This is a genomic window from Yoonia sp. JB2-21 (assembly GCF_055693545.1).
In genome coordinates, this window is the sequence record NZ_JBVFUC010000001.1 from 2751614 (window position 1) to 2806471 (window position 54858).

At 56.3% G+C, this 54858-nt stretch carries 60 protein-coding genes, 2 pseudogenes and 1 riboswitch (2 of these 63 only partly in view); of the genes and pseudogenes, 40 read left to right on the forward strand and 22 right to left on the reverse strand.

What is annotated here, in order from left to right; translation table 11 throughout:
• From miaB to ACZ1G5_RS13925, 15 genes are all read left to right on the forward strand, one after another.
• On the forward strand, positions 1 to 877 hold the 3' portion of the coding sequence (miaB, locus tag ACZ1G5_RS13855) for a tRNA (N6-isopentenyl adenosine(37)-C2)-methylthiotransferase MiaB (RefSeq protein ID WP_472733398.1). 431 nt of this gene lie to the left of the window's left edge; 877 of the gene's 1308 nt are visible here — the last part of the coding sequence; its start codon lies beyond the left edge, outside the window; its stop codon occupies positions 875 to 877.
• A gap of 135 nt (positions 878 to 1012) precedes the next feature.
• Positions 1013 to 2014, forward strand: coding sequence for a PhoH family protein (locus tag ACZ1G5_RS13860; protein WP_472733399.1), 1002 nt, complete (start codon positions 1013 to 1015; stop codon positions 2012 to 2014).
• Positions 2011 to 2499, forward strand: a complete 489-nt coding sequence (ybeY, locus tag ACZ1G5_RS13865; RefSeq protein ID WP_472733400.1) for an rRNA maturation RNase YbeY — start codon at positions 2011 to 2013, stop codon at positions 2497 to 2499. Before ACZ1G5_RS13860 ends, ybeY begins: the two co-directional genes overlap by 4 nt.
• Positions 2500 to 2532: 33 nt before the next feature.
• Entirely contained in the window at positions 2533 to 3420 is an 888-nt protein-coding gene (locus ACZ1G5_RS13870) for a transporter associated domain-containing protein (protein WP_472733401.1), read from the forward strand.
• Entirely contained in the window at positions 3413 to 4912 is a 1500-nt protein-coding gene (gene lnt, locus ACZ1G5_RS13875; RefSeq protein ID WP_472733402.1) for an apolipoprotein N-acyltransferase, read from the forward strand. Before ACZ1G5_RS13870 ends, lnt begins: the two co-directional genes overlap by 8 nt.
• Positions 4913 to 4945: 33 nt before the next feature.
• Positions 4946 to 4993, forward strand: a riboswitch (SAM-SAH riboswitch).
• 7 nt (positions 4994 to 5000) lie between these two features.
• Positions 5001 to 6182: a methionine adenosyltransferase gene (gene metK / locus ACZ1G5_RS13880; RefSeq protein ID WP_472733403.1), complete on the forward strand. Its 1182-nt coding sequence runs from the start codon at positions 5001 to 5003 to the stop codon at positions 6180 to 6182.
• A 69-nt stretch (positions 6183 to 6251) separates the two neighbouring features.
• On the forward strand, positions 6252 to 6965 hold the full coding sequence (gene trmB / locus ACZ1G5_RS13885) for a tRNA (guanosine(46)-N7)-methyltransferase TrmB (protein ID WP_472733404.1): 714 nt from the start codon (positions 6252 to 6254) through the stop codon (positions 6963 to 6965).
• A gap of 95 nt (positions 6966 to 7060) precedes the next feature.
• Complete coding sequence (gene aroA, locus ACZ1G5_RS13890; protein WP_472733405.1) at positions 7061 to 8413, forward strand: 3-phosphoshikimate 1-carboxyvinyltransferase; 1353 nt, start codon at positions 7061 to 7063, stop codon at positions 8411 to 8413.
• Positions 8410 to 9018, forward strand: coding sequence for a (d)CMP kinase (gene cmk / locus ACZ1G5_RS13895; protein WP_472733406.1), 609 nt, complete (start codon positions 8410 to 8412; stop codon positions 9016 to 9018). The genes aroA and cmk overlap by 4 nt, the downstream gene beginning before the upstream one ends.
• Before the next feature lie 84 nt (positions 9019 to 9102).
• Positions 9103 to 9621: a hypothetical protein gene (locus tag ACZ1G5_RS13900; RefSeq protein ID WP_472733407.1), complete on the forward strand. Its 519-nt coding sequence runs from the start codon at positions 9103 to 9105 to the stop codon at positions 9619 to 9621.
• A gap of 508 nt (positions 9622 to 10129) precedes the next feature.
• Positions 10130 to 10261, forward strand: a complete 132-nt coding sequence (locus tag ACZ1G5_RS13905) for a hypothetical protein (RefSeq protein ID WP_472733408.1) — start codon at positions 10130 to 10132, stop codon at positions 10259 to 10261.
• On the forward strand, positions 10251 to 11087 hold the full coding sequence (locus ACZ1G5_RS13910) for a type 2 periplasmic-binding domain-containing protein (protein ID WP_472733409.1): 837 nt from the start codon (positions 10251 to 10253) through the stop codon (positions 11085 to 11087). The genes ACZ1G5_RS13905 and ACZ1G5_RS13910 overlap by 11 nt, the downstream gene beginning before the upstream one ends.
• Positions 11088 to 11221: 134 nt before the next feature.
• Positions 11222 to 11848 (forward strand): CatA-like O-acetyltransferase, encoded by a 627-nt coding sequence (locus ACZ1G5_RS13915; protein ID WP_472733410.1) that lies wholly within the window; start codon positions 11222 to 11224, stop codon positions 11846 to 11848.
• Positions 11849 to 11931: 83 nt separating this feature from the next.
• The gene (locus tag ACZ1G5_RS13920) at positions 11932 to 12270 is read left to right on the forward strand and encodes an ArsR/SmtB family transcription factor (RefSeq protein ID WP_472733411.1); all 339 of its coding nucleotides are present in this window, start codon (positions 11932 to 11934) and stop codon (positions 12268 to 12270) included.
• Positions 12254 to 12745, forward strand: a complete 492-nt coding sequence (locus ACZ1G5_RS13925) for an SRPBCC family protein (RefSeq protein WP_472733412.1) — start codon at positions 12254 to 12256, stop codon at positions 12743 to 12745. The genes ACZ1G5_RS13920 and ACZ1G5_RS13925 overlap by 17 nt, the downstream gene beginning before the upstream one ends.
• Before the next feature lie 78 nt (positions 12746 to 12823).
• Here ACZ1G5_RS13925 and ACZ1G5_RS13930 read toward each other — a convergent pair whose 3' ends face one another.
• Positions 12824 to 13567, reverse strand: a complete 744-nt coding sequence (locus tag ACZ1G5_RS13930; protein WP_472733413.1) for a DUF6683 family protein — start codon at positions 13565 to 13567, stop codon at positions 12824 to 12826.
• Between the two features lie 405 nt (positions 13568 to 13972).
• On the opposite strand from ACZ1G5_RS13930, the gene rpsA reads away from it, so the two are divergent.
• Complete coding sequence (gene rpsA / locus ACZ1G5_RS13935; protein WP_472733414.1) at positions 13973 to 15646, forward strand: 30S ribosomal protein S1; 1674 nt, start codon at positions 13973 to 13975, stop codon at positions 15644 to 15646.
• A 188-nt stretch (positions 15647 to 15834) separates the two neighbouring features.
• Here the strand turns inward: rpsA and ACZ1G5_RS13940 are convergent, their stop codons facing one another.
• Positions 15835 to 16491 (reverse strand): VPLPA-CTERM sorting domain-containing protein, encoded by a 657-nt coding sequence (locus tag ACZ1G5_RS13940; protein WP_472733415.1) that lies wholly within the window; start codon positions 16489 to 16491, stop codon positions 15835 to 15837.
• A gap of 473 nt (positions 16492 to 16964) precedes the next feature.
• Between ACZ1G5_RS13940 and ihfB the strand changes: the two genes are divergently transcribed.
• The 7 genes from ihfB (at position 16965) to ACZ1G5_RS13975 (ending at position 21313) form a co-directional block, all read left to right on the forward strand.
• Positions 16965 to 17246, forward strand: a complete 282-nt coding sequence (ihfB, locus tag ACZ1G5_RS13945) for an integration host factor subunit beta (RefSeq protein WP_472733416.1) — start codon at positions 16965 to 16967, stop codon at positions 17244 to 17246.
• An 83-nt stretch (positions 17247 to 17329) separates the two neighbouring features.
• Positions 17330 to 17686: a LapA family protein gene (locus tag ACZ1G5_RS13950; RefSeq protein ID WP_472733417.1), complete on the forward strand. Its 357-nt coding sequence runs from the start codon at positions 17330 to 17332 to the stop codon at positions 17684 to 17686.
• Positions 17686 to 18333 carry a phosphoribosylanthranilate isomerase gene (locus ACZ1G5_RS13955; RefSeq protein ID WP_472733418.1) on the forward strand — a complete coding sequence of 216 codons (648 nt, stop codon included), beginning with the start codon at positions 17686 to 17688 and terminating at the stop codon, positions 18331 to 18333. The genes ACZ1G5_RS13950 and ACZ1G5_RS13955 overlap by 1 nt, the downstream gene beginning before the upstream one ends.
• Positions 18334 to 18488: 155 nt before the next feature.
• A complete protein-coding gene (gene trpB, locus ACZ1G5_RS13960) occupies positions 18489 to 19715 on the forward strand; it encodes a tryptophan synthase subunit beta (RefSeq protein WP_472733419.1) in 1227 nt (408 codons plus the stop codon).
• Positions 19716 to 19848: 133 nt separating this feature from the next.
• On the forward strand, positions 19849 to 20301 hold the full coding sequence (locus ACZ1G5_RS13965; protein WP_472733420.1) for a PepSY domain-containing protein: 453 nt from the start codon (positions 19849 to 19851) through the stop codon (positions 20299 to 20301).
• A 93-nt stretch (positions 20302 to 20394) separates the two neighbouring features.
• Positions 20395 to 20808 carry a hypothetical protein gene (locus tag ACZ1G5_RS13970; protein ID WP_472733421.1) on the forward strand — a complete coding sequence of 138 codons (414 nt, stop codon included), beginning with the start codon at positions 20395 to 20397 and terminating at the stop codon, positions 20806 to 20808.
• A 28-nt stretch (positions 20809 to 20836) separates the two neighbouring features.
• Positions 20837 to 21313: a helix-turn-helix transcriptional regulator gene (locus ACZ1G5_RS13975; protein WP_472733422.1), complete on the forward strand. Its 477-nt coding sequence runs from the start codon at positions 20837 to 20839 to the stop codon at positions 21311 to 21313.
• Here the strand turns inward: ACZ1G5_RS13975 and ACZ1G5_RS13980 are convergent, their stop codons facing one another.
• The 4 genes from ACZ1G5_RS13980 to ACZ1G5_RS13995 form a co-directional block, all read right to left on the reverse strand.
• Positions 21314 to 21697 carry a DUF2237 family protein gene (locus ACZ1G5_RS13980; protein WP_472733423.1) on the reverse strand — a complete coding sequence of 128 codons (384 nt, stop codon included), beginning with the start codon at positions 21695 to 21697 and terminating at the stop codon, positions 21314 to 21316.
• 71 nt (positions 21698 to 21768) lie between these two features.
• Positions 21769 to 22824: a DUF2332 domain-containing protein gene (locus ACZ1G5_RS13985; protein ID WP_472733424.1), complete on the reverse strand. Its 1056-nt coding sequence runs from the start codon at positions 22822 to 22824 to the stop codon at positions 21769 to 21771.
• Positions 22821 to 23492 (reverse strand): aminoacyl-tRNA hydrolase, encoded by a 672-nt coding sequence (gene pth, locus ACZ1G5_RS13990; protein ID WP_472733425.1) that lies wholly within the window; start codon positions 23490 to 23492, stop codon positions 22821 to 22823. Before pth ends, ACZ1G5_RS13985 begins: the two co-directional genes overlap by 4 nt.
• 43 nt (positions 23493 to 23535) lie before the next feature.
• The gene (locus tag ACZ1G5_RS13995; protein ID WP_472733426.1) at positions 23536 to 24561 is read right to left on the reverse strand and encodes a LacI family DNA-binding transcriptional regulator; all 1026 of its coding nucleotides are present in this window, start codon (positions 24559 to 24561) and stop codon (positions 23536 to 23538) included.
• A gap of 275 nt (positions 24562 to 24836) precedes the next feature.
• On the opposite strand from ACZ1G5_RS13995, the gene hisD reads away from it, so the two are divergent.
• From hisD to ACZ1G5_RS14025, 6 genes and pseudogenes are all read left to right on the forward strand, one after another.
• A complete protein-coding gene (hisD, locus tag ACZ1G5_RS14000) occupies positions 24837 to 26144 on the forward strand; it encodes a histidinol dehydrogenase (RefSeq protein WP_472733427.1) in 1308 nt (435 codons plus the stop codon).
• A pseudogene (locus ACZ1G5_RS14005) lies at positions 26137 to 26897 on the forward strand (SDR family NAD(P)-dependent oxidoreductase). Before hisD ends, ACZ1G5_RS14005 begins: the two are co-directional and overlap by 8 nt.
• Complete coding sequence (locus tag ACZ1G5_RS14010) at positions 26894 to 27874, forward strand: alcohol dehydrogenase catalytic domain-containing protein (RefSeq protein WP_472733428.1); 981 nt, start codon at positions 26894 to 26896, stop codon at positions 27872 to 27874. Before ACZ1G5_RS14005 ends, ACZ1G5_RS14010 begins: the two are co-directional and overlap by 4 nt.
• Before the next feature lie 52 nt (positions 27875 to 27926).
• Entirely contained in the window at positions 27927 to 28433 is a 507-nt protein-coding gene (gene comD, locus ACZ1G5_RS14015; protein WP_055686830.1) for a sulfopyruvate decarboxylase subunit alpha, read from the forward strand.
• Positions 28430 to 28984 (forward strand): sulfopyruvate decarboxylase subunit beta, encoded by a 555-nt coding sequence (comE, locus tag ACZ1G5_RS14020; protein ID WP_472733429.1) that lies wholly within the window; start codon positions 28430 to 28432, stop codon positions 28982 to 28984. Before comD ends, comE begins: the two co-directional genes overlap by 4 nt.
• Entirely contained in the window at positions 28985 to 30079 is a 1095-nt protein-coding gene (locus ACZ1G5_RS14025) for an alpha-hydroxy acid oxidase (RefSeq protein WP_472733430.1), read from the forward strand.
• A gap of 72 nt (positions 30080 to 30151) precedes the next feature.
• Here ACZ1G5_RS14025 and ACZ1G5_RS14030 read toward each other — a convergent pair whose 3' ends face one another.
• The gene (locus tag ACZ1G5_RS14030; protein WP_472733431.1) at positions 30152 to 30817 is read right to left on the reverse strand and encodes a 50S ribosomal protein L25/general stress protein Ctc; all 666 of its coding nucleotides are present in this window, start codon (positions 30815 to 30817) and stop codon (positions 30152 to 30154) included.
• A 156-nt stretch (positions 30818 to 30973) separates the two neighbouring features.
• Between ACZ1G5_RS14030 and ACZ1G5_RS14035 the strand changes: the two genes are divergently transcribed.
• Complete coding sequence (locus tag ACZ1G5_RS14035; protein WP_472733432.1) at positions 30974 to 32146, forward strand: MFS transporter; 1173 nt, start codon at positions 30974 to 30976, stop codon at positions 32144 to 32146.
• A 76-nt stretch (positions 32147 to 32222) separates the two neighbouring features.
• On the opposite strand, the gene ACZ1G5_RS14040 is transcribed toward ACZ1G5_RS14035, so the two are convergent.
• The 3 genes from ACZ1G5_RS14040 to trpA all read right to left on the reverse strand — a co-directional run bounded on the left by ACZ1G5_RS14040 (position 32223) and on the right by trpA (position 34590).
• A complete protein-coding gene (locus ACZ1G5_RS14040; protein WP_472733433.1) occupies positions 32223 to 32474 on the reverse strand; it encodes a hypothetical protein in 252 nt (83 codons plus the stop codon).
• Positions 32475 to 32561: 87 nt separating this feature from the next.
• A complete protein-coding gene (locus ACZ1G5_RS14045) occupies positions 32562 to 33725 on the reverse strand; it encodes an alpha-hydroxy acid oxidase (RefSeq protein ID WP_472733434.1) in 1164 nt (387 codons plus the stop codon).
• Between the two features lie 73 nt (positions 33726 to 33798).
• The gene (gene trpA, locus ACZ1G5_RS14050) at positions 33799 to 34590 is read right to left on the reverse strand and encodes a tryptophan synthase subunit alpha (RefSeq protein WP_472733435.1); all 792 of its coding nucleotides are present in this window, start codon (positions 34588 to 34590) and stop codon (positions 33799 to 33801) included.
• A 228-nt stretch (positions 34591 to 34818) separates the two neighbouring features.
• Between trpA and ACZ1G5_RS14055 the strand changes: the two genes are divergently transcribed.
• From ACZ1G5_RS14055 to ACZ1G5_RS14065, 3 genes are all read left to right on the forward strand, one after another.
• Positions 34819 to 36384, forward strand: a complete 1566-nt coding sequence (locus ACZ1G5_RS14055; RefSeq protein WP_472733436.1) for a sulfatase-like hydrolase/transferase — start codon at positions 34819 to 34821, stop codon at positions 36382 to 36384.
• A gap of 57 nt (positions 36385 to 36441) precedes the next feature.
• Positions 36442 to 37539, forward strand: coding sequence for a redox-regulated ATPase YchF (ychF, locus tag ACZ1G5_RS14060; RefSeq protein WP_472733437.1), 1098 nt, complete (start codon positions 36442 to 36444; stop codon positions 37537 to 37539).
• 341 nt (positions 37540 to 37880) lie between these two features.
• The gene (locus tag ACZ1G5_RS14065; protein ID WP_472733438.1) at positions 37881 to 38066 is read left to right on the forward strand and encodes a hypothetical protein; all 186 of its coding nucleotides are present in this window, start codon (positions 37881 to 37883) and stop codon (positions 38064 to 38066) included.
• Here ACZ1G5_RS14065 and ACZ1G5_RS14070 read toward each other — a convergent pair.
• The 5 genes and pseudogenes from ACZ1G5_RS14070 to ACZ1G5_RS14090 form a co-directional block, all read right to left on the reverse strand.
• Positions 38063 to 38896, reverse strand: coding sequence for a TIGR03915 family putative DNA repair protein (locus ACZ1G5_RS14070; protein ID WP_472733439.1), 834 nt, complete (start codon positions 38894 to 38896; stop codon positions 38063 to 38065). The genes ACZ1G5_RS14065 and ACZ1G5_RS14070 overlap by 4 nt on opposite strands.
• Positions 38896 to 40130: pseudogene (locus ACZ1G5_RS14075) on the reverse strand (putative DNA modification/repair radical SAM protein). Before ACZ1G5_RS14075 ends, ACZ1G5_RS14070 begins: the two are co-directional and overlap by 1 nt.
• A gap of 69 nt (positions 40131 to 40199) precedes the next feature.
• Positions 40200 to 41120 (reverse strand): glycosyltransferase family 92 protein, encoded by a 921-nt coding sequence (locus tag ACZ1G5_RS14080; RefSeq protein WP_472733440.1) that lies wholly within the window; start codon positions 41118 to 41120, stop codon positions 40200 to 40202.
• The gene (locus tag ACZ1G5_RS14085; RefSeq protein WP_472733441.1) at positions 41117 to 42253 is read right to left on the reverse strand and encodes a capsular polysaccharide export protein, LipB/KpsS family; all 1137 of its coding nucleotides are present in this window, start codon (positions 42251 to 42253) and stop codon (positions 41117 to 41119) included. Before ACZ1G5_RS14085 ends, ACZ1G5_RS14080 begins: the two co-directional genes overlap by 4 nt.
• Complete coding sequence (locus ACZ1G5_RS14090; protein ID WP_472733442.1) at positions 42246 to 43277, reverse strand: N-acetylneuraminate synthase family protein; 1032 nt, start codon at positions 43275 to 43277, stop codon at positions 42246 to 42248. The genes ACZ1G5_RS14085 and ACZ1G5_RS14090 overlap by 8 nt, the downstream gene beginning before the upstream one ends.
• Positions 43278 to 43409: 132 nt before the next feature.
• On the opposite strand from ACZ1G5_RS14090, the gene ACZ1G5_RS14095 reads away from it, so the two are divergent.
• Entirely contained in the window at positions 43410 to 44117 is a 708-nt protein-coding gene (locus ACZ1G5_RS14095) for a tyrosine-protein phosphatase (RefSeq protein ID WP_472733443.1), read from the forward strand.
• 55 nt (positions 44118 to 44172) lie between these two features.
• Here ACZ1G5_RS14095 and ACZ1G5_RS14100 read toward each other — a convergent pair whose 3' ends face one another.
• The 5 genes from ACZ1G5_RS14100 to ACZ1G5_RS14120 form a co-directional block, all read right to left on the reverse strand.
• Complete coding sequence (locus ACZ1G5_RS14100) at positions 44173 to 44685, reverse strand: acylneuraminate cytidylyltransferase family protein (protein ID WP_472733444.1); 513 nt, start codon at positions 44683 to 44685, stop codon at positions 44173 to 44175.
• Between the two features lie 23 nt (positions 44686 to 44708).
• Positions 44709 to 44885 carry a cytidylyltransferase domain-containing protein gene (locus ACZ1G5_RS14105; RefSeq protein WP_472733445.1) on the reverse strand — a complete coding sequence of 59 codons (177 nt, stop codon included), beginning with the start codon at positions 44883 to 44885 and terminating at the stop codon, positions 44709 to 44711.
• Between the two features lie 52 nt (positions 44886 to 44937).
• Positions 44938 to 45540, reverse strand: a complete 603-nt coding sequence (locus ACZ1G5_RS14110) for a YdeI/OmpD-associated family protein (RefSeq protein ID WP_472733446.1) — start codon at positions 45538 to 45540, stop codon at positions 44938 to 44940.
• 2 nt (positions 45541 to 45542) lie between these two features.
• Entirely contained in the window at positions 45543 to 47261 is a 1719-nt protein-coding gene (gene metG / locus ACZ1G5_RS14115; protein WP_472733447.1) for a methionine--tRNA ligase, read from the reverse strand.
• Positions 47262 to 47330: 69 nt separating this feature from the next.
• Positions 47331 to 48554, reverse strand: coding sequence for an MFS transporter (locus ACZ1G5_RS14120; RefSeq protein ID WP_472733448.1), 1224 nt, complete (start codon positions 48552 to 48554; stop codon positions 47331 to 47333).
• A 131-nt stretch (positions 48555 to 48685) separates the two neighbouring features.
• On the opposite strand from ACZ1G5_RS14120, the gene ACZ1G5_RS14125 reads away from it, so the two are divergent.
• On the forward strand, positions 48686 to 49729 hold the full coding sequence (locus ACZ1G5_RS14125) for an aldo/keto reductase (protein ID WP_472733449.1): 1044 nt from the start codon (positions 48686 to 48688) through the stop codon (positions 49727 to 49729).
• 15 nt (positions 49730 to 49744) lie between these two features.
• On the opposite strand, the gene ACZ1G5_RS14130 is transcribed toward ACZ1G5_RS14125, so the two are convergent.
• Complete coding sequence (locus ACZ1G5_RS14130; protein ID WP_472733450.1) at positions 49745 to 50227, reverse strand: GNAT family N-acetyltransferase; 483 nt, start codon at positions 50225 to 50227, stop codon at positions 49745 to 49747.
• 250 nt (positions 50228 to 50477) lie between these two features.
• On the opposite strand from ACZ1G5_RS14130, the gene bcoG reads away from it, so the two are divergent.
• Genes bcoG through ACZ1G5_RS14150 form a run of 4 tightly spaced genes read left to right on the forward strand, consistent with a single transcriptional unit; the run spans position 50478 to position 53643 of the window.
• On the forward strand, positions 50478 to 51392 hold the full coding sequence (gene bcoG, locus ACZ1G5_RS14135; RefSeq protein WP_472733451.1) for a 3-dehydrocarnitine:acetyl-CoA trimethylamine transferase BcoG: 915 nt from the start codon (positions 50478 to 50480) through the stop codon (positions 51390 to 51392).
• Positions 51389 to 51916: a lipocalin family protein gene (locus ACZ1G5_RS14140; protein WP_472733452.1), complete on the forward strand. Its 528-nt coding sequence runs from the start codon at positions 51389 to 51391 to the stop codon at positions 51914 to 51916. Before bcoG ends, ACZ1G5_RS14140 begins: the two co-directional genes overlap by 4 nt.
• 2 nt (positions 51917 to 51918) lie before the next feature.
• Positions 51919 to 52179, forward strand: a complete 261-nt coding sequence (locus tag ACZ1G5_RS14145; protein WP_472733453.1) for a hypothetical protein — start codon at positions 51919 to 51921, stop codon at positions 52177 to 52179.
• A gap of 3 nt (positions 52180 to 52182) precedes the next feature.
• The gene (locus ACZ1G5_RS14150) at positions 52183 to 53643 is read left to right on the forward strand and encodes a carnitine 3-dehydrogenase (RefSeq protein WP_472733454.1); all 1461 of its coding nucleotides are present in this window, start codon (positions 52183 to 52185) and stop codon (positions 53641 to 53643) included.
• Here ACZ1G5_RS14150 and ACZ1G5_RS14155 read toward each other — a convergent pair.
• Positions 53640 to 54488 (reverse strand): helix-turn-helix domain-containing protein, encoded by an 849-nt coding sequence (locus ACZ1G5_RS14155; protein WP_472733455.1) that lies wholly within the window; start codon positions 54486 to 54488, stop codon positions 53640 to 53642. The two genes, ACZ1G5_RS14150 and ACZ1G5_RS14155, sit on opposite strands and share 4 nt — an antisense overlap.
• Before the next feature lie 96 nt (positions 54489 to 54584).
• On the opposite strand from ACZ1G5_RS14155, the gene ACZ1G5_RS14160 reads away from it, so the two are divergent.
• On the forward strand, positions 54585 to 54858 hold the start of the coding sequence (locus tag ACZ1G5_RS14160) for a fatty acid desaturase (protein ID WP_472733456.1). The gene runs 614 nt beyond the window's last position; 274 of the gene's 888 nt are visible here — the first part of the coding sequence; it begins with the start codon at positions 54585 to 54587; its stop codon lies beyond the right edge, outside the window.

A 54858-nucleotide genomic window follows, 5' to 3' on the forward strand; every position in this document is an offset into this window, starting at 1 on the left:
AGCCAAGCGTGGCCCGACCGCGTTTTTGACGGTGCAGGAAGGGTGCGACAAGTTTTGTGCCTTTTGTGTGGTGCCCTACACCCGTGGGGCAGAGGTTTCGCGCCCCGCTGATCGGATTCTCCGCGAAGCGGAGGAATTGGTCGAAAGCGGTGTGAAGGAAATCACGCTTTTGGGCCAGAACGTGAATGCCTATCACGGGCACGAGGGTGGCTTGGCGGGGCTGATCTGGGCCTTGGACAAGGTCGATGGGTTGGAGCGTATCCGCTTTACTACATCGCATCCCAACGACATGGATGATGCGCTGATCGCGGCGCATGGTACCTGCGACAAGCTGATGCCGTACCTGCATTTGCCTGTGCAGTCGGGGTCGGATCGTATTCTCAAGGCGATGAACCGCAAACACACGGGCGACAGCTATTTGCGTTTGATCGAGCGGATTCGCGCAGCGCGGCCAGATCTTTTGCTATCGGGCGATTTCATCGTGGGTTTCCCCGGTGAAACCGAAGAGGATTTTGAGGACACGATGCAGTTGGTCCGCGATGTCCACTATGGGCAGGCCTATTCGTTCAAATACTCGACCCGTCCGGGCACACCGGCAGCTGAAAAGCCGCAATTGCCGGAGGATGTGATGCACGACCGCTTGCAGCGACTGCAGGCATTGCTGCGACAGCAACAGCAAGAAACGCAGGCGTCTATGGTGGGTCGTGAGGTCAAGGTGTTGTTTGAAAAGGCGGGACGCGAAGCGGGGCAGATGATCGGTAAGTCCGAGTATTTGCATGCGGTTTATGCTGATGCGCCGGCGGATGTGCTGGGCCAGGTGCGCCGCGTGCGCATTGTTGAGGACAGTCCCAATTCGCTGAAGGGTGCTTTGATGTAAGGTGGATTGATAATCCACCTTACCCTATGAACCATCCGTTTTTTGTATCAATCCTGCGACATTTCGGATTGTTCCCTTGCGCCTTGCGGTCGGACCCGCCACGATACCTACATATAGATGCAAAAGGAGAGATGATTGGCCACTGGTGCCCTGACCCCACCCGCTGACGCTGCGACAGAAGCTCTGTTAGAATTCCCGGACAATTTTCTGCTGATTGACCTTTGCGGTGAATATGACCGCAACCTAACCACCATCGAAGATAAACTCGACGTGCAAATTCTGCGCCGCGGCAATCAGCTTGCCGTGATTGGCGATGATGATGCGCGCGATGAAGCGACGCAGGTTTTGCAAGCGCTCTATAGCCGTCTGGAGGCGGGCCGCGCGTTGGAACCCGGTGATCTGGACCGTGAGCTGCGTATGGCCCCCGAGCAGGTTCCTGATGGCGACCAAATTGAACTGTTCAAAGGCGAGACCGCCCGGGTCGAGATCAAGACCCGCAAGAAGCTGGTCGAGCCGCGCACAGATGCGCAAAAGGCCTATGTGCAAGCGCTTTTCGACAAAGAACTGGCGTTTGGCATTGGCCCGGCGGGTACCGGCAAAACCTATCTGGCTGTCGCCGTCGGTGTGAACATGCTGATTAGCGGCCATGTGGACAAGATCATCCTGTCCCGTCCCGCTGTCGAGGCGGGCGAAAAGCTGGGCTATCTGCCCGGCGATATGAAGGATAAAGTCGATCCTTATATGCAGCCCCTTTATGACGCGCTGAATGATTTTCTGCCGGGCAAGCAATCCGCCAAAATGATTGAGGAAAAGGTGATCGAAATTGCGCCACTTGCCTTTATGCGTGGTCGGACGCTTTCAAACGCATTTGTTGTGCTCGATGAGGCGCAGAATGCCACGACCATGCAGATGAAGATGTTTTTGACCCGTTTGGGCGAAGGTTCGCGTATGGTGATCACTGGGGACCGGACGCAGATCGACCTGCCGCGTGGCGTAAATTCGGGTCTTTGGGATGCGGAACGTTTGCTGAAGAATATTCCCAAGATCAGTTTTAACTACTTCACATCTAAAGATGTGGTCCGTCACCCGTTGGTTGCCGCGATCATCGAAGCTTATGAGGCGGATGATCCCAAGTGACCGTGGATTGTTTGGTTGAGGACAAGCGTTGGGCTGACATCGAAGAGATGGCCCAGCTTGCGACCGACGCGGTGCTTGAGCGATTGGGGATTGAGCCATCCGCCTTTGAAATCAGCCTGCTGGCCTGCAACGACGCCCGGATTGCTGCCTTGAACGAAGATTTTCGGGGCAAACCAAGGCCGACAAATGTGTTAAGCTGGCCGTCAGATGAACGTGCGCCCGCGATGGATGGCGAAATGCCGGTTCCGCCGCAACCGGGCAAAGATACTGAGTTGGGTGACATCGCAATCGCCTTTGAAACCTGCGCCAAGGAAGCCGATGGTGCCGGCAAACCAATGCGCGATCATACCCTTCATTTACTTATTCATGGCACGCTCCATCTACTGGGGTTCGATCATGAGCGTGACCGTGACGCCACCCTGATGGAAGGGTTGGAAACAGAGATACTTGGCAAATTGGGTATTCCTGACCCATATAGGGAATGACCGGGTCAGAAGACCTGCATAGGTAAGGATAAAATGGGCGACACTGACGACGCACCGTCTATCGCAGCGCAAAGCGCGCAAATCGATCAGACCAATCAAACTCCGGGGCTGTTGTCCCGTCTTGCCCGGGCGTTTCGGCCCCCCGCGACCCCGCAAGTGCACGAAGAGACACCCTCAGAAGTGTTGAAGGCAGCCGGTTCCGTGCTGGGGATGCTGAACCTGCGTCGGATGCGGGTTGAGGACGTGGCTGTGCCTAAGCCCGACATTGTTGCCGTGCCGCTGAGCATTACCAAAGATGAATTGGTCGAGGTGTTCCGCGAAAGTGGCAAGACCCGCGTCCCTGTTTACGATGGCACCCTTGATACGCCAATTGGGACCGCAAACCTGAAGGACTTTGCATTGTTGCATGGCTTCAACGGCAAAGGCCCGACAATGAACCTGCGCGAAATGGTTCGGCCCCTGATTTATGTCCCGCCCTCTATGCCCTTGGGTGTGCTGCTGCAGAAGATGCAGGCAGAGCGTATTCATATGGCTCTTGTGATTGATGAATATGGCGGCACCGATGGGTTGGTTACAATCGAAGATGTCATCGAGCAGGTTGTGGGTGAGATCGAAGACGAGCATGACATTGAAGAAGTCAAAAGCTGGATCATGGAAAAACCGGGTTGCTATCTGGCACAGGCGCGCACTGATCTTGATGACTTTGAGGCCGAAATCGGCATGGCGCTGACTGACCCCGAGGAAATTGATGAGGAAGAGATTGATACGTTGGGCGGCCTGGTAACACTGCTGGCTGGGCACTTGCCTGCGCGGGGCGAAGTGATTGTTCATCCCGATGGTCCCGAATTTGAGGTCGTTGATGCCGATCCGCGCCGGGTAAAGCGTTTGCGCGTGCGTCTGCCTGCCGCCAGCAATGGCTGAGATGCGCGCGCAGTTCGCGACCCGCCCGTGGTGGTTTCGATTTACCCTGCTGGCGGTGTTGGGCGTGGTCGCGGGTTTGGGGCAGGCCCCATTTGATTTCTGGATTGCGACCGTTGCGGCCCTTGGGCTGCTGTTTTGGATGTATCCCGGCAGCGTTGACCGCCGTCAGGCGGCGTTTCATGTCTGGGCCTTTGGATTTGGTTATTTTGCTTTCAGCCTGCGCTGGATTGTTGAACCATTCATGGTGGACATCGCGACGCATGGCTGGATGGCCCCTTTCGCGTTGTTTTTGATGGGGGCAGGGGGTGCCCTTTTTTGGGCGCTTGCCGCGAGCGTGGCCGCCCGGCTTGCCCCCGGAAGCACCTTTCTTTTTGCCGTGATGTTGGTTGGGTCGGAAATCCTGCGATCATTGATCCTGACAGGTTTTCCCTGGGCGTTGCTGGGTCATGTCTGGGTCTCGACAGGACTTGCCCAACTTGCATCCGTTGGTGGCCCACATCTGTTGACGCTGATCACAATTGTCTGCGGCTGGGCCATAGCCCTGCTGGCTGGACGCCAAAGAGTTGCGGGATTGGTTGTGCTGGGGCTTTTTGTGGCCTTGTCTTTTGTGGTGCGCCCCGGTCCCGCCATTGCACCTGCTGATGATCTGCCGGTTGTGCGGCTTGTTCAGCCAAATGCACCGCAACATCAAAAATGGGATCCTGCCTATCGTGACGTGTTCCTGAACCGCTTGCTGACCTTGACCGGTCAAGGCGATGTGCCCGACCTTGTTGTATGGCCGGAAACGGCGATTGCCTATTTGCTTAATCACATTGACGACGATCTTAGCCTGCTTGCCGGTGCCGCACGCGGGGCACCATTGGTTTTTGGTATCCAACGGCGCGACGCTGAGGCCCGCGCCTATAACAGCCTTGTGGTGATGGCGCCCGATGGGCTGGTGCAGAGCATTTATGACAAGCGTCACCTTGTGCCGTTTGGCGAATATATCCCCGGGGCGCGGCTTTTGGGACAAGTGGGTGCGGCAGGACTGGCGCGCAATCTCGGGTCAGGTTTCACCCCGGGCCAGCAAACAGGGCCTATTGATCTGCCGGGGATTGGTGCGGCTGTCCCTCTGATTTGCTACGAGGGTATCTTTGCCGAAGAAATCAGCTATGGCGCAACGCGCCCACGGTTGCTTTTGCTGATCACGAACGATGCATGGTTTGGGCAAGCAGCCGGACCGCATCAGCATCTTGCACAGGCGCGGCTGCGCGCCATTGAACAAGGTCTGCCGATGGTGCGCGTCGCCAATACAGGGATCAGCGCAATGATTGACGCCAAGGGCCGCCTGATTGCCTCTCTGCCGTTGGGCGTTGACGGTATCCTTGATGTGGCATTGCCGCCTATTGCCCTCGCGACGCTGTATAGCCGTTGGGGCGACATACCGCTGATCGTATGTGTGCTTTTGTTAATGTTTGGCGCTTACGCAACGGCCCGACGCAATAGCGATTGACGTTCCGATAGGCACCCCCTATGCGGGTGTCTGGTTCTGTCACAACGGCTTCCTGACGTGGCAGAAAATATCAATGGAGCACATCCTCATGGCACGTCAAAACTATATCTTCACCTCGGAATCTGTTTCTGAAGGTCATCCTGACAAAGTATGCGATCGGATTTCTGACTCGATCCTTGATGCTTTCCTGACCGAAGAACCTGAAGCACGGGTTGCCTGCGAAACTTTCGCAACAACAAACCGCGTGGTGATCGGTGGCGAGGTTGGCCTGTCGGATCAATCAAAGCTTCAGGACTACATGGGCCGGGTTGAGGATATCGCGCGCGCCTGTATCAAGGATATCGGCTACGAGCAGGATGAGTTCCACCACGCAACCTGCGAGATTACGAACCTGCTGCACCAGCAATCCGCCCATATCGCGCAAGGCGTTGATGCTGCAAAGGACAAAGACGAAGGTGCCGGCGATCAGGGTATCATGTTTGGTTATGCCACAACTGAAACCGCAGAATTGATGCCGGCCCCGATCCAATATGCCCATGCTATTTTGCGCCGTTTGGCCGAAGTGCGCAAATCCGGTCAGGAAGAGACCCTGCGCCCGGACGCCAAAAGTCAGGTTTCACTGCGCTATGAAGATGGTAAGCCGGTTGAGGTTACACAGATTGTGCTGTCAACGCAGCACCGCGACGCAAGCCAAACCAGCGCGGATATCCGGGCCATTGTTGAGCCCTATATCCGCGAGGTACTGCCAGATGGCCTGATCACGCCTCAGACCGAATGGTGGGTCAACCCGACGGGAACTTTCGTCATCGGCGGGCCCGACGGTGATGCCGGTCTGACCGGACGCAAGATTATCGTTGATACCTATGGCGGCGCTGCCCCGCATGGCGGCGGCGCGTTTTCCGGCAAAGATCCGACCAAGGTGGACCGGTCGGCGGCCTATGTCGCCCGCTATCTGGCCAAGAACGTCGTCGCTGCCGGGATGGCAGAGCGTTGCACGATCCAGCTGAGCTATGCGATTGGCGTGGCCAAGCCGTTGTCGATCTACGCTGACACGCATGGCACCGGTGACGTTGCGCCCGCTGAGATCGAGCGCGCCATTGCCGAGGTGATGGATCTGACACCGCGCGGAATTCGCCAGCATCTTGGGCTAAACAAGCCAATTTATGAGCGCACAGCGGCCTATGGGCACTTTGGCCGCGCACCTGACGCAGATGGCGGATTTAGCTGGGAACGTACCGATCTGGTTGAGGCGCTGAAGCGCGCCGTTTGATCAAGGCGGGGTGGGCTGTGGTCCACCCGCCGATTGCGAAAGCAGCCCACGCTTGCTAAAGCCCGGCCTATGACAAACACCAGACATCCTTCCGGTGCGCCCTGGCGCAATTTTTATGGCCGTTTCAAGGGCAAGACCATCCGTGCGTCGCAGCATGACTATCTTGAAAATGACCTTGCGCCGCTGTCCCCTGGCCCGATCAGTTGGGAGGAAAATCCTGACCGGCTGCCGCTTGATTTGACACAGGTATTTCCGAACCGCGACATCTGGCTTGAGATCGGCTTTGGTGGTGGCGAGCATTTGGTTCATATGGCCCAGACCAATCCTGATGTTGGGTTGATCGGGTGTGAACCCTTTATCAACGGTGTGGCCATGTTGCTGGGGAAAATTCGCAAGGCCGACGTCAATAATTTGCGCGTTCACCCCGGTGACGTCAGGGACTTGTTCGATGTTTTGCCGGATGCGACATTGTCGAAGGTATTCCTGAACTATCCCGACCCGTGGCCCAAAAAACGGCATCATCGCCGGCGTTTTGTCACGCCTGAGCATCTGGCCCCGTTGCATCGGGTGATGAAGCCGGGCGCTGAGTTGCGTGTTGCCACGGACATTCAGGACTATGTGCGCCAGACGCTGGAGCAAGTGCCCGCACATGGATTTACGTGGTTGGCCGAGCGGCCGGATGATTGGCGGCAACCCTGGGCCGATTGGGTGTCGACCCGCTATGAACAAAAAGCGCTTCGTGAGGGGCGTACGCCGCACTATCTGACGTTTCGCCGGGTGTAAGTCGCCCGAATAATTGTTGGCCGGATGACGTTTGCGGTGATGGACCCTGCCAAAGCCCTGCGTTATCAACTGCCCGAACTTGGAAGGAATGAGACATGTCCGGTCACGGCACCCCGATCCCTATGACATCGCGCCCCTGTGGACCCCTGAAAGGCGAGGCACATGTTCCGGGCGACAAGTCCATTTCGCACCGTTCATTAATCCTTGGGGCGCTTTGCATCGGCGAGACCCATATCACTGGGTTGCTTGAGGGTGAGGACGTTCTGGATACGGCAAAAGCGATGCAAGCCTTTGGTGCCACGGTGACCAACCACGGCAACGGCGAATGGACCGTCATGGGCGTTGGTGTTGGCGGTTTTGCCGAGCCGGATCAGGTGATTGACTGCGGGAACTCCGGGACTGGGGTGCGCTTGATCATGGGCGCGATGGCGACGTCGCCGATTTCGGTTACTTTTACCGGTGATGCATCTTTGAATAGCCGTCCGATGGGCCGTGTGACTGATCCGCTGGCCCTTTTTGGCACGCAAACCGTGGGCCGGTCGGGTGGGCGCTTGCCCATGACACTTGTCGGCGCCGCTGATCCGGTGCCCGTCCGATACACCGTCCCCGTGCCATCGGCGCAGGTGAAATCTGCGGTCCTTTTGGCTGGTCTGAACGCACCGGGCCAGACTGTCGTGATCGAGAAGGAAGCGACCCGCGATCATACCGAACGGATGTTGCAAGGCTTTGGCGCAACGCTGACGGTGGAAGAAACCGATGATGGGCGCGTGATTACGCTGAATGGTCAACCTGAACTGACGCCACAGTCGATCGTGGTACCGCGCGATCCTTCTTCGGCCGCATTTCCCGTTTGTGCCGCAGTTATCACGCCGGGTTCTGATGTGCTGGTGCCAAATATCGGGTTGAACCCGACGCGTGCGGGTTTGTTCACCACGTTGCAGGACATGGGCGCTGATCTGGTCTATGAGAACATGCGCGAAGAAGGAGGCGAGCCTGTTGCCGATCTGCGCGCCAGGTTTTCGCCTGACCTGAAAGGCATTGCCGTGCCGCCGGCGCGTGCGGCCAGTATGATTGACGAGTATCCCGTGCTGTCCGTTGTCGCCGCCTTTGCCCAAGGTGTGACTGACATGCAGGGGGTCAAAGAGCTGCGGGTCAAGGAAAGTGACCGCATTGATGCAATGGCCAAAGGGCTCCGGGCCGCCGGGGTGAGTGTTGAGGACGGCCCCGATTGGTGGAAAGTCACGGGTTTGGGTCACGGCAATGTGCCCGGAGGGGTGACCGTGGCGAGCCAACTGGATCACCGCATTGCGATGGCCTTTATGGTGATGGGCATGGCGACGCAAAAACCGATGAGCGTTGATGATGGCAGTCCAATTGCGACGTCTTTTCCGATTTTTGAAGATTTGATGGGTCGCCTGGGTGCACAATTGGTCCGTACGAACACATGAGCTTTACCGTTGCCATTGACGGCCCTGCCGCGGCTGGCAAGGGAACGATTTCAAAGGCGGTTGCCGCGCACTTTGGCTTTGCCCATCTCGATACGGGGCTTTTGTACCGAGCGGTGGGTGCCAAGGTGTTGTCAGGTGATGATCCGGTTGTCGCGGCAAAGGCGCTTGATCCTGTTGATCTGGAAGATGACACGCTGCGCACACCGCAGGTTGCTCAGGCTGCGAGCGAAATTGCGGTGATCGCGGCAGTGCGCGACACGCTTTTGGTCTTTCAACGCAGGTTTGCAGCGCGGCCTGATGGTGCCGTGCTGGATGGTCGCGATATTGGAACGGTGATTTGCCCGGATGCGCATGTGAAGCTGTTCATAACAGCCAGCCCAGAGCGCCGTGCAGAGCGCCGCTTTCACGAATTGTCCGGCAAGGGTATGGATGTCACGCTTGAGACTGTCTTGGCGGATGTCAAAGAGCGTGATGCGCGAGATCGCAATCGTGCGACCGCCCCGTTGTTGCCGGCATCAAACGCAGTTCTCATTGATACCACCGACCTTGCGATCGACGAAGCGGTGGCAAGAGCAGTTGAAGTCGTCGCTGCCGCATGGGGATAGGCCGGCGTGTTGCAGAGTTTCACTAAAGCTTGCTTTGGTGTCTGGGATATTTCGTCTTACGGTTAAAGCAAAGGAGTTTGCCTGATGATCCGCGTTTTCGCTTTGATTGCTTTTTTGTTGCCCGCTTCGGTTCACGCCCAAGACGCTGAGCCGCACATGACCCTGAACCGGATGGCAGAGATTGTTCTTGCCCTTGATCCCGAGGCAGTCCCATCAGGGACGGGGTTTGCTTTTCAGATTGATGATGTGCCTGTCCTGATTGTCACCGATGTTGGGGCCAACCGTATGCGGGCGATGGTGCCCATTCGGTCTGCCGAAACCATGACGCCAGAAGAAATGCAGCGGGTCATGCAGGCCAATTTTGATAGTGCGTTGGATGCGCGCTATGCAGTGGCGCAAGGCCGTTTATGGGGCGTCTTTATTCATCCGTTCAAAGAACTGGAGCGTGATCAATTCATTTCCGGTGTGGCGCAGACGGTCAATATCGCCACGACCTACGGCACGCTTTATAGCGGCGGGGCGGCGCAGTTTGGGGCCGGTGACAGCGCGGACTTGCAGCGTAAACTGATCGAGGACCTGTTGGAGCGCGGTCAGGATATTTGACGCGCGGCAGGACCCCTCAGCCATAATATTGTCAACTTCGATCTCTAACATTCGTATGTGCAAATGTTGCAGATCAGGTGATTTCCGCATGTTTTTGGTTTTTTTGTCAGTGGAGTGTTTAGATGAGTATGACGTTCACCCGTAGTGCGATTGCAGCACGTGTTGCCAGCACGATGCCAATGGTAGTTTAAGCCCAAAGCATGCACCTATCACATGTGGCCAAGTCTACACCGTCGTTGGCGGCGGTTCGTTAAGTGGCATAAGCAAACGGGCCTATGGCAGCACAGTTTTTGAGGCGCTGTACAATGCCAACCTCGATGTTATTGGCCCCAACCCAAACCTGATTTTCATTGGACAGCGTCTTCAAGTTCCTTGTCGTAGTGGCGAAACCGTCGTTGCAGCTGTTGCCGGACCGGTCGTTGAGGCCGAAACCGAAGAGGCCGCAGAAGCGGCTGAGGCAGAGGCTGCGCCGGCCACCGAAGTTGCAGCAACGCAAACGGGACCTTTGGTGTTTACTTTCAATAAAACCTCTGCGCCAAAGTTCATTATGAACAGCGGGATCATTGATATCTATCTTGCTCAGATCACCGAAGTGACCGATGGACGTGTTCAGTTCGTAGACCCCCGTGATGAACCGTGATCCGGTAGTCCAACTAGATCTGGTCACCTCTGGCGCGGTCGATGGTGCCTACATTTTCAACGGTTACCTTGAAGACAGTCATTCGCTTTTGCAGTTGCCGATGATCCCATTGATGGGAGGCACAGCCGAGCAAACGGCGGTGTCTTTGTGGAACTTGCACGAGGATTATCTGTCCAAAACGGATTACTTCGATGAAGCTAAGGTGCTTGGCTTTGTTGCCGCGCCAGCGGCGCATATCTGGCGTCTGAGTGATCAGCCGGTCGAAGCCTATCAGGGCATCGCTGACATGAATAATTATGCGGTGCCATATTTTGTTGGCTTGGACACGCGCGGCCCCGCGGCTGTGCGCGAAGAAACCGAAATGCAGTTGATGGCGCAGGATGAAGCGGCAAATGGCACGCTGACGTTCTTTATGGCCCATGGTGCTGCCCGTGCTGTTGGTGTCTGGAAAGAAGACCGCACAGTGACCGAAGTGGACAATGGTCTTTACACGCCCACGTTCTCGGTTTTTTTGTCGAACGATGCGTGGAACCAGATTTCAGCCGATGATCAAGTTGCGATTGCCTCGATTTCCGGTGAATTTCTGGCACATCGCTCAGCGTCTTGGGATGCTTTTGATAACGGGCACCGGTCGCACATGCTGACCACAGGCCTGAACACCGTCAAAGCAGATACTGACGTTCTGGATGAACTGGCGCAGGTATCGCAAGAGCGTGTTGATGGCTGGATTGAAACGGCTGCCGCACTTGATATTCCGGGCGACCGCGCAATTGCGGAGTATCGGGCCAACCTTGATGCCTTGCAGGATACATTGCTGTTCCGCTAGTGCGCAGATGAACAGAAACGTGAAACAGCGCGATTAGACGAGTGATGGCGCTGTTTACATTTTGCGATCTTTTTGTCGAAGACATGGATGTTTTTCCTGTTTCTGCTATCATAAATCTGACATAGAATATCGCTATGGCCCATCAGATCGTTGACCTTGAAAACTGGCCGCGCGCGGCACAATTTCACTTCTTCCGCAGCTACGATCGTCCGCATTACGCGACGACCTCCCGCCTTGATGTGACGCGTGTGATGGTGCGGAAGGCGCAAGGCGTCTCACCCTATCGTGCATGCCTTTATGCTATCGGGGCGGGACTGCATGCCGTGCCCGAACTTTGCATGCGATTTCGAAATGACGTTGTTGTTGCGCATGACATGGTGACGCTGTCGATGACCGTGCCCACGGAGGCGGGCAGTTTTGGCTACGCATACGTGCCATATGTGCCAGATTTCGCGCGCTTTGATGCGCAAGCAAAGGCGCTAATCGACGAAACTGCAAAAGGTGGCGTTCTGCAAGCCAATAGCGGAGAGCGTGATGACCTGGCTTATCTGTCTTGCATGCCTTGGCTGGACTATACATCGATCAATAATGCGCTGCCCGGACCTGATGACTGTATACCACGTGTGACGTGGGGCAAGTTTGTCGAACGTGACGGTGTCTGGGACATGGCGATGACGCTGGAAGTCCATCACGCCTTGGTCGATGGTGCGCAGGTCGGGGCCTATTTCAACGCGGTTCAAGACGCGCTTTTGCGGATCTAAGGCGACGGATCTTTGTTGGGTCCGTTTGGGTCACTGAAAATCGGCTGCTTGTTTATTTAACCAGTTAGTTTAATAGTGCCTGTATGACTAGTGTCGCGCAACTTGATGCCGCTTTTTCGGCGCTTGCCCACCCGACCCGCCGCGCAATCCTTGCGCGTCTGGCGAAAGGGGAGGCAACGGTGAATGAATTGGCCGAACCATTTGAGATGAGCTTGCCGGCTGTTTCAAAGCACATTCGCGTTCTTGAAGGTGCAAATCTGGTGTCGCGCGGGCGCGACGCGCAGTTTCGACCTTGCACGTTGAACCCTGAACCGCTGGCAGCGGTGGCGGGATGGACCGAGCAATATCGGCATATTTGGGATGCACGGTTCGATAAGATGGCGGCGATATTGCAAGAAATGAAAGATGTGGAGGATGACTGATATGGCGGAATGGGTGACAATCGAGCGGCGTTTCGATGCCTCAATCGCGGCCGTCTGGGAGATGTGGGCCGACCCCGCGAAGTTCCAGAAGTGGTATGGTCCCATCGGCTTTTCAGTGCCGGTCGCGGACATGGACGTCAGCGTTGGCGGTGTCCGCAATATTTGCATGGAAATGAAGCGCCCGGACCGTACCATGACGATGTGGTTCACCGGGGTCTATAAAGAGGTCTCTGCGCCTAGCCGTCTGGTTTACACCGAAAGCATGTGCGACGCGGATGGCAATGTCCTGTCCCCGCAGACAATGGGTATGCCCGAAGGTACGCCGGACACCACGGAAGTGACCGTGGAACTGTCAACGCAAGGTGGGCAAACGGTCATGACTATGACCCATGCAGGTGTGCCGGCCGGTAGTCAGGGCGAGGGTGGTTGGACCCAAGCGTTCGACAAGTTGGCAGAGCTTATTGGCAACGGCTGAAAATTTCGGACCTTCCTTGCATGGCTGCGTAGCGGGTCGATGATACGGGGACCGGGCGGAATAGCCCGTCGCCCTTCATTATCTTTCGAAACCGTTTGATGTCAGGTTCAGCGTGCCGAGGTCGAACCCCATTTGTATCAATGTGGTTTGCCGCACGTTGTTGCTGACGTCTTGCAGCAGCCTTGTGTTGCCTTCGCGCAGCCCTTGTTCGACGGCACCGTCAATCAGGATCATGCGCACCAGCATATCATCGGCAATTTGCTGAAGCCCCGCTGACGAATTGCGGCTCGACATTTGGCTGCCTGCCAACGCCCGATGGATCTGTGCTTGCAGCCCTCTGACTTGCGCTCTGCTCGGGCGTCCGGACTGATGCACGGCCCCCCAATTGACGGCCCAAAAGGCCGTCACGACGTCGCCCAGATCGTCGATGTCCAACCCGTAGGCCCGCATGTTGCCGCGGGTTTCGCCAAACATATCCCGTGTGGCAAAGACCTGCGCCAAGGCTTCACCTTCGGCGGCATCAATTCTACGGGCTCTGTCGATATAGGTTTTGACGACGCCGACGCGGACTGAATGATCCATGGAGTACCTGATTGGTTGATATTGCTGCGCCCGGTCCGCAGGTGCGACCCAGTCCTCGGTTGTTGTATTGCGGCTGGCGATATTTGCTGACTTGCCAATCGCTGCGTTTACACTGGCGGTCCCGGCGATATTGACGCCAGCCATATTGGCGCTGTTGAACATGTCCATATATTGGGCATTTGCGGGTGATTGCAGCCCGACAAGGGCAGTAAAAGTAGCGATAAAAACCTTGCGTTTCATTGGTGTACCTCGGAAACTGACTCTGACAATATACTCCGAGGATATGATGCGAGCTGTTTCTGTAAAGAATTTCGGGCAGATGCCGGAGATGGTGGCACCAATCCGCCAACTGTAGAGGATCGGTATTTCCCCGGTTTTTTGTTGGTTCATAGCCAGCATAATGGTGAGGGCCCGAAAGAAACCCCAGGTGCCGCGACCCCCTTGCAAACATGAACAAACCAGCCTATACGCCGCTCTGTCGAAGTGTCGAGACAGGCGCGGACGTGAGACTTGAGCGGGGTCGGTAAGTTGCCGGCCCTGTTGTTTTATGTTCGGCGAAAGATGCCAGACCAAACCGCAATCCAAAGACCGGCGGAGACAACCGCACGGCCCGTATAAAACCAAACGTTAGGAAAACGACGCCACATGGCTAACACAATGGAAGAGTTTGAAGCACTCTTGAACGAAAGCTTCGAAATGGACACACCCGCTGAAGGGTCAGTTGTCAAAGGCAAGGTGATCGCAATCGAAGCGGGCCAAGCCATCATCGACGTGGGCTACAAGATGGAAGGCCGCGTCGATATCAAAGAATTCGCAAATCCCGGTGAAGAGGCTGAATTGGCTGTTGGTGACACTGTCGAAGTGTTCCTGCGTCAAGTTGAGAACGCCCGCGGCGAAGCTGTTATCTCTCGTGAGATGGCGCGCCGTGAAGAAGCATGGGATCGTCTGGAAAAAGCATATGCTGACGAAGAGCGCGTCGATGGCGCAATCTTTGGCCGCGTCAAAGGTGGTTTCACTGTGGACCTTGGCGGCGCCGTGGCGTTCTTGCCGGGCTCTCAGGTTGATGTCCGCCCTGTGCGTGATGCGGGCCCATTGATGGGTCTTAAGCAGCCATTCCAAATTTTGAAAATGGACCGTCGTCGTGGCAACATCGTTGTATCGCGTCGTGCAATCCTTGAAGAATCACGTGCCGAACAGCGTGCCGAAGTGATCGGCAACCTGACCGAAGGCCAGGAAGTTGACGGCGTCGTCAAGAACATCACCGAATACGGTGCGTTCGTTGATCTGGGCGGTGTTGACGGCCTGTTGCACGTCACAGACATGGCATGGCGCCGGGTCAACCACCCATCCGAGATCCTGACCATTGGTGAGACGATCAAGGTGCAGGTCATCAAGATCAACAAAGAAACCCACCGTATCAGCCTTGGCATGAAGCAGCTGCAGGATGATCCATGGGATGCTGTTGAAGCCAAATTCTCACTCGGTTCCGTACATCAGGGCCGCGTGACAAACATCACCGACTATGGTGCGTTTGTTGAGCTGGAAGCTGGCGTTGAAGGTCTGGTGCACGTGTCTGAAATGTCCTGGACAAAGAAAAACGTACACCCCGGCAAGATCGTTTCCACTTCGCAGGAAGTGGAAGTCATGGTTCTGGAGATTGACAGCGCGAAGCGTCGTGTTTCCCTTGGTCTCAAGCAGACACAGCGTAACCCATGGGAAGTCTTTGCAGAGCAGTTCCCTGAGGGCACTGAGGTTGAAGGCGAGGTCAAGAACATCACCGAATTCGGTCTGTTTGTTGGTCTTGAAGGCGACATTGACGGCATGGTTCACCTGTCTGACCTGACATGGGAAGGCCGCGGCGAAGACGTCATCGGTGATTTCCGCAAAGGTGACGTGGTTCAGGCCAAAGTCGCTGAAGTCGACGTTGAGAAAGAGCGTATCTCGCTTTCCATCAAGGCGCTTGACGGTGATCCGTTCGCAGAAGCCGTTGGCGGTGTGAAGCGCGGTTCGGTCATCACTGTTGAAGTGACCAAGATCGAAGATGGCGGCATTGAAGTCGACTATGAAGGTGCAAAATCCTTCATCCGTCGCTCTGACCTGTCCCGTGATCGTGCCGAGCAGCGCCCAGAGCGCTTCGGCGTGGGCGACAAGGTTGACGTGCGTGTAACCAACATCGACAGCAAGACCCGTAAGCTGGGTCTGTCGATCAAAGCGCGCGAGATTGCAGAAGAGAAGGAAGCGGTTGAGCAGTATGGCTCCAGCGACTCTGGTGCATCCTTGGGCGATATCCTTGGTGCGGCTCTGAAGGGCGACGAATAAGTCACCTGCGCATCAGTGCAAGAATTGACCCCGCCGCAGGCAACTGTGGCGGGGTTTTCTTTTGCGTAGATAGTAGAGCAGGCTGGGCCGATCATATCACGCTATCGTCTGCGCTTTGCCATTGCCGGCTCCAACGAAAAAGGGGCGGCACATGCCACCCCTCTTAAAAATCCTGAACAGGTTAGGTTTTAGACTGTGGTGCGCCGCCGCGCGAAACCAAAGGCGCCAATCGCGGTCAGCATCAAGAGCACACCTGCTGGCAGCGGCACCGCTGCGATTGACACATCGTCAATCAATGCGCCGCAGTTGCCACATCCGTTGAACCGTGATCCACCCATCGCCTCAAAAGACAGCGTGATCGTCTCATCATTATCGAGGGTGAAGTAAGAAAGAATGTTCGTCCATGTCCCATGTGGGTAGAGCGGGTTTGGTGCTCCGGTGACGATGTTGTTTATGTAGGTTTCAGCTGCACCAACAACGGAATATGACATGTCATTGGTCGTGGTCGGGTCGGCGTTGACGCGGGGGCTATACCAAAAGCTCAGGCTATAGGTTCCAGCACCGAGCGCGATATCTTGTGAAATGCCCGCGTCCTGATTGGTATCCAGTTCGGCATATTGGCTGCCCTCGTGCGCGTCAATCGAACCCAAAGTGTTGTTGGACTGGATTTCGATGTTTGGATTGCCGGTCCAACCGGGAACAGAATTGAAAATATTCCAACCATTTCTGTTCAGGTCACCGTTGCCGATGTCCTCGAAGCTGCCGTTTACAACAGTTGCTGCATTTACGCTGGTTGCAAAGAACACTGCGCAGGCCGTCAGCACGGACTTTTTCAAACACTTCATCTCTTCTTACACCTAACTCGTCAGTACACTTGCCAAACTGGTATCACATCCCCAGCCGAGTCAGACAACAAGTATGATATCTGAGCCCTTTATAGCTGGCGGATCAGGGACAGTCCGTCGTCCTTAGGCGCATTGTTTCGGCGGTCATCACTTGCGATGTGAAAGAAAGTGATGTGATGCACGGCCCGGTTGTGGCGCTGTTGTGCAGCTACACTCCATCGGTCGTTGGGCCCGGAGAAAGAGTCGAGTTGAAGCCGAATCGGGTTGCGGGTCGGGGCAGTACGATTAGCGAGAAGTTGCGTATTCAGCGAATAATTTGCCGAATCCACCTAGATTAGTTCGCTAATGTGTCGGTATTTGAATGAAAACGTTGCAATCGCGGTATTTCGTCGCCGCTGCAAACTGCCTATAGTCTTTGATAAGCAGGAACAAACCTGCAGCGTGTGTTTGCTTGCTGGTTGGGAGGCCAAAATATGATCCGTTCCGGACTGATCCAGAAACTTGCCGACGAGAACCCACACCTCTACCAACGAGACGTTGAAAAGATCGTAAACACGATTTTTGAAGAAGTGATTGAAGCGATGGCGCGCGGTGACCGCGTGGAACTTCGCGGCTTTGGCGCGTTTTCTGTCAAGAAGCGCGATCAGCGTATCGGTCGCAACCCCCGGACCGGAGAAGCGGTCGAGGTGGAAGAGAAGCATGTTCCCTTCTTTAAGACTGGTAAGCTGCTGCGTGATCGCCTGAATGGCGGCTAAGCAGCTGATGCTGATCATGCGACAGTTTCGCCGGTTTGTGAAAAGCGGTTCACGGTCCCCGACAACTACGGTATGCTAATTCCATGAAAACTATTCGCTATGCCTTCTGGGCCATCGTTGGTCTTTGTTTGATCCTGATCGGACTTGCAAATCGGGACTTTGTCACTTTGCGTGCGATGCCGCAGGGGCTCAGCGATTTGCTGGGCCTATCACCTGATATCCAACTGCCGTTGTTTGTGGTGATCTTTATTGGCGTTGGCATAGGTCTGATGATTGGGTTCCTATGGGAATGGGTACGCGAACATCGTATTCGCGCAGACGCCCGCGGCAAAAGTCGCGAAGTCGAAAGACTCCGGCGCGAGGTCGAGCAGTTGCGTGGTGCTGCAGCGGGTGCCAAAGGCGATGATGACGTTTTGGCACTGCTTGAAAAGACTGGCTGATGACGCCCCAGACGCGTGTAAAGATTTGCGGGTTGAAAACACCCGATACCATTGATGCGGCCGTAAATGCCGGGGCGCAATATGTGGGTTTCAATTTCTTTCAGAAGTCCCCTCGTAGCGTTACGTTCGAAACTGCGGCGACATTGGCCCAATTGGTGCCACCCGGAGTGGCTAAAGTAGGGCTTGTCGTTGATGTGGACAACGCGATGCTTGACCAGCTGACGGATGCTGTGCCGCTCGATATTATTCAGCTACACGGTCACGAAACGCCAGAGCGCGTTGCCGAGGTCAAAACCCGCTATGGACTGCCGGTGATGAAGGTCGTCGGCATCGCGGATAAAGAAGACCTGACATTGCTGGATCATCATCTGGCCGTGGCAGATCAGATTTTGGTCGACACGAAGCCGCCCAAAAACGCGGAGTTGCCGGGTGGAAACGGGTTGGCATTTGACTGGCGTTTGATTGCCGGTCGGCGCTGGCCGGTTCCGTGGATGCTGGCGGGTGGTTTGACCTCACAGAATGTTGGCGAGGCGATTGCCTTGACCGGAACAGTGCAGGTTGATGTGTCATCTGGTGTTGAAAGCGCGCCCGGGGTGAAAGATCCTGATTTGATTGCGGCGTTCTGCGTGGCCGCGGGCGTGCGCTAAGGCGTGATGGGCCTTGTCCGGACGAGGACGTGCGGCTGAGACCTGTTCTATCCCCGACAGGGCAGGCGTTTCGTCGAAAGTCTGCGACCGTTGGCCGCTTTACGCCCCCGATCAGACGCTATAGTGCTTGGCTGCACGAAATAAGCAGGTGTCTCATGGCCAACGATCTTTTCAACAGTTTCATGACCGGTCCCGATGAAAAGGGTCGTTTTGGCGAATTTGGTGGACGCTTTGTGTCTGAGACATTGATGCCGCTGATCCTTGAATTGGAAAAGCAGTATGAGTTCGCAAAGACGGATGAGACTTTCTGGGCGGAGATGCATGATCTGTGGACAAATTACGTCGGTCGTCCCAGCCCCCTTTATCACGCCGAACGCCTTAGCGCGCATCTGGGTGGTGCGAAGATTTACCTCAAACGCGACGAGTTGAACCACACCGGGGCCCATAAGATTAACAATGTACTTGGCCAGATTATTCTGGCGCGCCGGATGGGCAAAACACGCATTATTGCAGAGACGGGAGCCGGCCAGCATGGTGTTGCGACGGCAACCGTATGTGCAAAATTCGGCTTGAAGTGCGTTGTGTACATGGGCGCTCATGACGTGGAGCGGCAGGCACCCAACGTCTTCCGTATGCGTCTGTTGGGGGCCGAGGTTGTGGCCGTTACGTCAGGTCGTGGCACATTAAAAGATGCGATGAATGATGCATTGCGTGATTGGGTCACGAACGTGCGTGATACGTTTTATTGCATTGGTACTGTCGCGGGCCCCCATCCTTACCCGGCGATGGTCCGTGATTTTCAGGCGATTATCGGCAAGGAAACCAAGGAACAGATGCAGGCCGCCGAAGGGCGACTGCCCGATACATTGATCGCGGCAATTGGCGGTGGTTCGAACGCAATGGGGCTGTTTTACCCGTTTTTGGACGACAAAGAGGTCAATATCATTGGGGTCGAAGCAGGCGGCAAAGGTGTCAATGCGAAGATGGAGCATTGTGCGTCACTGACGGGCGGCCGACCCGGCGTCTTGCATGGCAATCGGACGTATTTGCTACAGGATGACGTCGGCCAAATCCTTGAAGGCTTTAGCATTTCCGCCGGTCTCGACTATCCGGGAATTGGGCCGGAGCATGCCTGGCTGCATGATATTGGTCGGGCAGAGTATGTGGCGATCACGGATGTGGAAGCGTTGGAAGCCTTTCAGCTTTGCTGTGCGCAAGAGGGTATCATACCGGCACTTGAGCCGTCGCATGCGTTGGCGCACGTGATGAAGATTGCACCTGATTTGCCCAAAGATCACCTGTTGGTGATGAACATGTGCGGGCGCGGTGACAAAGATATCTTCACAGTCGCAAAGCACCTTGGCTTTGACATGACTACATAGGTCAACGGCCATAAACTTGGGTTTATGGCGGTCCGACTAAACCCGTGATGCATGGTTTGACCCGTGCGCATGGGGTTTTCTCCTGGCAGATGGTTCGCAGGACGCGGGCCGCTTAATCACAGGAGTTTGGAAAATGAAGAAGATTTTGCTGTCTACCACAACGTTGGTCGCTCTTGGCGCGGCCCCAATTTACGCACAATCCATTGCCGAACAGGTCGCGTCGCAACTGCAGGCACAGGGCTATGAGAGGATCGACATCACGAACGGCCGGACACAGGTCAAGGTCGAAGCGATCCGGGGCGGGCGCAAGCTCGAGGTGATATATGACGCTGCAACTGGTGAGATCCTTAAAGAAGAGGTTGCTCCGGTCGATGATGATGATGACTATGAACCCGGCATCACGATTGAAGATGATGACGAAGATGACGATGATGAAGACGACGGCGATGAAGATGATGATGAAGACGACGATGAAGATGACGACGATGAAGATGACGATGACGATGATGAAGATGACGATGATGAAGGCGACGATGATGAAGATGACGATGATGAAGATGACGACGATGAAGACGACGATGAGTAGCCGACAGAAAAGAGTGCTTGTTCATTCATGTTGAAGAAAGTCGCCATATGTTTGGTACTTGCAGGGGCGCCGCATGTTGCGGCGGCCCAGTCCGTGCAGGACCAGGTTGTTAGCCAACTGCGTGAGCAGGGCTTTTCGGAAATCAGATTGCAGAGAACCTGGCTGGGCAGGATCCGGGTGATTGCCCAGCGCGACGAACTGCATCGCGAACTGGTATTCAACCCGCAAACTGGAGAAATCCTTCGGGACTACTGGCGAAATGCCGACGACGACGGGGACGATGATGGTAGCCCGCGCCTGTTTAACCCAAGCGGCGGAAGTTCGGGGAATTCTGCTGGGTCTGGATCTGGCAATGATGATGACGAAGGCCCCGGAGCGGGTGACGATGAAGATGAGAATGACGAAGACGAAGATGATGACGACGAAGACGACGACGATGATGATGACGATGATGATGATGACGACGACGACGACGACGATGATGATGACGACGACGACGATGAGTAGCCTGAGCGCGTAAAGAGGAGGTCGGGTTTTGAAGGGGCAAGTGACCGTTGTCGCGATTGTCTTGGTGCAATTGCTCTGCGCAATTTTCTTCGTGTCCCAAATTCTGGTTTCTGTCTTCGGTGTTGCTCCAATCAGTTGGCAGCTTTACGAATTGATCGAACTTGGTGCGGCCTTGGGCCTTCTGCTTGGTGTAGGTTTTGGTTGGATTGTGTTGCGCCGTACAATGGCGCGCAATGTTGTGGTTGAGGATCAACTCCGGCTTGCCTCAGGCGCCTTCATGGACGTTTTGGAAGAACGATTTGCAAAGTGGCAGCTGACACCGGCTGAACGCGATGTTGCGCTTTTTGCGATTAAGGGTCTGTCGACCCAGGAAATTGCCGGTCTGCGCGATGTCAGTGAGGGGACAGTCAAGGCGCAGACAAATGCAATCTATCGCAAGGCTGGCGTGGCAGGACGCACGCAGCTGCTGAGCCTTTTTATCGACGATCTGATGGCGAAGGCCTGATTAATCTTCAGTATAGGGCGCGGCATGCGCTCTGAGCACATCAATTGGAACGATTTCAAGGGCGCGGACGTGTGTTGCGTGCAGGTTCACGTCTGGTGCACAGCCTTCCTCATGCGCTTGCAGGAACCGGCTGGCGCAAAGGCACCATCCATCACCGGCATTCAACCCCGGAAACCCGAATTCTGGTCTTGGTGTGCTTAAGTCGTTGCCCACATATTTTGAGAAAGCCAGAAACTCATCCGTCATGACGGCGCAAACCGTGTGGCTGCCTTGGTCTGCGGCGCATGTATCGCACGCACCATTTCTGAAGAACCCCGTCATTGGGGCGGTCGAGCAGGTGGCAAGCGCGCTGCCCAGCACGTTGAATGAGGGGTCTTTGTCCATAGCGTCGCAACCTTATCGCGTTGTTTGCACTTTTGTTCGCAACTTAGCCGCTTTGCGCTAAAATTCCATTTCTAAGCTGCGGGTTTTGAAAGCGCAGGCATTCCGGCCCATTTTAGCCACCGTCCGTGGAAATCTGCGCGCCCAAGATTGATTGTCAGATCCCCGGGCCAGAGCCGCAGGGTAAGTGCGGCACCGGGGCCCACCCCGTCATTTTCCATACCAAACCACGCAAGGGGCGTATTTTGTGTCGCTGTCTCGCCGGTTTTGGCGATCATGGCTGCACCTTTGGCCTTTTGTGCATCAGGAAAATACTGCCATGCAACAGTCGTGTAGATCATATGGGTCTGCCCGGGTGTATGGGTCAGTTGCCCGGCCAGCCAATCAATAGCGTCGCCTTGTGCAACCCGCGTCTTTGCGGCCCCGATTGCAGCCCGCGTCAGTGTCAGCCGGTGCGGTTGGTCCGGCCACAGATAGGCCTGTAATCGCAGCGCATCATCAGGATTGCCCGGATCAAGCGGGTTGAGGTCGACGCCCGCGCGGGCCGCGACAACCGGTCGTGACGCTGGCGGCAGGGAGCCGGTCCATTCAGGGTTCAGCGTCAAAACGGGATCAGGCGAACCGAAACGCGCGCCACCCACATCCAAGGCATAGTCGTCCCAGTGCAGATTGAGGCCACCACTGGCCCCCAGTTCAGATGTGCGTAAAGGCAACCCGTAGAGGTCCGCCAGCACATGCCCGGCCGCGATCAAAGTGGTTGATCGGCGCACCTCGTTTGTCTGTGGCGCGCTGTTCAGCCAATTGTCGATATGAATACGATCGGTTTCCAACGTCTTACAAAACGCCTTCCAAAGCTCATCGTCGGTGACTTGCTTTGGGGGGTAGACGTCTGACAATATTGCATGCCCTTGCAAATGAAGTGCGTGCAATGCGCCAGCCAGCCGCAAGGACACAGACTGTCCACGCGGTGTGACGTCACCGCCCCACCCAAAAATCCTGTCTGTGATGGGGCCTTCTGGCCAGTCGCGCGTTCCAAGCAACTGCATCAGCTGCGCCATGAAGGGCGAGTCGAGGTCCGCGCAGGCCTTGGACTGCAGCATGAAAGCGTCTTGAATAGGCGCCCGGCTCATCGGAAGCGGTCCACCAGTTTTTGCATGGTCGTGCGATCATCAACCTGCGGTTCCGGGGCAGGTGGCGCCTTTGGTTTTGGCGTTGATTTGGACGACCGTGGCGGGGCCACGCGCAATGCGATCGCGTTTAGGAACTTACCGCCATCACCCGCGATCAGCTCTGCAATGCCATCGCTGATACCGCGCAATTCATCGTCAAGCCATTCTGCATCGGCTTTTGGAAAGTCGCGCAGCACATAGCCGGGTACCGCGTCTTTGTGGCCCGGATGCCCGACACCCATGCGCACCCGATCATAGTCTGGCCCGATATGTCCGTGGATGGATCGCAAACCGTTGTGACCTGCGTGGCCACCACCGGTTTTGAGGCGAACTTTGCCGGGAGCCAGATCAATCTCATCGTGAAAGACAATCACGTCTTCGGGGGCCAGCTTAAGATAGCGCATTGCTTCGCCGACCGATTGTCCTGACAGGTTCATGAAGGTTTCAGGCTTCAGGAGCGTCACACGTTCCGATCCAAAGCGGCCATCACAGGTCTGGCCCTGAAATTTCGAACGCCAGCCGCTAAAGCCGTGGTCAGCTGCAATGCGATCCATTGCCATGAAGCCGATATTATGGCGGTTCTGGGCGTATTTCGCACCGGGATTTCCAAGGCCAACGAGGAGTTTCATATCTGCAACCTATCTTATGCCGCAGCGCAGCGCCAGACGCTGTTTAGTCCATTGGTGCGGGCCCAAGCGTGTCACGCAGAACAACCTCTACATTCAACTCTTCAGAAGTGGCCGGTTTGTCGTCGCGCAACATCTCGACAAGCTTGATTGCGGCTTTCCGGCCCATTTCGCCATGCGGCACGTGCACCGTTGTCAGCGGTGGATAGGCGATTTGCGCCAGTTCGATATTGTCAAAGCCCACAATAGAGATGTCGCCCGGCACCGAAAGGCCCATGACCCGTGCCTGCCGCAGCGCACCAACAGCCAGAACATCATTGCCGCATAGAACAGCTGTTGGGCGCGGAACTTTCTCCATTAGGGTGGCGAAAGCCTTGGCGCCATTTTCGATGCTATAAGGTGTTTCGATGATGGTGAGCGCGTCAGCGGGCAGGTGTGCGTGCTTAATCGCAGCTTGAATGCCGTCAAGTCGCCCAGCTGCGCGGTCGTTCTGTTGGGTTGGGCCAGAGATCGCAGCGACGCGCACATGTCCGTTCTCAAGCACTTTCTGCGCCATCTGATACATAGCCGCTTTGTTGTTGAACCCCACCGATGGCACCGCAGCGTTTGGATCATAGGCCCATGCAACCAGCGTTGGTACATCTTGTTTTTCTAAAAACTCTGTGATGGACGGCGCGCGCGCATGTCCGATCAGCAGCAGCGCGTCAGCACCACGTGCGATCAGCGCCCGGATTTGTTCTTCTTCGGTTTCGGGCTGATAGCCTGTGCTGGCAACCAGCATTGTGTATCCGTAGTTGCGCAGTTCTTCCTGAAAGGCCTGCAATCCACGTGCAAAGATCGCATTGTCCATCGTGGGGATAATGGCACCAATGGTATTTGTGCGCTGGGCGGCCATCACCTTTGCCCCAAAGTTGGGTGAATACCCCAACAGCGCAACGGCATCCTGCACTTTTTTGCGCGTCTTGGGCGCCACTTTATCCGGGAAGTTCAGACAACGGGACACCGTCGCCGTCGATACATCGGCGGCTTGGGCCACATCATGTAGCGTCGGTGTTGGGCGATTAGCGGTCATATTGTTTCCGGGGTGGAGTGGATTGCCTGTGGTTGTACGCTTGCAAACTTCGGGGGCCTAGTAATATTTACGTAACGTCAATGTAAAGGCTTGCATTAGCATAATGTAAAGGCTTACATTGTTTTAGAATCAAGACGGGGAACGATATGGGGGTCACGGCGGGTTTCCGCACGAATCTGGCAAGAATGACCTTCTAGGTTGAATGCCCTATGCCTCCGACAAGATCCTCTGCTTTCAACTGGCAACTTAGTTTCAGACAATAAGGCACACCTACTATGGCTCGCGAATACCTCAAAAAAGCAACGCTGACGGCCCAGTCTGGCGCGTCCGATGTCCATGAACTGGTGCAGGGTATCCTGACCGATATCGAGCAAGGTGGTGACGCCAAGGCGTTGGAATATGCCGCGAAATTCGACAAATACGACGGCAATGTCATTCTGGCGGCTGAAGAAATTGAAGCCGCTGCAGCGTTGGTTCCCCAAAAGCTGAAGGATGATATTCAGTTCGCCCATGACAACGTCAAACGCTTTGCCGAGGCGCAAAAGGCAACGGTCAGCGACATTGAGTATGAAATCGTGCCTGGCCTGATTGCCGGGCAAAAAGCGATCCCGGTCGATGCGGCAGGATGCTACGTGCCCGGTGGCCGCTACAGCCACATCGCGTCAGCGATTATGACTGTTACGACCGCTAAGGTTGCGGGATGTAACCATATCGCGGTCGCATCCCCGCCGCGTCCTGATGTTGGTGTGGCCCCTGCCATCATTTATGCCGCGCACATCTGTGGCGCAGACAAAATCATGGCAATGGGTGGCGTGCAGGGGGTGGCTGCGATGACCTTTGGTTTGTTTGACTTGCCCAAGGCGAACATCCTCGTTGGTCCCGGCAACCAGTTTGTGGCTGAGGCCAAGCGTATCCTTTTTGGTCGTGTCGGCATCGACATGATTGCGGGTCCAACAGATAGCCTGATTTTGGCCGATAAGTCCGCTGACCCGCATATCGTGGCGACTGATTTGGTGAGCCAGGCCGAGCATGGCTATAACTCTCCGGTTTGGTTGGTCACTGATGACAAAGCATTGGCCGAAGACGTGATGAACCGCGTGCCTGACCTGATCGAAGATCTGCCAGAGGTAAACCGCGACAATGCGCGCGCCGCATGGCGTGACTATGCCGAAGTGATCGTTTGTGCTGACCGCGAAGATATGGCGGCCTGTTCGGATGAGTACGCGCCAGAGCATCTGACCGTGCAGGCCGAAGATCTACCTTGGTGGTTGGATCGTCTGAGCTGCTATGGGTCCCTGTTTTTGGGCGAAGAAACCACTGTGTCTTACGGCGACAAAGCCTCTGGCACAAACCACGTGCTGCCAACATCCGGTGCGGCGTCTTACACGGGCGGTCTGTCGGTCCATAAATATATGAAGATCGTGACATGGCAGCAGGCAACCCGTGATGGATCCAAGCGTGTGGCCGAGGCAACAGCCCGCATTTCTCGCCTTGAAGGCATGGAAGGGCACGCACGGGCCGCTGATGTGCGTCTTGCCAAGTATTTCCCCGGTGAAAACTTTGATCTGACACCACATGGCTGATCCGCGTGATCTTTTCGATCTGACCGGTCGTGTCGCATGCGTCACTGGCGCGAGCGCGGGCCTTGGGCAGCGTGCCGCGGTGGCGTTAGCCGCTGCTGGCGCGCGTGTCGTCGGTGTGGCGCGGCGGCGGGAGCCACTCCTAGAGTGGGCCGCGTCCACCGGCGATGCGGCAGCGATTGTCGCTGCCGATTTGTCCCGGCGTGATCAGATCGCAGAGATTGCACAGCAGGTCACCGCAGCGTTCGGCGCGCCGGACATTGTCGTGCATGCGGCGGGCATCAACACCCGTGAGGTCGCAGATGATGTGTCCGATGCAGGCTGGGACGTGACGATGAACCTCAACCTAGCGGCGCCCTTTTTCCTGAGCCAAGCTTTTGCGCCTGCGATGAAAGCCAAAGGCTGGGGCCGGATCGTGAACTTCGCGTCGCTACAGACAACACGCGCGTTTCCCGGGGGGTCAGCTATGGGGCGTCTAAGGCTGGCATCGCCCAGCTGACCCGCGCGATGGCCGAGGCGTGGTCCAAGGACGGCATCACGGCCAATGCGATTGGGCCGGGATTCTTTCCTACCGAACTGACCGGTCCCGTTTTTGCAGACCCCGACCGCGCAGCGCGCAATGCAGCACAAACATGCATTGGGCGTAACGGCGAACTGTCTGACATTGACGGCCCCCTGCTGTTTCTGTGCTCGGATGCGTCCGCTTATGTGACCGGGCAGGTCTTGATGGTCGACGGAGGATATACCGCCAAATGAAAGCGCTGGTTTATGATGACGTGGAAACGCTCGTGTATCGCTACATGCCTGATCCGGTGCCTGCATTGGGGCAGAGCCTGATCAAGATTGAAGCGTCCGGCATTTGCGGGTCGGATATGCACGCGTATCTGGGCCATGACGAGCGCCGACCTGCGCCGCTGATCCTTGGGCATGAGGCGGCGGGTGTGGTCGTTGGCGGCAAGCTGAATGGCAAGCGTGTGACGATCAACCCGCTGACCACTTGCGGCCTATGTGCAGCCTGCAAGGCAGGCCGCGACAACCTGTGCGCAGACCGAATGATCATTTCAATGCCACCCCGCGAAGGCGCCTTTGGTGAGTTGGTGATCATGGCGGATCGTAATCTGGTCGAAGTGCCTGATGATGTGCCGCTCGCAAAAGCTGCGTTGGCCGAACCACTGGCCTGTGGTTGGCATGCGGTGCGGTTGGGCGCGGATGCGTTGGACATCGACATCGCGGATGCACGTTGCGTTGTGATCGGCGGTGGCGCGATTGGTGTTGGGGCGGCTTTGTGCCTCAAGGCCTTTGGCGCGACGGATATTCATGTGGTGGAACCCAATGCCCTGCGCCGCGCCACGCTGGACACGATTGACGGCTTTACGGCCGTTGAGCCGGGTACCGTTGCTGAGGCTGATCTGGTGATCGACGGTGTCGGCTATGCCGCGACCCGTGCCGATGCCACGGCCATTGCACGTCCCGGCGGCGTTATCATGCATATCGGTTTGGGTGAGGGGGAGGGCGGCCTCGACATCCGCCGGATGACCCTGCAAGAGATCACATTCATTGGAACCTACACCTACACTGCCCAAGATTTCCGCGATACGGCGACGGCCATTTTCGATGGACGCCTTGGTGCGCTAGACTGGACCGAGCAAAGACCACTCTCTGAAGGCGGACAGGCCTTTGCTGACATCCGCGCCGGCGTCGTCGCCGCCCCCAAGATCATTCTAAGACCGTAACCCATTCGCCATTCTCACCGCCTTGTTAAAGGCATCATCAGGAGACCAATCAGTGAGTATCAGCAAGAAGATCGTGGATGACTTTGTCGCCAACGATGTGTCATTCATCACCACGGTGCCGTGCAAGCAATTGGCAGGTGTGATTGATGAAGTCGAAGCACGGCCCGAAATTTTCCACATACCGTCGAACAAAGAAGACGAAGGGATGGGCCTTTGCGCAGGTGCTTTCATGGGCGGCAAACGCCCGGCGATCATCATGCAGAACACGGCCATCGGTGTGACCATCAACACGCTGGCCACGCTGACGCAATATTACCGCATGCCCCTGCCGATGCTGATCAGCTATCGCGGCGAGCTGCGTGAACCTGTGGCCTGTCAGGTTGAAATGGCCGTGCACACCAAGGCGCTGCTGAACCAGATGAACATTCCGACCTATCACTTCCACAAGGAAGCGGACGCGGATGAGCTGGATGCGATCCTAAAATACACCTTCATGTGCAACAAACCTGTGGCGATCCTGACGGATGCGTCCTTTTGGGGAGGCTACGGCGACCAATGATCCGTTCTGAAATCCTGCGCGACATCGCGCCAATCCTTCATGACCAACTGGTCGTCTGCAACATCGGTCTGCCCAGCCAAGAGCTGCATATGATCGACGATAATGCCAAGAATTTCTACATGCTGGGCACGATGGGCCTGTCGTCATCGATTGGTCTGGGGCTGGCGTTGGCCCAAGACAAAACCGTCATCTCCATTGACGGTGATGGGTCGGTTCTGACCAACCTCGGCACTCTGCCGACGATTGCCAATAACGTGGCCGATAACTTCATCCTGCTCATCGTCGATAACGGATCATACGGGTCCACCGGTGATCAGCCGACCTATGCTGGCAAGAAAACCAAACTCGAAGCAGTCGCCAAAGCCTGCGGTTGTGAAAACGTCGTGGTTTGCCAAGACGTCGACACCGGCAAGGTTCTGCAAGAGGCGATCGACAGCAAGCAGATGACGATCATCGTGACCAAATGCGACAGTGGCAACATCAAGCTGCCGGTTATCACCATGGACCCTGTCGTGATCCGCGACCGCTTTATGAAGGCCGTGGCAAGCTAAATGGCCAAGATCCATTCCAGCGAAGACGCCCGCCGCCTTGCGCGCAAGCGTCTGCCTTGGATGGTCTTTGATTACATCGATGGCGCTGCTGGCGCCGAAGCAGGGGCCGCACGTAACCGTGCGGCCTTTGACAATCTGGAACTGCGTCCGCGTATTTTGCGGAATGTCAGTGACCGCTCACTTTCCGTCCCTCTCTGGGACAAGCCGACCAAGGCTCCTTTCGGGATCAGCCCGATGGGGATGTGTAATCTGTCTGGGCCCGGTGCTGACATGATGTTGGCGCGTCTGGCGGCGCGTGAACACGTGCCTTTGGGTGTCTCGACCGTTGCATCCACGGCGATGGAGCCCTTGATCGAAGAGGCCGAAGGCAATGCCTGGTTTCAGCTTTACTTTAGCGGCGACGGGACGGGCACCTTCAAGCTGGTCGAACGTGCCAAGGCCGCAGGGTATGAGACCATTGTGCTGACGGTTGACGTGGCTGAGGTCGGGCGCAGGCCGCGCGAGTTGCGCCACGGGTTTACCATGCCGTTCAAGATCGGCCCCAGGCAATTCATTGACTTTGCCCTGCATCCCCGCTGGTCGCTGACGTCGCTTTTTGCAGGCAAGCCGCAGATGGCGAATTTCGACATGCCGGGCTACGACTTCGACCGCACAGAAAGCCGGGCGCGTGCAGATTGGGACACGCTGACCCGGTTGCGGGATATGTGGCCAGGCAAGCTTGTCGTCAAAGGTGTGCTGGATGTTGATGACGCGATCGCATTGAAAGGGGCAGGGGTCGATGCGGTCCAAGTGTCCAGTCATGGATCGCGGCAATTGGACAGCGCGCCTGCGCCAATTCTGGAGCTTGCCAAGATCAGTGAGGCGCTTGGCCCCGATTACCCGCTGTTCTTTGATACCGGGTTACGCAGTGGCGAGGATGTAGTGAAAGCCTATATACAGGGGGCGAATTTCACCTTTCTGGGCCGTGTTCTGCAATTTGCTATCGCTGCTGGTGGCGAAGAAGGATTGCACGAGCTTTGGAATGTTCTGCGAAGTGAAACGAGTATCACGCTCGCACAAATCGGCCAACGCGATCTATTCAACCAGCCAAACTAGACGATATCACGCAGACCAAACGAAAAAGGGCATCCCAATTGGGATGCCCTTTCATCAACGCTTTGGCGTCGATTATTCTTCTTCGGCAGCGTCTTCGTCACCAGTTGTCGGGACTTCATCTGCAGCAACCTCTTCACCGTCTTCTTCTTCGTCATCAGCCAGCAGGGCACGTGGTGCCTGGACGTTGGCGATAACAAAGTCACGGTCTGTGATCGCGGGTGTCGCACCTTCAGGCAGTGTGACGTCGCTGATCGAGATCGTATCACCGATTTCGACTTCGCCCAGATCAATCTCGATGCTTTCCGGGATTTCACCAGCCAGAACGTTCAGTTCGACTTCGTTGCGCACAACAGTCAGAACGCCACCTTTTTTCACGCCGGGGCATGTGTCCGCGTTAAGGAACTCAACAGGGATAAAGATGTTTACACGGCTTGTGCGCTTCAGGCGCATCAAGTCGATGTGTGTTGGCAGGTCCTTGACCACGTCGCGCTGAACGCCACGGCAGATCACACGGACGTCTTCCTGACCCTCAATCTTGAGGTTGTGCAGCGTGGACATAAAGCCACCCTTACGCAGTTTTGTCAGAAGATAGTTGAATGGGATGCTAATAGCTTGCGGATCTGCGCCGCCGCCATAAACAATGCCAGGTACGTCGCCATCACGGCGAGCTTGGCGGGCGGCCCCCTTGCCTGTCCCCGCGCGTACCGTGGCGTTAAGATCTGGGATCTTTCCAGCCATAGTATAATTCCTTAATGTAGGGGCCCGCCTCCAAGGGTGTCCGAGCCCGATGAAGCCCGCCGTATAGGGGCATTGTGACAGTTTGAAAAGAGGTTTTATTACGCATTGCGACTTTGAAACTTGCTTTGGGAAATTTCCGGATGCAGGCATGGCGGCATGTCTATTCTGAACGCTCTTGTATTGTCCCGTCGCCCTGCCACCGCCTTTGTTGTTGTGGGCATGTTCTGGGGATGCTTTGCGGCCTATGTTCCGGTGATCAAGGCGCAATTGGGTGCCTCTGACGCGCTTTTCGGCACGTTGCTGCTGGGGTCGGCGACCGGGTTGGTATCGGCGATGTGGTTGGCGCCACGCGCGGACCGTATCCTTGGAGCGCGGGGGATGCAGGTGGGGACGGTGTTCCTTGCGCTTGCTTGGCTTTTGCCAGGACAGATGACGGTGCCATTGATTTTTGCCGCAACGATGGCCCTGGTCGGGTTGGCCTCTGGTCTGCTGGACGTTGTGATGAACGCACGGGTGAGCGAGTTGGAAGCCAAGCATGATCGCCCGCTGATGAACGCCAACCACGCGATGTTTTCGGTAGCTTATGCGGCGGGCGCGCTGATCGTCGGGTTTACCCGAGAGGCCGGTTTGCCCCCGACACCCGTTTTTGCGGGCTTTGGTGTTGTGGCGTTGCTCATGTTGCCGCTGCTACGGATGGAAGTGACATACGTTGAGGCCGAAGAAGGGTACGCCGGGGGCTATCCGCTGTGGCCGATAGCGCTTTGTGGTGCGATCGTTTTGGTTGCATTTATGTCCGAAGCCACGGTCGAGGCATGGTCCGCGTTGCATGTTGAACGCACCTTGGGGGGCGGTGCCGCCGAGGGCGCATTGGGTCCAGCGATGTTGGGTATCACAATGGCGATTGGCCGGTTTTCCGGGCAGGCGGTGGCTGCGCGGTTGCGTGAGGTGCCTGTGGTCATCGGGGCTTCGATTATTTCGGCCATTGGGGCTGTTATTGCGGCCTTGGCCCCAACCCCCTTTGTGGCCTACATCGGCTTTGGGATTTTGGGACTTGGTGTTTCGGTGATCGGGCCGATGGGGCTTGCCTTGGTAGGTAAGCTGGTCGCGCCACATCTGCGGACCGAAGCGATCAGCCGGACGGCTGTGATTGGATTTTCAGGGTTCTTTTTTGCCCCGATGCTGATGGGGTTGGTATCAGAGGCATTTGGACTGCGCCTTGCCTTCATTGGCGTTGCGGTCTTGCTTTTGGCGGCAGTGCCCTTGGCGATGCTGATACGCACTCAGCAGGGTTATTCACGGCCGACATCAGCAGACAGCAAACAAGGGTAGCTAAAAATAAAGATGGGCTGGAATTACCAGCCCATCTCTTGTTGCCAAGAGGTAAAACTAAGTGGCGTACATGCCATTAAGGTACAACAACGGCGACTGCTTCTTCTTCGTCATCGTCGTCATCGTTTTCCGCCACAGCGGCCGCAATCAACAGCGCAGCAAGAACACCCAAAACAATATATGTTGGGCTGACAGAGGATGCGGCTGGTGCAGCAGGCTCTGCTACTACGACAGGCGCTTCAACAATCTGATCGGAAAGGCCACCAGCGAAAGCTGATGTAGACATAAGCGCGAGCGCTGTTGCGAAAGCAGTGAGTTGGGTACGCATAAAATGCTCCTTGTTAGATATTTCTGACAACGGCGTGCTGATTTTGCATGCAGTTGCCAACATATCTAACGAAACGATGGAAAAAGTCTAGGCCCAACGCCCCTCAAACCCCTCTGGCACCAGCAGAATATCACGATCAAGCGTCTTCACATCGCGCCGTCCGCACAGGGCCATTGTTGTGTCCAACTCTTTGTGGATGACCTCGAGCGCTGTCGTCACGCCCTTTTCACCCATCGCGCCTAACCCGTTCACGAACGCGCGCCCGATGTATGTGCCCGTGGCCCCCATCGCGAGTGCCTTGAGAACGTCCTGACCTGACCGGATACCGCTGTCTAGGTGCACTTCGACCTTATCGCCGACGGCGTCCATGATCGCGGGCAGTGCACGGATGGAGGACAGCGCGCCATCAAGTTGCCGCCCACCGTGGTTGGACACAATGATCGCATCTGCACCGAGTGCTGCGGCCTTTTTGGCATCATCGGCATCAAGTATCCCCTTCAGGATTACCTTGCCGTTCCACATCTTCATCAGTTGCGCGACGCGGTCCCAATCAAGTGCATGATCAAACGCCTCTGCCGTCCATGCGCTAAGCGAGGAGGGATCCGATACGCCTTTGGCGTGGCCCACGATGTTCCCAAAGAACCGACGTTTGGTTTGCAGCATCTCAAGACCCCACGACCATTTAGTTGCAAGGTCTGCCATGCTGGCGAGGGTGAATTTTGGCGGTGCTGACAAGCCGTTCTTGAGATCTTTGTGGCGCTGACCCAAAATCTGCAAATCAAGCGTGATCACCATCGCCGAACATCCTGCGTCGCGCGCCCGATCAAACAAGCGCTGCATAAACTCATCATCTTTCAGGGTGTAGACCTGAAACCAGAACGGTTTTGTGGTGTTCTCTGCGACGTCCTCAATCGAGCAGATCGACATGGTCGACAACGTAAAGGGCACGCCAAATTTCTCGGCCGCGCGGGCTGCTTTGATTTCGCCGTCTGCACATTGCATCCCCGTCAATCCGACAGGGGCGAGGGCCACGGGCATCGACACATCCTGACCGATCATCTGGCTTGCCGTCGTGCGATTGGTCATATCAACCGCAATACGCTGGCGCAGACGAATCTGGTCAAAATCGGATGTGTTTTCGCGGAATGTCTGTTCTGTCCAACTGCCGCTCTCGGCATAGTCGTAGAACATCTTGGGCGTGCGGCGCTTATGCAGCCGTTTCAGATCAGCGATTGTGGTGATGACCGGCATAGCGCACTTCCTTGAATTGGTAATTATTTGTTACCGATTTAAGGGTTTTTTGCAAGACCTGCTTTGATGTGTATCAACCGCGATGGGTGCCGTCCGCCAGCGTTTTGACAAAGGCAAGCACGTCCGCGACGCTTTCACCAGCACCGATCTTTTCCACAATAGCGGATCCGACGACGGCCCCGTCAGCAATCTTTGCAATCGCCTCGGCGGCGTCAGGTGTTTTGATCCCAAAGCCCACAATGACAGGCAGGTCGGTTTGCGATTTGATCCGCGCCACTTCGGGGGCCACGTCGCCTGCTTGTGCTTCGGCGGTCCCGGTGATGCCAGTAACCGACACATAGTACACGAAACCGGATGTATTTTGCAGCACAGTCGGCAACCGCGCATCATCTGTTGTTGGGGTCGCAAGCCGGATAAAGTTGATCCCCACCTTTTGGGCAGGAATACAAAGCTCATCATCCTCCTCGGGGGGCAAATCGACAATAATCAACCCGTCGATGCCAGCGGCATTTGCATCTTTCAAAAACGCATCAACGCCGCGCGAATAGATCGGGTTGTAGTAGCCCATCATCACAATCGGCGTTGTGTCATCAATCTTGCGCAATTCCCGGGCATATTGCAGCGTTTTTTCCAGGTCTTGTCCGACTTCCAATGCCCGCTGTCCGGCCAGTTGGATCGTGGATCCGTCGGCCATCGGGTCAGTGAAGGGCATACCCAATTCGATGATATCAACGCCTGCTTTTGGCAAGCCTTTGACGATCTCAAGACCTGTGTCATAGTCAGGATCGCCCGCCATGACGTAGGCCACGAAAGCCTTCCTACCCTGCTCACGCAACTGCGCAAATTTCGCGTCGATTCTGCTCATCTTGGACCTTTGACTTTAGCTTAGGCATCCCTTTGCGACATGAGCATTGGAAAATCAATGGTCGTGGGAAAGAATAGGCGTGATCGATGATTTATGAGGCCAAGCCTGACGTAGCCATATGCCATGGCAAGATGTGGTGATCACGTCCGGCTGGTCAGGGGTTGATTTGTCTCTATAATGCGCAATTCAGGGTTTACAACGATTGCTGTTTTTGCGGGGTGCGAAATCTTGGGAAAGATTTCAGGTTGGATGGCCGCGGCTGGGGCTGCGCTCCTCGTTTTTTTGGGGGCCGCCGTTGTCGCGGCACCCTATGGGCATCCACTGATTGACTGGCGTGTTGTGCTGATTGTGCTGTTGGGCGTTTGTTCCATTAGCGGGAGCAATGCGTTTGCACGGCCCACCATAGGTATTTTGATGCCCGTTGTCGTGGGCATTTGCGTGCTTCCGCCAATGTTGGTCACCGCCGGTTTCGCCAAATTTGATGTCTATGCGGTTATTCATCACCTGCAGTTTGGCATGATGGACGCGGACATGGGGATCGTCCTGCGTAGCCTTGCGCCACTGGTCGCTTCGATTTGTCTTTTTGTTTTGGGGCTGTACTGGATCAAAAACCTGTTTGGTTTGGCAGACCCGATTTATTGGTATGGTGCGGTTCTGATCGCGACAGTCAACCCGCTGACTGTCAGCCTGTATGAGATGTTCACCGCGCCGTCATACAACAGCGACTTGAGTACGCGCATTGCGCCACCCACGATTGTTGAACCTCAGGTGCCGGCGGATGTTGTCATTGTCTATCTTGAAGGGCTCGACCGCAGCTTTGCGGACCGAGGTGAATTTGGCGACATTTACGCCCCGCTCGACGCATTGGGCGAGGAGGCGATCACATTCACTGGCGTTCGACAAATCGAGGGGACAAGTTGGTCGCTTGCCGGAATTGTGTCAACGCAATGCGGCGTACCTCTTGTGCCAAACGGGCTGCGCAATTTTTATAAATTCGATATGCAAACATCTTTCCTGCCCAATCAGACATGCCTGAGCGATGTTCTGGTGGCGCGGGGGTACAGCAACACCTTTGTCGTCGGTGGTTCAATCGGGTTTGGTGGCTTGGACCACTTTTTACAGACACATCAGTTTGATGCGTTGTTGGGCAAACGCGCGATATCAGGTATGTTTGATCCGCGATTCATCACGCGCGCGACGGCTGCGCGAAATCTGGACGATCAACTGGTTTTTGATGTTGCGTTGGAGGCCTATGCCAGTCTGGTGGTTGCGCCAGAGCCCTTTGCGTTGGTTGTCGAAACGATCGGACCTCACGGCGACTCAGGGACGTTATCACGTAACTGCACGGCAAACGGCCAGGCGATAGAAACTGGTGATCTTCATGCGACTGTTGACTGTACGATCACAAATCTGATGGCGTTCCTTGCGGACCTTGAAGCGCTGCGCGCAAAAAGGCCGACGCTTGTTGCTCTTATGTCTGATCACTTGAACCATGCATGGCCCAAAGAGCCCCATCTGGAAGGGGGCGGTCGTACCAACACCGTAATCATGCTGGGTTTGGATATGCCTGAAGTGCCTGAGGGCGTCACAATTGACCGGCCGGCATCGATGATGGATGTCTATCCCACCATCTTGACATTGCTTGGGCTAACAGATGTCGATGCCACAGCGGGTTTAGGCGTCTCTCTACTTGGTACGTCACCAACTCTGGTCGAAGAAAAAGGCTTTGTTCGGCTCAATCATGAACTGACCCGCAACTATGACCTCAGCCGGGCGATTTGGGGTCCACAATAGCTTGCGCTAACGGGTGTGCCTCCCTAGAAGCGGCTCAAGTTCAAGAGGAGAGCCGTGATGGGTTTCAAGATGGGTATTGTAGGTCTGCCGAATGTGGGCAAATCGACCTTGTTTAATGCGCTGACCAAGACAGCTGCGGCACAGGCGGCGAACTTTCCGTTTTGCACGATTGAACCCAATGTCGGTGATGTGGCTGTCCCGGATGCGCGGTTGGACAAACTGGCAGCGATCGCGTCTTCCAAGCAGATCATCCCGACACGCATGACATTTGTCGATATTGCGGGCCTTGTGAAAGGTGCCAGCAAGGGCGAAGGGCTGGGCAACCAGTTTTTGGCCAATATCCGCGAATGTGATGCCATTGCCCATGTGTTGCGCTGCTTTGAAGACGACGACATCACCCATGTTGAGGGTCGCGTTGATCCGGTCGAAGACGCCGAAGTGATCGAAACCGAATTGATGCTTGCTGATCTGGAAAGTATCGAAAAGCGGATGCAAAACCTTGTCCGCAAGGTGCGTGGTGGCGACAAGGAGGCAGTACAGCAGGTCAAGCTGCTGGAGATGGCACAGGAAGCGCTTGAAAATGGCAAACCGGCGCGCACGGTTGATGTGGATGCAGAAGACGCCAAAGCATGGAAGATGTTGCAACTGCTCACCACCAAGCCTGTTCTATACGTCTGCAACGTCGAGGAAGACAGCGCCGGGTCCGGCAACAGCCAATCCGCCCGTGTGGCCGAAATGGCGGCGGCGCAAGGGAATTCCCATGTTGTGATCTCTGCGCGTATTGAAGAAGAAATCAGCCAGCTGGAGGCTGACGAGGCCGAAATGTTTCTTGAGGAAATGGGGCTTGAGGAAGCAGGTCTCGACCGGTTGATCCGCGCGGGCTATGAACTTTTGCATTTGCAGACTTACTTCACTGTGGGGCCGAAAGAAGCCCGCGCTTGGACCATCAAGGAAGGCACCTCAGCACCGCAGGCGGCAGGCGTTATCCACGGTGACTTTGAACGAGGGTTTATCCGGGCTGAGACAATTGCCTATGATGACTTTGTGACGCTGGGCGGCGAGCAGCCCGCCAAAGAAGCCGGCAAGATGCGCGCAGAAGGCAAAGGGTACATCGTCAAGGACGGCGATGTGATGCATTTTCTGTTCAATACCTAAGAAGGTTTGCGCGCCCAAGTGCGGTACCATGTTTCTGCCCAATTTTTGGCGAATACCTGTGTGATTTATTAACCAAGCAGGCCGTGTGCGGACCACTGCGCCGATGTGCTGGGCATGAAACAATGATCGGAGATCAGATATGGTTTGGTTAAAGAGCACAGGAATGGCGATCTGCGTTTTCGCCCTGACAGCTTGCAATGTGAACAGTGGCGGGCAGTCATTTCCCGGTCGTGCGCAGGTTCAGCTGATGAGCGCCGATGGCGTCACGACAAGAACCTATGCCTGTTTGCCGGGCCAGTCGACGCGGCAGACGCAAGCGCGTGCGGCACAGGCGCATCGTTATGTCGATGGGGCGATCTCGCTCTGCCTACAGCCGTTTGGCAAGCCAAAGCGGCGGTGGTTTTGGTGCCGGTCTGGGCGTTCAGGCAGAACTGAACGCTGAAACGGTGCGCATATCACGTCAAGCCGAGGCCGAGTATCGGTGCCAACTTGTTGGTAGCCGAACACCAAACGCACTTTTTGGCTAGCCGTCTTCGTCCCCACGCAACCGCCGCTGAATTTTTGCGGCGCGTTCCGGCGGCAATGTGGGTGCATTGTCGCGCATCTGCTGGACCTTTGCCTCTGCGCCTATGATCAGCCCGTGAATATGTTGGGCTTCTGGCAGGTTTTTCCAGTATTTCCTGGGCATCTCTGAGGTCATCGCGCTGACCTTCAGGCGCGCTGGGTTGAAGATGTTACAGAAATATGTCCCCCATAATGCCTCTGCCCCGTCTTCGGGCAGGTCAGGTTTGGGTTGGCCGGGGTGGAATGACAAATTGCCATCCACGAACTGTGCCGTGACATCCGGGGTTGCAATCATCCAGTCCATATCGGCGAAACGCCGGGCAAAAAACGGTGCAGTGGGTTCAACGGTATGGTGCGTCGGCTCAAACCAAGCGGCAAAGCTGCGTCTGTCGCCTTTTTGACGGAGGTCCCGAAAACGCACAAAGGCCTTCATCTTGTGTTTGCAGCGATGCACGCCTTTTTCCATCTGGCGTAGTTTGGCAAGTTCGGGATCGGCGCGGTCCTGCATCAAGCCGGGCTGATGTCGCAGCCGCCAGAGCAATGCATAGAGCCGGGCAAATCGTTGCGGGTCTTTGTGCCAGACGACCCAATTCGCCATCTCAACAAAGCTCTGAGGCGCTTTGATACGTCGGGTGATGGGGGGCAGCGTTGTTGCCGTCGCAAACAGTTCGCCCATTTCATTGTCAAAGTCCCACAGTACGTCATCAGGTGATACACCCGCGCCGATCAGCCGCTTTGCGGCGTCACGCCATGCAACATCTGTTCCGATACGGGGAAGGGGCACGGTGTACATCAAAAAAGGCTCAGCTGTTGGGGGGTGGTGCAAAGCGCGCCCGCAGGTCGGCGCTATCTGTCAGCCCGCCGGGCGACCAGTCTTGTGCCGTGATAAAGGCGCGCGCTTTTTTCAGCGAGGCACCCATGCGCAGCAAATCATCATAGCGAATGTTGCGATGCCGCCGCGTTGACAGAATGCGCCCGACGGTTCGGGTGCCAAAGCCGGGGATGCGCAGCAGCATTTCTTTGCCTGCCTTATTCACATCCACCGGAAATTGGGCCCGGTTTTGCAATGCCCATGCCAGTTTGGGATCCACATCCAGATCAAGATTTCCGTCCGGTCTTGCGGATGTAATCTCTTTCACGTCAAATCCATAGAACCGTAAGAGCCAGTCAGCCTGATAGAGCCTGTGCTCGCGGACCAATGGCGGTTTAATCAGTGGAAGTTTTGCCGTTGCATCGGGGATTGGGGAAAAAGCTGAATAGTAGACACGCTTGAGCTTGTAGTCGCCATAAAGCTTGGTCGATTGCCCAAGGATCGTCGCGTCCGTTGACCCATCTGCCCCTACAATCATCTGCGTCGATTGTCCGGCGGGTACGAAACGCTTACCGCGCTTTCCGGTATAGCTTCGCTCGCTTGCCACTTCCTTGCGCGACTTCACATCACCCATCGCTTTGCGGATCGTGGCGGGGTTTTTTTCGGGTGCATACGCTTTGACACTATTGTCTGTCGGCAATTCCACATTGATCGACAAGCGGTCTGCATAAAGCCCGGCCTGTTCAATCAGTTCCGGCGCGGCGTCAGGAATCGTTTTCAGGTGGATATAGCCGCGAAAATTCTCGACCTCGCGCAGCCGCTTGGCAATCCGCAGCATGTCTTCCATCGTCTTGTCGGGCGATTGGATAATCCCCGACGACAAGAACAGCCCTTCGATATAATTGCGACGGTAGAATTCGATCGTCAGTTGCACGACCTCATCGGGCGAAAACCGGGCCCGCTGCACGTTCGACGACACCCGGTTGATGCAATATGCGCAATCATAGATGCAGAAGTTCGTCATTAATATCTTCAGCAGACTGATGCAGCGTCCGTCCGGGGCATAGGCATGGCAAATCCCCGACCCTTCGGTCGACCCCAACCCTTTGCCATCCCTGCTATCGCGCCGTGTCGTCCCACTTGATGCGCAGGATGCGTCATAGCGGGCGGCATCGCTGAGGATTGCCAGTTTTTGAGAGAGGTCCAGACGTGCCATATGTTCATGTTATGTTCCATCTTGGGTCGAAGCAAGGCCCGTTAGGAAAAACGAATGCGTCATAGCGCCCTAGAAGTGTGCGCGCAGAGCGGCGCTGTCATGAATACCGTGGCGGGCCAGAAAATCTGTTGCGGCGTGATCGCGTATCGGCGCGGTCTCAATCAGGGCAGCTTTACGCAAGATAGCCTCTTTGCGCTGGGCATGGGCGGAGCCGGATATCGCTGTTCCGGAGATCTTGGCTTGCATGTCCTGCTCTGACATTAGGTAATAGTGGTTCAACTGAATGACATCGTGGCGAACGAAAGCATCGCGGCGCTGCTTGTTTGGCGCACGCACGCCGCATGTGTTGACCGACTGATTGCCCATCGCTTTGGTCTCGAACCTATGCGGGTTCACCATGGTCACCTCGCAGGGGTCGACAACGCACTTGAAATTCAACAGCGCCCCTTCACTGACAGGCGCACGCTGGGTGAACGCAAAAGGCACGGCGTCTTGCGGTGTGGTATCATGGCCGTTGTGGCCAAACATTGTCCAAGGCAAAGATATGTTGGCAAAGGGCAGGTTGGTCAGCGCCTCTGGCAGTGTCATCGCATCGCGGGGCACCATATACTCGTCTGCATCGATGAAACCCATGCGGGCAAAGCGACTACCGAAGGTGCCGATAGCATGGGCATAGGCCAGCACCTGCTGGTGCAGGCGCATACCGGACCTGGCTTCTGACGCCTCAAGCGTCCAGGGCACCACCGTGACATCAAGGCCCGCGAAGGCCGTCGCAATCGCGACCGTGTCATCGGTTGAACCGTTGTCATACAAAATCACGTCGCTCACCCCGGCCAGCGCATGAAATGCAAGCCAGTCACCAATGCGGATGGCCTCATTCTTGGCGATCAGCACAAGAGCAAGCGGCGCGCGATATGTTGCAGGTGTGGGCGTTTTCACGGCTAACCGCGTTGCCAGCGCTGGCGTGGATTTGCGGAATGGCCAGATCATGCGACCGCTCCTTGGCTGACGGAGGCGAAGGCAAAGGGTCCCTCATTGTTCAGGCGGTCGATGATCGTCTGCGGGTCGCTTCCGGCGAGTTTTGGGTAATAGACCTGATCGAGAAAGCTCATGACAGCATCGCGGGTTGCCGGATCGAAGGTCCAATCGGCGGCCGCCTGCATCGCGGTTTTCATTGCATCCGGGTCTTGTGCGCGCATGGCCATGCCGGGGATCGCCCAAAAACACTTGCCGCAGGCCACGACCGGCTTGTCAAAGAACATCGCTTCCAACCCGACAGACGAATTAATCGTGATGACACCACGGCTGGATCCGACCTGCGCAAAAGTGTCAGTGGCATTGTCGAGATAGATTGGCGCATCAGTGCCTTCCAGCATATTGGCGACAAAAGCTGGCGTGCTGGGGTGCTCTTTCACCCGCAGATGCCATCCGGCGGGCAATGCCTTTGCGCTTTCGATTAGTGCCAGCACAAAGGCCTCGACAGTGGGGAACTGACCGCCAAAAAGACGCAGTTGGCTGTCACCGGGAACCTGAAGTGGTGCGAAAATAAAGGGTTCATTTAGTGCTGGCAAACCGGTCGCCTGAACAGGAAGTTGGTCAGGCGTTCGTTGCTTGATCTGCGCCCCAAGGGCCCGCCACGCATCTGGTGCGACACCGCTTTTTTCCAGCCATGTCTGATAGGGTTCGGGATCGCGGGGCAGGCAATTGGCGTAATTCACACCTTGGGGGTCCACAGTGACGCGTCCCGGGAAAGGCCCTAATTCGAATGACAGGGTCTTTGCGCCGGCATCCTTTGCCGCATCAACAAAAACACGTCTGGATCCGTTCAACCCATTCCACACAACCGCAATATGGGTGGAATGGCGTTCAAAATAGCGCCGGGTGCCATTGTACTGCATGCAGAGTACGCGGTTCCAAAGTTTGCGCGTGATCCGTGAGGCCGGGATGCGGCGTGCCGACAAGAGTGCGTGTTTTGCCCTGTCGCCGGTTTCCGGCCAGTCGCCCAACGCCATTGAGGGAAGGCGTTGCCAGTTTAGGTCCCCCAGTGGTTTCAGAGTGCTGTCAATGCGCGCGCGCTTCTCTTTGCGCGGATCAAGGCAAACAAAGGTGAATGGCTCAGCCATCCAAGTCCGCCCATGTCAGTTGGGTGTTGCGGGTGACAGCCGTTTTCAGGGTCTTGCCCACAACCTTGTCGAAGTCGTAGCCCGCAATTTCGCCCGAGCCGGGGCGTCGTGCCCAGATGTCCGCCTCGGTGATGATGTGCCCGCTAGGCAGGTCGCGATCCGCGACAACAGAGGCGCGCGCGAAGCGGTAAACATCTTCTTCGGCCCTGGTCCGCTGTTTGGGGTTGTGCAGGGCAGTATGAATTTCGCGCGACCGGTCAATGATCAAACGCAGTTCAGCCGGATCCATCGAATTGATGATGTCTGGCCCTTTGCGGTAACGCGTGTCCGTATAATGCCGTTCAAGAATGCAGGCGCCTAAGGCGACTGAGGCCAGCGCCATCTCTGGCCCGATCGAGTGATCGGAAAAGCCGACAACTGCATTGGGGAAGGCGGACTTCAGGTCAGTGACACCTTGAAGAGACACGATTTCCGGCGGGGAAGGATAGAGGTTGGTACATTCCAACAAGGCATAGTCAATTCCGGCGTCATCAAGGATTGCGACTGATGCGCGAATGGTTTCGATGCTTTGCATGCCGGTCGACATGATGACCGGTTTGCCCATCCGCGCGATATGCCGGATCAAAGGCAGGTTGTCGGCCTCACCCGATCCGATTTTGAAAGCGGGCACATCCAGATCATTCAGGAAATCAGCGGCAGCGCGAGAGAACGGCGTGGAAATCCAGATCATCCCAAGGCTTTCAGTATAGCGCTTGAGCTCTGTTTCATCCTCTAAAGACAGGGCGCATTCCGCCATCACATCCCAGATTGATACATCGGCATTCGGCGGGAATATCTGTTTGGCTTCATCGGTCATCTCATCTTCGATGATATGCGTCTGATGTTTGATCATCTCGCAACCGGCACCGGCGGCCAAACGGACCATTTCTTTGGCGACGTCCAAACTGCCCCCATGGTTGATGCCGATGTCGGCAATCATGAGCGGCGGGTGTTTTGGCCCGATCTTGCGGCCTGCGATGTCCATGGTCTGGCTCCTGCATCTGATGTTATGGCGTGTTTATGGGGTTTCAGGTTGCAGGGCAATTGGGCACAGCCCATTGCAATGAACCAACGCATGGTCCAAGTGACAGCGCAACAGCGCAGTAAGAGCCCCGCCATGATCCGTAAGTTTTTCAGAGCATTGAACCAAAAGGAACGCAGCCTGCGCAAATCCTTTGGCCATGACATCACTGATCCCAAGGAACGCCGCAAATCCCTGCAACATATGCGTTGGCTGGATCACGGAATTTTTCGGACGTTCTGGCATAATTTTGAACGGGTTGCAGACGGTGTTTATCGTTCTAATCAACCTGATCCTAAACGGTTCGCGGCCTATGCAAATATGGGCATCAAAGCGGTTCTGAACCTGCGGGGCGTCGAAAAACAACCGCATTACCTGTTCGAAGAAGAAAGCTGTGCTGCATTGGGTATGACTTTGGTGACGGTCAAATTGACCGCGCGCCGAGCACCCAAGGTGACCGCTTTGCGCGCGTTGCTGCACGCGTTCGAGACGATAGACCGCCCGTTTCTGATGCACTGCAAGTCTGGTGCGGACAGAACCGGGTTGGCGGCGATCCTGTATCTGATGGTTCACAACGGAAAAACGCTTGACGAGGCCCGCTCGCAGCTGAGTTTTCGCTACCTGCATATTCGCCGGACCGCCACCGGTGTTCTTGATCATTTCTTTGATGTTTATGCCGCGCGAAATGCACAATCGCCTATCGGGATCGTGGACTGGATCGAGACCGAGTATGACCGCGAGGCGGTAACGCAGAGCTTTTTGGAAAAACAGGCGGCGCTGAAGCCCTGGCAGGGATGGCGCTAGCGAACAGGACCGATGGGTCTTTTTCAGTAAGATGACCTTGAGGAAAGTTGGCTGCTTAGGCCGGGTCGCGTAGGCCGTCCCTTATTTGTTTGCCGAGCAGGTATTCGATCACATCCCAATCGAACGGACTGTCCACATCCAAACCGCGCTCATTCGGGACGATGAGCGGAATAACATGCCCCTCAAACAGACGTGTCGCGGTGCGCAAGTAGCTTGGTTTGACCACATAAACGAGCCCGACATGATCATAAACAATCGGCGCTTGCTGGCGCGCAACGACACCATGTGGCAGTGGCTTTGATACCTTTAGCGCGCCATTCGCGTCGGTTTCGAGCATGTTGAAGTATGGGTTTTTGCGGCTTTCGCAGCAAGACATCACCATATCGGGCGAGTGTTGGGCATAAAGATCAAGACCTGCGTCAATGTCTTTGGGCAACCGAAGTGGCGATGTGCAATCAAGATCCAAGAATGCGGCCGCGGGTCCCGTTTGTTTTTCCACCTCGCCCAACGCGTGCTGCCAGACATCCCATTTTGCCGCTGTGTCCGTGGCAAGTTCAGCAGGACGCAATCCGATATCAAGACAGCCGCGGCTTAGTCCGTGTTCATAGATTTCGGGGAGTCGGTTGACACGACAACATGATCCACCCGATTAGATTCCAGCAGCTGATCCAATGACCAGTCAATCAGATGCTTGCCGTGCAACATACGGAAGTTCTTGTTTGGCACACCTTTGCTGCCTGCCCGCGCGCCAATATGACCGATGATCATGATGAACCTCCTGCATTCGCCAATAAGGATGTGACCGAACAGTGCAGGGCGGTCAAGACTTGCGCCCCGTCCACTGAAACGGTCGGATATTTTCGGCGGATGCGCTGACGATGGTCTCGATCTTGGCGGCGCGTGTCGTGGCGCGTTTGGCGTTGAGCAGGATTTCCAGCGCGCCGCGTTTCACCGATCGTGGGAAAGCATCCCAGTTGGCCTGCGCCCCCGGTACTGCGTTGAATGCTGCTTGAAGATCCGCTGGGATCACGAGGTTTTCGACATCATCCAGCGCCGTCCAGCTCCCATCCGCCTTGGCCCGATTAATGGCCGCTTGTCCGGCGGATGTCATCAGCCCCTCTGCGATCAGCCGTGCTGCTTTATCCTTGTTCACGCGGCTCCAGTTCGATCCGGGTTTGCGCGGGCTCAGGTAAAGCATGGTGCGCAACGCGTCCTTTGCGCGTGGCAGGCTGTCGACCCAGCCAAAGCACAGCGCCTCATCCACGACTTCGCTCAGCGACAGATAACGGTCGGCGTCCACCTTTTTGAACGTCACAACCCAAACCCCGCGCGCGGTGTTGTGGTTCTGGGCCAGCCAGTCACGCAAGGCGGCACGGTTTTCGACCGTGACTTCTGGCGCATCCTGAAGCGGCGGTTTTGCCATTGCTAGCCTTCGTTGCGTGTCCCGGCGAAACGCGCTGCCCAGTCTTCGCGTTCTTCATCCGTAATCTTGCGGAACAGGTTTTCGGGCACGGTGAAGGCATGGCCTGCGGGCAATACCTCCAGCGCTGCTGCCACGTCAGTCGGCCATGCGTCGTTATCGGTCTGCATTGCGTCGATCATCGTCTTGGACGCGTCAGGAATGAACGCCGCCGACAACACCGCGTAGATGCGGATCAGGTTCAGGGCGAGGCGCACTTGCATCGCCGCTGTTTCGGGATCGGTTTTGAAGGTCGTCCATGGTGCGTTGGCTTGCAGATATTCATTACCCAGCACCCAGATCGCGCGCAGTTCAGCCGCGGATTTGCGCACTTCCATCGCGTCCATGTGACCTTCATAGGCGCGGATGCGTGTGGTCAGATCGGCGATCAACTGTTCCTCGGCAGGGCCATAGGTGCCACCTTCTGGCACGGCCTCGCTGAACTTTGACCGACAAAACTTAGTGATCCGGCTAACAAAGTTGCCCAGGACATCGGCGAGGTCCTTATTCACGTCCGTTTGGAAGTTTTCCCACGTGAATTCGGCGTCCGACGATTCAGGCGCATGCGATAAAAGCCACCAACGCCAATAGTCTGGCGGCAAAAGCTCTAGCGCTTGGTCCATGAACACACCGCGCCCGCGCGAGGTGCTGAACTGGCCACCATCATAGTTGAGATAGTTGAACGATTTGATGTAATCGACCAGTTTCCACGGTTCCTGCGTGCCCATGATCGTCGCCGGGAAAGACAGCGTATGAAACGGGACGTTATCCTTGCCCATAAACTGGGTGTAGGTCACGTCATCGGCGCCCTTGTCCGTGCGCCACCATCGCGCCCAGTCGCTACCTTTGCCCGCGTCTTCCCATTCCTGCGCGCAGGCGATGTATTCAATGGGGGCATCGAACCAGACGTAAAATACCTTGCCCTCCATGCCGGGCCATGTCTGGTCGCCTTGCTTGACCGGAATGCCCCAATCCAGATCGCGGGTGATGCCGCGGTCTTGCAGGCCGTCACCATCGGTCAGCCATTTCTTGGCGATCGACGTGGTCAAGATTGGCCAGTCTTTCTTGCTGTCGATCCACGCGGCCAGATCATCTTTCAGTTCCGATTGGCGCAGATACAGGTGTTTGGTCTCGCGCACCTCCAATTCGGTCGATCCCGAGATCGTCGAATGCGCATCAATCAGATCGGTCGGGTCCAACTGCTTGGTGCAATTGTCACATTGATCCCCACGGGCGCTCTCAAACCCGCAATTGGGGCAGGTGCCTTCAATATAACGATCTGGCAGGAAACGGCCGTCAGCGAGGGAATAGACCTGTTCTTCGGTGACTTCTTTGATCAAACCAACCTTGGCCAACCGGGTGGAAAAAGCCTGCGTCAGCTTGTGGTTCTGCGGGCTGGACGAGCGGCCGAAGTGGTCAAAGGACAGACGAAACCCGTCCGCGATCTGTGCCTGAACTTCATGCATCTCGGCGCAATAGTCGGCCACTGGCTTTCCAGCTTTTGCGGCTGCCAATTCCGCAGGTGTGCCGTGTTCGTCCGTCGCACAAAGGAAAAGCACCTCATGCCCGCGCTGGCGCAGATAACGGGCATACAGGTCAGCGGGCAATTGGCTACCGACAAGGTTCCCAAGGTGTTTGATCCCGTTGATATAGGGAATGGCAGATGTGATCAGATGGCGGGCCATGAGCGTGCGTCCTTGAAGATTTGCGCCTATGTAGCGACCTGCGGGACCAAGCGCCAGATGTTGCTGATGCTACCGGTCCCGACTGCGCCCCAAAAGCCGCCCGATCCCAAAGGTCGTGCGCGGTGCGTAGATGTAGCGCGTCCGCTCGTCCGGTGCTTTGCGCACACGCATCCGGCTCAGGCCGAAAATAACCAGCAACACATGGCCCACTGAGATGAAGTAGAACAGCGCTTCTGGGCCATAAAGCCCGATCAGCGCAGAGGTGGTGTAGGGGGCCGCGATGGCACCAAGGGCGAAAAAGAACATCAGCGCCGCTGACAGCTCGACCCGCTGTTCAGAGGTCGCAAAATCATGCGCGTGGGCGGTGGCCACCGAATAGATCGGAAAGGTGGTCAGTCCGAAAAGGAACGATGCTGTCAGGATGATGGTTGTACCGTGCCCGGCTGTCGCGACTGTGAAGGTGCAGGACAGGATTGCCGCAACTGAAAGCCAGATCATTACCCAGCGTCGGTCATATTTATCTGCAAGCCAGCCCACCGGGTATTGGGCGATGGCACCGCCGGCGACGAAGGCTGCCAAGAACGACCCGATTTGATTTGCCGTCAGCCCGACTTCTTGTCCGTAAATGGGTCCAACCATCCGAAAAGATGCGCTTGAAAGGGCCGCAACCAGCACAGCCGCGACACCAAGCGGTGAACAGGCCCAAGCAAGTGCGGGGCGCAGACGCGTGGCCTTGGGTGTTTCGGGCTGTGGCACGCGGGTCAACGCCAGTGGTAGCAGCGATGCGCAGCACAGGATCGTCAGAATATTATAGGCGATATAGGTTTCGACTGTGGCCAGGGCACCGATCATGAACTGCGCGACAAAGGACGCGCTGGTATCCGCGATACGGTAGCCCGCCATCGTGCGACCGCGCGTTTCATTGGTGACTTTGGCTTGTAGCCATGCCTCGATCACCGTGTAGCAGCCGGCGACGCAGATGCCTGATCCAATCCGGAAAAATGCCCAGAAATAGGGGTCCGCGACAACGACATGCGCGGCCAATCCTATTGCCCCCATCGCCGTAAAGGTGGCGAAGGCCCGGCTATGGCCGACACTGCCCATCAGGCGCGGCGCCCACCAACAGCCGATGAAGAAGCCAAAGAAATGCGCAGAGCCCAGAAAGCCGACTTGGGACTGGGAAAACCCGAGTTCGAGCCCGGTCAGTGCGTCCAACGGGCCGACACCACCCGATGACAGCTGTAGCAAAGCAACAGACAGAAACAGAGCAGCGAAGGAAATGATCATGCGCATGCATGAAGCTATGCGCCTGTTCCGCGCAGGTTTCTAGATCATAATCGACCAGTGATATGTCGTCTTTGGCCCCTTGCCCCTGCCGCCCTGCGCCTTAATGTCCAGCGCGAAACAAATCGAAGGCAGAACCGATGAAGCAGCTCCCCCTTGGTCGCACCGATATCATGGTCAGTGAATGGTGCTTGGGCACGATGACATTTGGCAATCAAACGCCGGAGGCGGACGCCCATCGCCAGCTTGATATGTCTTTGGATGCCGGGATCAATTTTCTGGATACTGCCGAGATGTATCCCGTTAACCCGATCCGGGCAGAGACGGTTGGTCTGTCTGAACAGATTGTTGGCAATTGGCTGACCAAAACCGGACGTCGGGATGAGGTCGTGATTGCCACAAAAGTATCCGGCAATAACCCGGGCTGGGTGCGCGAAGGGCGTGGCTATGACGGGGCGGTCATCCGCGAGGCGGTTGATACCTCGCTCACGCGGTTGCAGACGGATGTGATCGACCTCTACCAGCTGCATTGGCCGATCCGGGGCTCTTACATGTTCCGCCAGAACTGGACATATGATCCGTCGGGTCAGAACCGTCAGCAGACGATGGATCACATGATGGATGTGCTCGAAGCGCTGGGCGATATGGTCAAGGCGGGCAAAATCCGTAGCATTGGCATGTCGAACGAGAGCGCGTGGGGCATGACAAAATGGATTGATCAGGCAGAGGCAGTGGGTTTGCCGCGCATGGCCTCTGTTCAGAACGAATATTCCCTGCTGTGCCGTCTCTACGACACTGATTTGGCGGAAGTTGCGGTGAATGAGGACGTTACCCTGCTCTCATTTTCGCCTCTGGCCTGTGGTGTCTTGACCGGCAAATATCAGAATGGGAACGTGCCCGAAAGCAGTCGCTTGTCGATCAACGGGGAACTTGGGGGGCGCGTTACGGACCGGTTGTGGCCAGCCGCGCAAGCCTATCTTGATCTGGCTGCCAAGCACGGGCTTGATCCGGTCCATATGGCGATGGCGTGGCAACGCACGCGTCCGTTCCCTGTTTCAGCGATCTTTGGGGCGACGACCAGTGATCAGTTGACGCAGATCGTTGGAGGACGGGATGTGGTGCTGTCTGACGCGCTCATCGCTGAGATTGACGCGGTGCATCAGCAATTTCCGATGCCTTATTGATGGACGTAAGGTGGATCATTGATCCACCTTACCTGATGCTTCTGTGGATATCTCAATCTGAAACCGTGGCCCCGCATCGGTGATCTCTTCCAAACCCATCGCGCGATAGGCGGCTTGCGCTGTCGCATTGCGCGGATCGGTCCCAATGGTCAGCCCACCTGCTCCGCGCTGCTTTGCATAACCTTGTGCCGCCGTGATCAGCGCCCGACCGATGCCTTGGCTGCGTCTGGTCTCAACCACATGCAAGTGATGGATATCAAAGCGCGGCATGGCGCTGTGCACGGTGATGGTCTCTAACACCCCTGCATAACCAACGATCTTATCGGACTGACGGGCAACAAAGGCGATCCCCTTGGGCTGCGATCCGAAGAAGATGCTTTGCAATTGCTCCAGCGTGACTTGCGCTTCATCCCCATGAAAGGCGGACAATTCGCGGATCAACTCTTGGATGCGCCGCAGATCGCGGGGGGTAGCAATGTCGATTGAAATCTTGGTCATGTTCTTATCCTTGCTGTGGGGTTGCCCGCAAGGACAGACACGCGGCACACCCTTACGGGCGGCTGGTGTGTGATATCAGAACTGGGCCAGCCGCCGCGATATGGCGCTGGTAAAATAGACAGTGGTGGTCTGCATAGCGTTCGTCATATGGCGCTTGTGGCAGAGCGCGCGTCCGCCTGTCAAGAATTCTGGCTTGTGCGACGTTGGGAATTCAGCAAATGTCGCCGCAGCAAGGGACGGAGGACACCAGATGCCACTAGAGATGAACCGTGAGGTGTTTATTACCTGCGCCGTCACCGGGTCTGGCTCTACCCAAGACCGCAGCCCGCATGTGCCACGTTCCCCTAAGCAGATTGCAGACAGTGCGATTGATGCCGCCAAAGCGGGTGCCGCCATCGTGCATTGCCATGTGCGCGACCCGGACACCGGCGTGCCGTCGCGTGATCTGGCACTTTATCGTGAATTGACGGACCGCATCCGGGACGCTGATGTCGATGTCGTCCTGAACCTGACCGCCGGGATGGGCGGTGACATGGTATTTGGTGGTACCGAAAGCCCGCTGCCGACCATCGCGGGCACCGATATGGTCGGTGCCACCGAACGCGTCGCCCATATCGCCGAATGCTTGCCAGAAATTTGCACGCTGGATTGCGGTACGATGAATTTCGCTGAAGCTGATTATGTCATGACCAACACCCCCGGCATGTTGGTGGTCATGGGGCAGATGATGACCGATCTGGGTGTGAAGCCCGAGATTGAAGCGTTCGATACAGGTCATCTTTGGTACGCCAAGCAGTTGGTCAAAGATGGCGTCTTAGGCAGCCCCGCACTGGTGCAGCTGTGCATGGGGGTGCCTTGGGGCGCGCCGGATGACCTGAACACCTTTATGGCGATGGTCAACAATGTGCCCGATGATTGGACCTTTTCGGCCTTTGGACTGGGGCGCAGTCAGATGCCTTATGTGGCCGCATCGGTCCTTGCAGGGGGCAATGTACGCGTCGGGTTGGAAGATAACCTGATGTTGGATCGTGGCGTCCTTGCGACCAATGCACAGCTGGTCGAACGGGCTGCTGGGATTGTCGAAAATCTTGGGGCCAAAGTTGTTGGCCCGGCCGAAGTTCGCGCCAAACTGGGCCTGACCAAACGCGCGCCGGTGTCCCAATGAGGGCGCTTGCATTACTCCTTTTGCTCGCTGGATGCGCGACACAGGATAGCGGTGGTTTGTTTTCGGTCTACCGCGATACGGAAACGCCGATTTCCTCCAAAGCCGTGTTCGAACCGGACCGCTATTTGGGTGTCTGGCATGAGGTGTCGCGCTATCCGGTGCCTTTTCAGGAGGGCTGCGTCGGTGTGACCGCCGAATATGGTTTGCGCGACGACGGCTTGCTTTCAGTGCTGAATATTTGCCGCGATACGGAGGGCGTTGAAACCGGACGCATCGAAGGCACTGCCGAAATCGTCGGACCCGGCCGGTTGAAGGTGCGCTTTCCCTCGGTTCCGTTGGTCGCCGCAGATTACTGGGTGCTTTGGGTAGACGAGGACTATCGCACAGCTGTTGTCGGCGCACCGAACGGCCGATCAGGGTGGATTTTGAACCGCACCCCGGACATTCGTGCAGATCGGTTGCAGGCAGCGCGTGATGTTTTGGCATTCAACGGCTATGATCTGACCCGACTGGAGGAGTTTTAGAGATGAAACGTTTGGTATTGGGCAGTGTGCTGGCTTTGGCCGCATGTGATGGCACAGGCATGAGTGTCGGAGGTGGCGGTGGCGGCGGCCTGCGTGAATTCATGGTCATTGGCAACCGTATGTCGTTTGAAGAGTGCCGCGCGCGTGGCGGCCTGATCATTCGCGATAGCAACACTTCCATGGTGGCCTGCGATCCGACTATCCGGCGCGAGCCCGTGCCAGCAGACGAATTTGATAACCCCGCAAACAATCCCGCGGGCTAAATCATGGGCGTGAAGACAGCGGCCATCATCGGCGGTGGCGTGATCGGTGGCGGCTGGGCTGCCCGGTTCTTGCTGATGGGCTGGGATGTGCGGGTCTTTGACCCTGATCCAGAGGCCGGACGCAAGATCAACGAAGTGCTGGCCAACGCCCGCAGGTCCTTGCCGGGGCTGTCTGATGTGGCTTTGCCGGTGGAAGGGCAACTGAGTTTTCATGACACGATGTCAGCCGCCGTCAATGGTGTCGCATGGATTCAGGAAAGTGTGCCGGAGCGGCTTGACCTCAAGCGTAAGGTTTATCAGACCCTGCAAGAACATTGCCCGCATGACGCTGTGATCGGATCCTCCACCAGCGGGTTCAAACCTTCGGAACTGCAAGGCTGTGCCACCCGCCCCGAACAGATCGTGGTGACCCATCCCTTTAACCCGGTCTATCTGTTGCCTTTGGTCGAACTGGTGCCAAGCGACAAAACAGCCCCTGCGATTGTGGACCGTGCCAAAGACATTCTGACCGGTCTTGGCATGCACCCGCTGCATGTGCGCGCCGAAATCGACGCCCATATCGCGGATCGTTTTCTTGAGGCGGTCTGGCGCGAGGCGCTTTGGCTGATCAAAGACGGCATCGCCACGACGACGGAAATCGACAACGCGATCCGCTATGGTTTTGGCCTGCGCTGGGCGCAGATGGGCCTGTTTGAAACCTACCGCATTGCGGGCGGTGAGGCGGGGATGCGCCACTTTATCGAACAGTTTGGCCCTTGTCTGAAATGGCCTTGGACCAAGCTGATGGATGTGCCAGAGTTGACGTATGAGTTGATTGATGCGGTGGCCGACCAGTCTGACGCACAATCGGGCCAATATACGATCCGAGAGCTGGAACGCGCCCGCGACGACAACCTTGTGTCTATTCTACGCGGTCTGAAAGCGCAGGATTGGGGCGCAGGCAAGCTTTTGAACGCACAGGATCGCAGGGTTGAAGGTGCTGTGACGCTGCCCGATGATCTGAGCCAACCGATTGTGACGGTGCACCGCGCTGTCCCGCTAGACTGGACGGACTACAACGGCCACATGAACGAGGCGCGGTACTTGCAGGCGTTTGGCGATGCAACCGACCGGATGATGCTGCTGATCGGTTGCGATGCGGACTATATCGCGACGGGCGGAAGCTATTTCACCGCCGAGACGCATATTCGGCATTTGGACGAGGTACATGCCGGGGCCATCATTCGCATTGAAACCCAAGTGCTAAGCGGTGCAGGCAAGAAGATGCATCTGTTCCATCGCATGTTTGAAGGCGACCGTGAACTGGCAACGGGCGAGCATATGCTGATCCACGTCAGCCTTGAGACCCGAAAGGCATCCGAACCGGCGACGGCTCTCGCCGCGACTTTGGCGAAGGTGGCAAATGCCCATGCCGCATTACCAAGGCCCGAAGGCGTAGGCAAAGCCGTCGGGGTGCGCGGTTAGCCCATGTCTGCGATCAATTGATCGAAGTAGTTGCTAATGTCGCGTTGGCTGATACTGGCCGCCCGCACCAGTTCGTCAAAATGCGCGGTGATGGCTGCGACCCGCTCGGTGTCGCGAAAGACGAGATAGTTTTGGCCGATATAGATCACCGCCAGAAGTGGACCAAAGACCGTGACAGGGGCGGAATAGAGTTTGCGTTGATCAAAGAGATGCAGTCGCAAGGCCGGGTACAATTGATCATGCAGATCGCGGAACTTTTCGAGTTGTGGTTTGCGCAAAGCAGGAGACAGATCACGGTAATAGCCATCACCGCGCGCAAAGCTTTCAATCTCGGACAGTGGGATTGCGATTTCGTAGTCTGACCGCGCGCCGCGCATCCATTCCAGCCGGTCATTGCTTGCACCCATTGCCTGTTCGATCGTTTTGTCCAACGATGGCGCATACTCCCACCGCAGGATGTCATCGGTTTTGAGCATATCTGGCAATCCGGCAGGCACGTGGCGGATCTTGTAACCTGCCGCTTCCTGATGCCATGCAAAGATTTTCTCATCGACCAAGGCACGGGGGGCCTGCGTCATGGAAATCGCACTGGCGACCAGATCTTCGGCCTGTTCGGGGCGGTCTGACAGGCCCAAAAGCCAATCCGCGCTGACGCCAAGAACCGCAGCACAGGCTGCCACAAGCTGCCCGTTGGGCAGGCGTGCGCCATCATCCTTGATCAGTTGCGATAGGGTCGAACGGTCGACACCGGCTTGGCGGGCCAGGGCGCTTTGACTGATGCCCGTTTGATCCATGCCCACTTGTAATCGGGTGCGAAAGATGGCGGCGCGTTCACGCTTGTCCATAATTATTAACATAAAAGATAATGATCACGTTTTGGTAAATTTGTGAACTAGTTTCAGAATGGTTTCGGCATGCCTCTTGCGCATAAAGCTGCATGTATGGAACCAAAGACAGACACTTCGTCCAATGCAATCGCCTGGCCAACAGTATTCTTGATTGTTGGGTGCTACGGGCTTTGGATTGCCGCGCTGTGGGCTTTGCCGGTTTGGGCAGGCATTCCACTGGCGGCAATGACTATCGCCCTGCATGCATCTTTGCAGCACGAGGTGATCCATGGGCATCCGTTTTCGCGTATGTGGTTGAACGATTTACTCATCTGGCCGCCATTGACGTTTTTCATCCCTTACGTACGTTTCAAGGCGACCCATCTGG

Bases quoted from the DNA above. Each gene is read 5' to 3' on its own strand.
- ACZ1G5_RS14125 (WP_472733449.1), top strand. From the start codon at position 48,686: ATGAAGCAGCTCCCCCTTGGTCGCACCGATATCATGGTCAGTGAATGG.
- trpA (WP_472733435.1), bottom strand. From the start codon at position 34,590: ATGAGCAGAATCGACGCGAAATTTGCGCAGTTGCGTGAGCAGGGTAGG.
- ACZ1G5_RS13985 (WP_472733424.1), bottom strand. From the start codon at position 22,824: ATGAGCCGGGCGCCTATTCAAGACGCTTTCATGCTGCAGTCCAAGGCC.
- ACZ1G5_RS14120 (WP_472733448.1), bottom strand. From the start codon at position 48,554: ATGCGCATGATCATTTCCTTCGCTGCTCTGTTTCTGTCTGTTGCTTTG.
- ACZ1G5_RS14080 (WP_472733440.1), bottom strand. From the start codon at position 41,120: ATGATCTGGCCATTCCGCAAATCCACGCCAGCGCTGGCAACGCGGTTA.
- ACZ1G5_RS14150 (WP_472733454.1), top strand. From the start codon at position 52,183: ATGGGCGTGAAGACAGCGGCCATCATCGGCGGTGGCGTGATCGGTGGC.
- cmk (WP_472733406.1), top strand. From the start codon at position 8,410: ATGAGCTTTACCGTTGCCATTGACGGCCCTGCCGCGGCTGGCAAGGGA.
- ychF (WP_472733437.1), top strand. From the start codon at position 36,442: ATGGGTTTCAAGATGGGTATTGTAGGTCTGCCGAATGTGGGCAAATCG.
- ACZ1G5_RS13910 (WP_472733409.1), top strand. From the start codon at position 10,251: ATGAACCGTGATCCGGTAGTCCAACTAGATCTGGTCACCTCTGGCGCG.
- ACZ1G5_RS13950 (WP_472733417.1), top strand. From the start codon at position 17,330: ATGAAAACTATTCGCTATGCCTTCTGGGCCATCGTTGGTCTTTGTTTG.
- ACZ1G5_RS14130 (WP_472733450.1), bottom strand. From the start codon at position 50,227: ATGACCAAGATTTCAATCGACATTGCTACCCCCCGCGATCTGCGGCGC.
- rpsA (WP_472733414.1), top strand. From the start codon at position 13,973: ATGGCTAACACAATGGAAGAGTTTGAAGCACTCTTGAACGAAAGCTTC.
- ACZ1G5_RS13955 (WP_472733418.1), top strand. From the start codon at position 17,686: ATGACGCCCCAGACGCGTGTAAAGATTTGCGGGTTGAAAACACCCGAT.
- ACZ1G5_RS13915 (WP_472733410.1), top strand. From the start codon at position 11,222: ATGGCCCATCAGATCGTTGACCTTGAAAACTGGCCGCGCGCGGCACAA.
- ACZ1G5_RS13925 (WP_472733412.1), top strand. From the start codon at position 12,254: ATGTGGAGGATGACTGATATGGCGGAATGGGTGACAATCGAGCGGCGT.
- trmB (WP_472733404.1), top strand. From the start codon at position 6,252: ATGACAAACACCAGACATCCTTCCGGTGCGCCCTGGCGCAATTTTTAT.
- ACZ1G5_RS13920 (WP_472733411.1), top strand. From the start codon at position 11,932: ATGACTAGTGTCGCGCAACTTGATGCCGCTTTTTCGGCGCTTGCCCAC.
- comE (WP_472733429.1), top strand. From the start codon at position 28,430: ATGATCCGTTCTGAAATCCTGCGCGACATCGCGCCAATCCTTCATGAC.
- pth (WP_472733425.1), bottom strand. From the start codon at position 23,492: ATGAAACTCCTCGTTGGCCTTGGAAATCCCGGTGCGAAATACGCCCAG.
- ACZ1G5_RS14025 (WP_472733430.1), top strand. From the start codon at position 28,985: ATGGCCAAGATCCATTCCAGCGAAGACGCCCGCCGCCTTGCGCGCAAG.
- ACZ1G5_RS14140 (WP_472733452.1), top strand. From the start codon at position 51,389: ATGAGGGCGCTTGCATTACTCCTTTTGCTCGCTGGATGCGCGACACAG.
- ihfB (WP_472733416.1), top strand. From the start codon at position 16,965: ATGATCCGTTCCGGACTGATCCAGAAACTTGCCGACGAGAACCCACAC.
- lnt (WP_472733402.1), top strand. From the start codon at position 3,413: ATGGCTGAGATGCGCGCGCAGTTCGCGACCCGCCCGTGGTGGTTTCGA.
- ACZ1G5_RS13965 (WP_472733420.1), top strand. From the start codon at position 19,849: ATGAAGAAGATTTTGCTGTCTACCACAACGTTGGTCGCTCTTGGCGCG.
- ACZ1G5_RS14085 (WP_472733441.1), bottom strand. From the start codon at position 42,253: ATGGCTGAGCCATTCACCTTTGTTTGCCTTGATCCGCGCAAAGAGAAG.
- ACZ1G5_RS14090 (WP_472733442.1), bottom strand. From the start codon at position 43,277: ATGGACATCGCAGGCCGCAAGATCGGGCCAAAACACCCGCCGCTCATG.
- ACZ1G5_RS14010 (WP_472733428.1), top strand. From the start codon at position 26,894: ATGAAAGCGCTGGTTTATGATGACGTGGAAACGCTCGTGTATCGCTAC.
- ACZ1G5_RS13995 (WP_472733426.1), bottom strand. From the start codon at position 24,561: ATGACCGCTAATCGCCCAACACCGACGCTACATGATGTGGCCCAAGCC.
- ACZ1G5_RS14145 (WP_472733453.1), top strand. From the start codon at position 51,919: ATGAAACGTTTGGTATTGGGCAGTGTGCTGGCTTTGGCCGCATGTGAT.
- ACZ1G5_RS14110 (WP_472733446.1), bottom strand. From the start codon at position 45,540: ATGGCAAAACCGCCGCTTCAGGATGCGCCAGAAGTCACGGTCGAAAAC.
- bcoG (WP_472733451.1), top strand. From the start codon at position 50,478: ATGCCACTAGAGATGAACCGTGAGGTGTTTATTACCTGCGCCGTCACC.
- ACZ1G5_RS14095 (WP_472733443.1), top strand. From the start codon at position 43,410: ATGATCCGTAAGTTTTTCAGAGCATTGAACCAAAAGGAACGCAGCCTG.
- ACZ1G5_RS14035 (WP_472733432.1), top strand. From the start codon at position 30,974: ATGTCTATTCTGAACGCTCTTGTATTGTCCCGTCGCCCTGCCACCGCC.
- ACZ1G5_RS14105 (WP_472733445.1), bottom strand. From the start codon at position 44,885: ATGATCATCGGTCATATTGGCGCGCGGGCAGGCAGCAAAGGTGTGCCA.
- ACZ1G5_RS14065 (WP_472733438.1), top strand. From the start codon at position 37,881: ATGTCGATGGGGCGATCTCGCTCTGCCTACAGCCGTTTGGCAAGCCAA.
- ACZ1G5_RS14040 (WP_472733433.1), bottom strand. From the start codon at position 32,474: ATGCGTACCCAACTCACTGCTTTCGCAACAGCGCTCGCGCTTATGTCT.
- ACZ1G5_RS13930 (WP_472733413.1), bottom strand. From the start codon at position 13,567: ATGAAACGCAAGGTTTTTATCGCTACTTTTACTGCCCTTGTCGGGCTG.
- metG (WP_472733447.1), bottom strand. From the start codon at position 47,261: ATGGCCCGCCATCTGATCACATCTGCCATTCCCTATATCAACGGGATC.
- hisD (WP_472733427.1), top strand. From the start codon at position 24,837: ATGGCTCGCGAATACCTCAAAAAAGCAACGCTGACGGCCCAGTCTGGC.
- trpB (WP_472733419.1), top strand. From the start codon at position 18,489: ATGGCCAACGATCTTTTCAACAGTTTCATGACCGGTCCCGATGAAAAG.
- ACZ1G5_RS14155 (WP_472733455.1), bottom strand. From the start codon at position 54,488: ATGGACAAGCGTGAACGCGCCGCCATCTTTCGCACCCGATTACAAGTG.
- ACZ1G5_RS14070 (WP_472733439.1), bottom strand. From the start codon at position 38,896: ATGTACACCGTGCCCCTTCCCCGTATCGGAACAGATGTTGCATGGCGT.
- ACZ1G5_RS13980 (WP_472733423.1), bottom strand. From the start codon at position 21,697: ATGGACAAAGACCCCTCATTCAACGTGCTGGGCAGCGCGCTTGCCACC.
- metK (WP_472733403.1), top strand. From the start codon at position 5,001: ATGGCACGTCAAAACTATATCTTCACCTCGGAATCTGTTTCTGAAGGT.
- ACZ1G5_RS14045 (WP_472733434.1), bottom strand. From the start codon at position 33,725: ATGCCGGTCATCACCACAATCGCTGATCTGAAACGGCTGCATAAGCGC.
- ACZ1G5_RS13900 (WP_472733407.1), top strand. From the start codon at position 9,103: ATGATCCGCGTTTTCGCTTTGATTGCTTTTTTGTTGCCCGCTTCGGTT.
- ACZ1G5_RS13870 (WP_472733401.1), top strand. From the start codon at position 2,533: ATGGGCGACACTGACGACGCACCGTCTATCGCAGCGCAAAGCGCGCAA.
- aroA (WP_472733405.1), top strand. From the start codon at position 7,061: ATGTCCGGTCACGGCACCCCGATCCCTATGACATCGCGCCCCTGTGGA.
- ACZ1G5_RS14030 (WP_472733431.1), bottom strand. From the start codon at position 30,817: ATGGCTGGAAAGATCCCAGATCTTAACGCCACGGTACGCGCGGGGACA.
- ACZ1G5_RS13940 (WP_472733415.1), bottom strand. From the start codon at position 16,491: ATGAAGTGTTTGAAAAAGTCCGTGCTGACGGCCTGCGCAGTGTTCTTT.